The 57,671-nt window shown below is 67.3% G+C and carries 46 protein-coding genes (2 of these 46 running past the window's edge); 20 read left to right on the top strand and 26 right to left on the bottom strand.

Going from position 1 to position 57,671, the window contains the following annotated elements:
• The 3 genes in view from ubiB to ubiE are tightly spaced (each overlapping or abutting the next) and all read right to left on the bottom strand, a layout consistent with a single transcriptional unit that may run on beyond the window.
• A protein-coding gene (gene ubiB, locus PT85_RS10750) for a ubiquinone biosynthesis regulatory protein kinase UbiB (protein WP_027590015.1) crosses the window boundary here: on the bottom strand, nt 1-176 show its start. 1,435 nt of this gene lie to the left of the window's left edge; only the first 176 of its 1,611 coding nucleotides appear in the window; its start codon is at nt 174-176; its stop codon lies beyond the left edge, outside the window.
• Nucleotides 173-787, bottom strand: a complete 615-nt coding sequence (locus PT85_RS10745; RefSeq protein WP_039606630.1) for a ubiquinone biosynthesis accessory factor UbiJ — start codon at nt 785-787, stop codon at nt 173-175. Before PT85_RS10745 ends, ubiB begins: the two co-directional genes overlap by 4 nt.
• Complete coding sequence (ubiE, locus tag PT85_RS10740; protein ID WP_039559151.1) at nt 787-1,554, bottom strand: bifunctional demethylmenaquinone methyltransferase/2-methoxy-6-polyprenyl-1,4-benzoquinol methylase UbiE; 768 nt, start codon at nt 1,552-1,554, stop codon at nt 787-789. The genes PT85_RS10745 and ubiE overlap by 1 nt, the downstream gene beginning before the upstream one ends.
• Before the next feature lie 132 nt (nt 1,555-1,686).
• Here ubiE and PT85_RS10735 point away from each other — a divergent pair, with 132 nt between their 5' ends.
• The gene (locus PT85_RS10735; RefSeq protein WP_027590018.1) at nt 1,687-1,962 is read left to right on the top strand and encodes a polyhydroxyalkanoic acid system family protein; all 276 of its coding nucleotides are present in this window, start codon (nt 1,687-1,689) and stop codon (nt 1,960-1,962) included.
• A gap of 41 nt (nt 1,963-2,003) precedes the next feature.
• Here the strand turns inward: PT85_RS10735 and PT85_RS10730 are convergent, their stop codons facing one another.
• A complete protein-coding gene (locus PT85_RS10730; protein ID WP_039606629.1) occupies nt 2,004-3,935 on the bottom strand; it encodes a methyl-accepting chemotaxis protein in 1,932 nt (643 codons plus the stop codon).
• Nucleotides 3,936-4,142: 207 nt separating this feature from the next.
• On the opposite strand from PT85_RS10730, the gene PT85_RS10725 reads away from it, so the two are divergent.
• Nucleotides 4,143-4,544, top strand: coding sequence for a phasin family protein (locus tag PT85_RS10725; RefSeq protein WP_027590020.1), 402 nt, complete (start codon nt 4,143-4,145; stop codon nt 4,542-4,544).
• Nucleotides 4,545-4,557: 13 nt separating this feature from the next.
• The gene (locus PT85_RS10720) at nt 4,558-5,100 is read left to right on the top strand and encodes a phasin family protein (protein WP_039559288.1); all 543 of its coding nucleotides are present in this window, start codon (nt 4,558-4,560) and stop codon (nt 5,098-5,100) included.
• Nucleotides 5,101-5,159: 59 nt separating this feature from the next.
• Here PT85_RS10720 and PT85_RS10715 read toward each other — a convergent pair whose 3' ends face one another.
• From PT85_RS10715 to PT85_RS10670, 10 genes are all read right to left on the bottom strand, one after another.
• Nucleotides 5,160-5,774 (bottom strand): TetR/AcrR family transcriptional regulator, encoded by a 615-nt coding sequence (locus PT85_RS10715; protein WP_027590021.1) that lies wholly within the window; start codon nt 5,772-5,774, stop codon nt 5,160-5,162.
• Complete coding sequence (locus PT85_RS10710) at nt 5,771-7,456, bottom strand: alpha/beta fold hydrolase (RefSeq protein ID WP_039606628.1); 1,686 nt, start codon at nt 7,454-7,456, stop codon at nt 5,771-5,773. The genes PT85_RS10715 and PT85_RS10710 overlap by 4 nt, the downstream gene beginning before the upstream one ends.
• Before the next feature lie 22 nt (nt 7,457-7,478).
• Nucleotides 7,479-8,336 (bottom strand): poly(3-hydroxyalkanoate) depolymerase, encoded by an 858-nt coding sequence (gene phaZ / locus PT85_RS10705; protein ID WP_039606627.1) that lies wholly within the window; start codon nt 8,334-8,336, stop codon nt 7,479-7,481.
• A 93-nt stretch (nt 8,337-8,429) separates the two neighbouring features.
• Nucleotides 8,430-10,085: a class II poly(R)-hydroxyalkanoic acid synthase gene (gene phaC / locus PT85_RS10700; RefSeq protein WP_234702695.1), complete on the bottom strand. Its 1,656-nt coding sequence runs from the start codon at nt 10,083-10,085 to the stop codon at nt 8,430-8,432.
• A 276-nt stretch (nt 10,086-10,361) separates the two neighbouring features.
• Nucleotides 10,362-10,733 (bottom strand): gamma-butyrobetaine hydroxylase-like domain-containing protein, encoded by a 372-nt coding sequence (locus tag PT85_RS10695; RefSeq protein WP_039606626.1) that lies wholly within the window; start codon nt 10,731-10,733, stop codon nt 10,362-10,364.
• Nucleotides 10,734-10,860: 127 nt separating this feature from the next.
• The gene (gene hslU / locus PT85_RS10690) at nt 10,861-12,198 is read right to left on the bottom strand and encodes an ATP-dependent protease ATPase subunit HslU (protein WP_039559165.1); all 1,338 of its coding nucleotides are present in this window, start codon (nt 12,196-12,198) and stop codon (nt 10,861-10,863) included.
• Nucleotides 12,199-12,227: 29 nt separating this feature from the next.
• The gene (gene hslV / locus PT85_RS10685) at nt 12,228-12,764 is read right to left on the bottom strand and encodes an ATP-dependent protease subunit HslV (protein ID WP_027590027.1); all 537 of its coding nucleotides are present in this window, start codon (nt 12,762-12,764) and stop codon (nt 12,228-12,230) included.
• Between the two features lie 280 nt (nt 12,765-13,044).
• On the bottom strand, nt 13,045-13,716 hold the full coding sequence (locus PT85_RS10680; protein ID WP_039606625.1) for an SPOR domain-containing protein: 672 nt from the start codon (nt 13,714-13,716) through the stop codon (nt 13,045-13,047).
• Nucleotides 13,717-15,456 carry an arginine--tRNA ligase gene (gene argS, locus PT85_RS10675; protein ID WP_039606624.1) on the bottom strand — a complete coding sequence of 580 codons (1,740 nt, stop codon included), beginning with the start codon at nt 15,454-15,456 and terminating at the stop codon, nt 13,717-13,719.
• Between the two features lie 226 nt (nt 15,457-15,682).
• Nucleotides 15,683-17,905: a primosomal protein N' gene (locus PT85_RS10670; protein WP_027591756.1), complete on the bottom strand. Its 2,223-nt coding sequence runs from the start codon at nt 17,903-17,905 to the stop codon at nt 15,683-15,685.
• A gap of 156 nt (nt 17,906-18,061) precedes the next feature.
• Here PT85_RS10670 and rpmE point away from each other — a divergent pair, with 156 nt between their 5' ends.
• The 3 genes from rpmE (at nt 18,062) to PT85_RS10655 (ending at nt 20,496) form a co-directional block, all read left to right on the top strand.
• Nucleotides 18,062-18,274 carry a 50S ribosomal protein L31 gene (gene rpmE, locus PT85_RS10665; RefSeq protein ID WP_027591755.1) on the top strand — a complete coding sequence of 71 codons (213 nt, stop codon included), beginning with the start codon at nt 18,062-18,064 and terminating at the stop codon, nt 18,272-18,274.
• A gap of 23 nt (nt 18,275-18,297) precedes the next feature.
• Entirely contained in the window at nt 18,298-19,101 is an 804-nt protein-coding gene (locus PT85_RS10660) for a thermonuclease family protein (RefSeq protein ID WP_082013054.1), read from the top strand.
• Between the two features lie 126 nt (nt 19,102-19,227).
• Entirely contained in the window at nt 19,228-20,496 is a 1,269-nt protein-coding gene (locus PT85_RS10655) for a malic enzyme-like NAD(P)-binding protein (protein WP_027591753.1), read from the top strand.
• A 179-nt stretch (nt 20,497-20,675) separates the two neighbouring features.
• Here PT85_RS10655 and PT85_RS10650 read toward each other — a convergent pair whose 3' ends face one another.
• Nucleotides 20,676-23,096 (bottom strand): penicillin-binding protein 1A, encoded by a 2,421-nt coding sequence (locus PT85_RS10650; RefSeq protein WP_039559170.1) that lies wholly within the window; start codon nt 23,094-23,096, stop codon nt 20,676-20,678.
• 177 nt (nt 23,097-23,273) lie between these two features.
• On the opposite strand from PT85_RS10650, the gene PT85_RS10645 reads away from it, so the two are divergent.
• The 12 genes from PT85_RS10645 (at nt 23,274) to PT85_RS10590 (ending at nt 39,864) form a co-directional block, all read left to right on the top strand.
• Complete coding sequence (locus PT85_RS10645) at nt 23,274-24,338, top strand: pilus assembly protein PilM (RefSeq protein WP_039559176.1); 1,065 nt, start codon at nt 23,274-23,276, stop codon at nt 24,336-24,338.
• Complete coding sequence (locus PT85_RS10640) at nt 24,338-24,913, top strand: PilN domain-containing protein (protein WP_027591559.1); 576 nt, start codon at nt 24,338-24,340, stop codon at nt 24,911-24,913. Before PT85_RS10645 ends, PT85_RS10640 begins: the two co-directional genes overlap by 1 nt.
• Complete coding sequence (gene pilO, locus PT85_RS10635) at nt 24,910-25,533, top strand: type 4a pilus biogenesis protein PilO (protein ID WP_027591560.1); 624 nt, start codon at nt 24,910-24,912, stop codon at nt 25,531-25,533. Before PT85_RS10640 ends, pilO begins: the two co-directional genes overlap by 4 nt.
• Nucleotides 25,530-26,057 carry a type 4a pilus biogenesis lipoprotein PilP gene (pilP, locus tag PT85_RS10630; protein WP_027591561.1) on the top strand — a complete coding sequence of 176 codons (528 nt, stop codon included), beginning with the start codon at nt 25,530-25,532 and terminating at the stop codon, nt 26,055-26,057. The genes pilO and pilP overlap by 4 nt, the downstream gene beginning before the upstream one ends.
• 41 nt (nt 26,058-26,098) lie before the next feature.
• Complete coding sequence (gene pilQ / locus PT85_RS10625; RefSeq protein ID WP_039606780.1) at nt 26,099-28,168, top strand: type IV pilus secretin PilQ; 2,070 nt, start codon at nt 26,099-26,101, stop codon at nt 28,166-28,168.
• A 4-nt stretch (nt 28,169-28,172) separates the two neighbouring features.
• Complete coding sequence (aroK, locus tag PT85_RS10620; protein WP_027591563.1) at nt 28,173-28,691, top strand: shikimate kinase AroK; 519 nt, start codon at nt 28,173-28,175, stop codon at nt 28,689-28,691.
• A 51-nt stretch (nt 28,692-28,742) separates the two neighbouring features.
• On the top strand, nt 28,743-29,849 hold the full coding sequence (aroB, locus tag PT85_RS10615) for a 3-dehydroquinate synthase (protein WP_027591564.1): 1,107 nt from the start codon (nt 28,743-28,745) through the stop codon (nt 29,847-29,849).
• 3 nt (nt 29,850-29,852) lie between these two features.
• A complete protein-coding gene (locus tag PT85_RS10610; protein WP_039606623.1) occupies nt 29,853-31,424 on the top strand; it encodes an AAA family ATPase in 1,572 nt (523 codons plus the stop codon).
• Nucleotides 31,425-31,769: 345 nt separating this feature from the next.
• Complete coding sequence (gene gltB, locus PT85_RS10605; protein WP_039606622.1) at nt 31,770-36,218, top strand: glutamate synthase large subunit; 4,449 nt, start codon at nt 31,770-31,772, stop codon at nt 36,216-36,218.
• Between the two features lie 89 nt (nt 36,219-36,307).
• Nucleotides 36,308-37,729: an FAD-dependent oxidoreductase gene (locus PT85_RS10600; protein ID WP_027591652.1), complete on the top strand. Its 1,422-nt coding sequence runs from the start codon at nt 36,308-36,310 to the stop codon at nt 37,727-37,729.
• A 139-nt stretch (nt 37,730-37,868) separates the two neighbouring features.
• Complete coding sequence (gene hemE / locus PT85_RS10595) at nt 37,869-38,933, top strand: uroporphyrinogen decarboxylase (RefSeq protein ID WP_039559185.1); 1,065 nt, start codon at nt 37,869-37,871, stop codon at nt 38,931-38,933.
• Between the two features lie 160 nt (nt 38,934-39,093).
• On the top strand, nt 39,094-39,864 hold the full coding sequence (locus tag PT85_RS10590; RefSeq protein WP_027591654.1) for a ParA family protein: 771 nt from the start codon (nt 39,094-39,096) through the stop codon (nt 39,862-39,864).
• Nucleotides 39,865-39,938: 74 nt separating this feature from the next.
• On the opposite strand, the gene PT85_RS10585 is transcribed toward PT85_RS10590, so the two are convergent.
• The 5 genes from PT85_RS10585 to PT85_RS10565 all read right to left on the bottom strand — a co-directional run bounded on the left by PT85_RS10585 (nt 39,939) and on the right by PT85_RS10565 (nt 45,788).
• Nucleotides 39,939-40,715, bottom strand: a complete 777-nt coding sequence (locus tag PT85_RS10585; protein WP_037009776.1) for a universal stress protein — start codon at nt 40,713-40,715, stop codon at nt 39,939-39,941.
• 80 nt (nt 40,716-40,795) lie between these two features.
• Nucleotides 40,796-42,664, bottom strand: coding sequence for a 1-acyl-sn-glycerol-3-phosphate acyltransferase (locus PT85_RS10580; protein ID WP_027591656.1), 1,869 nt, complete (start codon nt 42,662-42,664; stop codon nt 40,796-40,798).
• Nucleotides 42,665-42,769: 105 nt separating this feature from the next.
• Nucleotides 42,770-43,204, bottom strand: coding sequence for a thioredoxin TrxC (gene trxC, locus PT85_RS10575; protein WP_039606621.1), 435 nt, complete (start codon nt 43,202-43,204; stop codon nt 42,770-42,772).
• A gap of 214 nt (nt 43,205-43,418) precedes the next feature.
• A complete protein-coding gene (locus PT85_RS10570; RefSeq protein WP_039606620.1) occupies nt 43,419-44,696 on the bottom strand; it encodes a bifunctional O-acetylhomoserine aminocarboxypropyltransferase/cysteine synthase in 1,278 nt (425 codons plus the stop codon).
• A gap of 114 nt (nt 44,697-44,810) precedes the next feature.
• On the bottom strand, nt 44,811-45,788 hold the full coding sequence (locus PT85_RS10565; RefSeq protein WP_027591659.1) for a sulfite exporter TauE/SafE family protein: 978 nt from the start codon (nt 45,786-45,788) through the stop codon (nt 44,811-44,813).
• A 217-nt stretch (nt 45,789-46,005) separates the two neighbouring features.
• On the opposite strand from PT85_RS10565, the gene PT85_RS10560 reads away from it, so the two are divergent.
• The gene (locus PT85_RS10560; protein WP_027591660.1) at nt 46,006-47,457 is read left to right on the top strand and encodes a YdgA family protein; all 1,452 of its coding nucleotides are present in this window, start codon (nt 46,006-46,008) and stop codon (nt 47,455-47,457) included.
• Between the two features lie 139 nt (nt 47,458-47,596).
• On the opposite strand, the gene selO is transcribed toward PT85_RS10560, so the two are convergent.
• The 5 genes from selO to PT85_RS10535 form a co-directional block, all read right to left on the bottom strand.
• Nucleotides 47,597-49,045, bottom strand: coding sequence for a protein adenylyltransferase SelO (selO, locus tag PT85_RS10555; protein WP_027591661.1), 1,449 nt, complete (start codon nt 49,043-49,045; stop codon nt 47,597-47,599).
• An 8-nt stretch (nt 49,046-49,053) separates the two neighbouring features.
• Entirely contained in the window at nt 49,054-52,380 is a 3,327-nt protein-coding gene (mscK, locus tag PT85_RS10550) for a mechanosensitive channel MscK (RefSeq protein ID WP_039606779.1), read from the bottom strand.
• Nucleotides 52,381-52,430: 50 nt separating this feature from the next.
• Nucleotides 52,431-54,179 (bottom strand): potassium/proton antiporter, encoded by a 1,749-nt coding sequence (locus PT85_RS10545; RefSeq protein ID WP_039606619.1) that lies wholly within the window; start codon nt 54,177-54,179, stop codon nt 52,431-52,433.
• 114 nt (nt 54,180-54,293) lie between these two features.
• Nucleotides 54,294-55,340, bottom strand: coding sequence for an NAD(P)H-dependent flavin oxidoreductase (locus PT85_RS10540; RefSeq protein ID WP_052237661.1), 1,047 nt, complete (start codon nt 55,338-55,340; stop codon nt 54,294-54,296).
• Nucleotides 55,337-56,539, bottom strand: a complete 1,203-nt coding sequence (locus PT85_RS10535; protein WP_052237660.1) for a YbfB/YjiJ family MFS transporter — start codon at nt 56,537-56,539, stop codon at nt 55,337-55,339. The genes PT85_RS10540 and PT85_RS10535 overlap by 4 nt, the downstream gene beginning before the upstream one ends.
• Before the next feature lie 105 nt (nt 56,540-56,644).
• Here PT85_RS10535 and PT85_RS10530 point away from each other — a divergent pair, with 105 nt between their 5' ends.
• Complete coding sequence (locus tag PT85_RS10530; protein ID WP_027591665.1) at nt 56,645-57,517, top strand: LysR substrate-binding domain-containing protein; 873 nt, start codon at nt 56,645-56,647, stop codon at nt 57,515-57,517.
• Between the two features lie 136 nt (nt 57,518-57,653).
• Here the strand turns inward: PT85_RS10530 and PT85_RS18585 are convergent, their stop codons facing one another.
• A protein-coding gene (locus tag PT85_RS18585) for a methyl-accepting chemotaxis protein (protein ID WP_407681093.1) crosses the window boundary here: on the bottom strand, nt 57,654-57,671 show its 3' portion. 705 nt of this gene lie beyond the right edge of the window; only the last 18 of its 723 coding nucleotides appear in the window; its start codon lies beyond the right edge, outside the window — the gene reads right to left on this strand; it ends in the stop codon at nt 57,654-57,656.

Raw genomic sequence — 57,671 nt, 5'->3', positions numbered from 1 at the left:
CGCGCACCGCGCGAGAAGTCGCTGCGCCGGCGCGGCAGCCAGCGCCAGGGCAAGGCGTAGCGGGTAGCGGCCAGCCACCAGGGCAGCGGCAGGGCGTACAGCAGGTCGTCGAGGCGATAGCGGATGACGACCAGCAGGATGCGCAGCAGGCGGCGCAGGGCGGCGAACAGCTTCATGAAGTCCGGTTTCCTCGGCTCAGGCGTTCGACCCGGGCCTCAAGACGGTCGATGGCCATTTTCATCTGGTCGAGTTCGGCGAAGCGGGCCTCCGCCTCGCGGTTGCCCACCAGGCTGCGGGCTTCCTCGGTCAGGTAGTCGGCCAGGTCCTGGCGCAGGCTGCCCAGGCTGTCGCCGGCCCAGCCGGCGGCGCTGCGCAGGCGGCCGCCCAGCAGGGCAGCCCCCAGCGGGCCGACCCAGCGGCCGAGCTGGTACTCCCAGTCCAGTTCCAGGGATTGCAGGATGTCCGCCAGCTCGGTGAGTGCGCTGGCGTCACCGTCCAGCTCCACCTGCGGGCCGTGCAGCACGGCGACCTTGTCGCGACTCACGGCCAGGCGCAGCAGCTCGCTGGCTGGAGCGCGCAGGGTGCAGTCGGCGGGTGCTTCCCAGTGGCTGGCCAGGCGCAGGCCGTTGGCACCGGGCAGCAGGTGGATCCGCAGCGTCGGCGCCGGGCAGTCGATGGCCAGCACCTTGCCTTCCAGGCGCGCCAGCCGGGTCAGCGCCACGGCATCCAGCGCCAGCAGCGGATTCAGGCCGCGCTCGACGGCGGCGAGCAGGGCGGTGCTCAGCATCAGGGCTTGATGCCGCGGTGCAGGGCGACGATGCCGCCGGTCATGTTGTGGTAGGTGACCCGCTCGAAACCGGCCTCCTGCATCATGCCCTTGAGGGTTTCCTGATCGGGGTGCATGCGGATCGATTCGGCCAGGTAGCGGTAGCTCTCGGAATCCTGGGTGATCAGCTTGCCGAACAGCGGCAGGGCGGTGAAGGAATACAGGTCGTAGACCTTGCCGAACAGCGGGTTGGTGGGCTTGGAGAACTCCAGCACCAGCAGGCGGCCGCCCGGCTTGAGCACCCGCAGCATGGAGCGGATGGCGGCGTCCTTGTGGGTGACGTTGCGCAGGCCGAAGGCGATGGTCACCACATCGAAGTAGTTGTCCGGGAAGGGCAGCGCCTCGGCATCGGCCTGCACGAAGCTGACGTTACCGGCCACGCCGCTGTCCAGCAGCTTGTCGCGGCCGACCATGAGCATCGAGGCGTTGATGTCGGCCAGCACGACTTCGCCGGTTGGGCCGACGATGCGCGAGAACTGACGGGTCAGGTCGCCCGTGCCGCCGGCGATATCCAGCACGCGGTTGCCCGGGCGCGCGCCGGACAGCTCGATGGTGAAACGCTTCCACAGGCGATGCACGCCGCCGGACATCAGGTCGTTCATCAGGTCGTACTTGGCGGCCACGGAGTGGAACACCTCGGCGACCTTCTTCGCCTTCTCGCTCTCGGGCACGGTCTGATAACCGAAGTGGGTGGTCGGTTCGGCCTCGGGCTTGCGGGAATCGTTCATGTCGGTCACCTGATGAAAAGTGGCGGGCATTCTAACCGCTGGCGCCGGAGCCGACCATGTATGCGATCAGCAACCCGGCGTGGCGAACTGGAGTATATTGGCGCGTTTTTTTGCCCGACCCCGGAGTATGCGATGGCCACCATTCGTGTCGAACGATCCCACCAGCTTGGCCGCGAGGCCGTGCGCGACAAGGTCGAGGCGCTGGCCGCGCGCCTGGCGCGCGAGTATCAGCTGCGCTGCCAGTGGCGCGGCGACCGGCTGGATGTCGAGCGCAGCGGGGTGAAGGGTCACATCGCCATCGATGAACGCGCGGTGCGCATTGAACTGAGCCTCGGGCTGCTGCTGTCGGCGATGCGCGGGCCACTGCAGAGCGAGATCGAGTCGGCCCTGGACCGCGAGCTGGCCTGACGCTGCGCGAGAGCCAGGCCGGCGCTGCCGCAACGGCCAGGCTACAGCCGGAAGCGCTGGGTCAGCTGGCGCAGGTCGCCGCCCAGGCGCGCCAGTTCCACCGTCGAGGTGGCGGCCTGCTCGCTGGCCGAGGCAGTCTGCTGTGAAATGTCCTGCACCTGCGTCACGCTGCGGTTGATCTCCTCGGCGACCGCGCTCTGCTCCTCGGCCGCCGCCGCGATCTGCTGGCTCATGTCCTGGAGCTGCGACACCTGTGCGGTGATGTCGCGCAAGGCTTGCCCGACGTCACGGGCGAGGGTCACGGTGTCCTCGCTCAGGGTGCGGTTCTCGTCCATCGACTGTCCCGCGTGCTGGGCAGCCTCCTGCAGGCTGGCGATCAGTTGCTCGATCTCCCGGGTCGACTGCTGGGTGCGCTGGGCCAGGCCGCGCACCTCATCGGCGACCACTGCGAAACCGCGTCCGGCTTCGCCGGCACGCGCCGCTTCGATCGCTGCGTTGAGCGCCAGCAGGTTGGTCTGCTCGGCGACGTTCTTGATCACATCCAGCACGCTTCCGATGGCCTGGCTGTCGTGCCGCAGGCGCTGCATGGCTTCGGCCGAGCGGCTGGCTTGTGCGGCCATGCGCTCGATCTGCTCGAGCGCGGCGGCCACCACACGCTGACCGGCGTGCGCCTGCTGTTCGGCCTGGTTGCTGGAGGCGGCGGCGCTGGCCGCGTTGCGGGCCACCTCCTGCACCGTGGCGGCCATCTCGTTGATGGCGGTGGCGACCTGCTCGGTCTCCGCCTTCTGATGCTGCACGCCGCTGCTGGTCTGTGCGCTGATCGCCGACAGTTCCTCGGCGGAGCTGGCGATGCGGGTGACGCTGCCGTCGATGCTGCCGATCAGTTCACGCAGGCTTTCGCGCATCTGGTGCATGGCCCGCTGCAGCAAGCCGAGCTCGTCGTGGCGGTCGCTGACCAGGTCGGCGCGCAGGTCGCCGCTGGTGATGCGCTGGGCGAACTCCAGGGTCTTGCGCAGCGGCTCGGTCACCTGGCGGGCGATCACCACGGCCGCCACGGTGCCGAGCAGGATGGCCAGCAGCATCAGGCCGAGGGTGACCTGGAAGGCCAGGGACAGTTGCGCCTCCATGCGCTCGCGAACCTGCGCGTTCAGCTCGCCGATGGCGCGCACCGACTCGCTCTGGTGTTCCAGCAGGGCGGCGTGGGCGGCGGCGGTTTGCGCCAGGCCGTCCTTGAAGGATTCGATGCCCTGGCGATACAGGGTGAGGTACTGGCTGAGCTCGTCCAGGTAGGGGACCTGCCGCGCAGGCAGCAGCTGGCGCAGGGTCGCCGCCTGGTCCAGGGCGCGCTGGAAGCCCGGAATGGCCAGCTCGAAGGAGGCGTCGGTGTGCTGGAACACGAAGCCGCGGACCAGGTAGCGGGTTTCCAGCACACGCTTGACCAGGTCGCCCAGCGCGCGGTTCTGGCGATGCAGGGCGGTGTCCGTGGGGTTGGCCTGCAGCGCGGCGTCGATCTGTTCCTCCAGTGCGGTCAGCGCGGCCATGGCCTTGTTGCCGTTGCCGATCATTACCTGGCGGCTCTGCTCGCGCGACGCGCGGGCCTCGATCAGGGCATCGAACGCGGTGCGGATGGCGGCCAGACGCTGCAGGTTGGCGTCGATCTCGCGGTGGATGCGCGGGTCATCCTGACGCGCGCCGCGCAGCAGTTCGGCAATGCCCCCTTCCAGTGCGGCAAGCTGCTCGGCGTGGCGGGGGTGGGCATCCTTGTCGAAGCGCAGCTGCAGCGGCGGAATGGTTTCCGCCAGGCGAGCCGCCTCAGCCAGACGGTTCTGCAACAGGCTGCCGTCGATCAGCTGGTCCAGGCTGCGCAATCCATACAGGTTGCCCAGCAGGGTGAAGAGGATCGCGAAGCCGAAGCCGAGGCCGAGCTTGCGGGTCATGGGCAGGTTCGCCAGCAGGCGATGGAAAAGGGACATGAGGACTCCTGTCTCGGGTTACTCCCCCTCGCTCTGCGGCGGGGGTGACCCGCCTGTTTCGTCCAGCGGACGCGAAACTGGAGACGCATGACTCACCGCTATCCGTTTTTGTCGCTTCTAGTATGAGATTTCTAATCCTGCCGACTAGCGTGCACCACGAGCCCAGCGAAACGGGCGTGTTCTTACCCACCAGTGGAGAGGTGCAACATGGTCAAGACAGCATTGAAGAAAGTGAATGAAGAAGCCGCCCGCCCGGTGCTGGAGGGTGTCCGCTATTCCGCTCGCCAGCTGTGGCTGGCCGGCATCGGTGTCTACGCCAGCCTGGGTCGCCAGGGCCTGAGCTACTTCCGCGAGCTGGTACGCAGTGGCGAAGAAGCCGAGACCCAGGGCAAGCAACTGGTCAGCGAGAAGCTCGAGCAGGCCACCGACCGGTTCAAGTCGGTCCGTCGCCGGGTCGACTCGCGACTGGAAAAGGTCGAGGAGCGGGTCGGTGCGCGCGTGGGCCGTGTGCTCAAGCGGGCCGGCGTACCGAGCCGCGCCGATATCGAGGCGCTGTCGGACAAGCTCGACGGTCTGAATGAAATGCTGGTGCGTACGGCCAAGCCGTAACAAGGAGGCCATCATGGCTGACAAACGCAAGCAGAGCGGCTGGAGCGAGGATGTCGAGAAGTATTCGCGGCAGATCTGGCTAGCCGGTCTGGGCGCCTACGCGAAAATCGGCGAAGACGGCAGCAAGCTGTTCGAGTCGCTGGTGCGCGAAGGCGAAAGAACCGAGCAAATGGTCCGCGACGAGGTCGAGGCGGTGAAGAACGGCGCACGCAGCCGGGTTGCCGAGGCCAGGGACAAGGCGCTGGGCAAGTGGAATGCGCTGGAGGAGGCGTTCGACAAGCGCCTGAACAGCGCGATCACGCGCCTGGGGGTACCGAGCCGCCACGAAATCCTGGCCCTGGACGACAAGATCGAGGCCCTGAATCGTCAGCTGGACCGGCTGAGCGCGTTGCGGCTGGTGCAGGACGAGCCCGCCAGGCCGGCGGACGAGGCGCCGAAGAAGGCAACCCGGGCCAGCAGGCCCGCGCGCAGCGGCGAGAGCAAGCCGCGTGCGCGCAAGCCCAAGGCTGTGGTCGAAGCGCCGCAGGCCGAAACGCCGGAAACCGCCTCGCAATAAGGAGGCCTGAACGCCCCGCCTGCGCGGGGCGTTTCGCTTCCAGTGCCAACCGCTGGCCGTTACCCTCGATAGCGCCGCGCCAGACTGGCCGTGTCCTGGCGCGACGCGTCCGACAGGTGCGGCGAGACCAGCATCATCAGCTGATAGACCACCTGTTCGATGTCGGCCCGGCGCCCCAGGATGCGCTGGTAGTCCAGAGCAAACAGCAGGGTCAGGGTGATCTGCTCCACCAGCTCGCTGATCACAGAAGGCTCGCCCTGCAGGCGTGCCTGCCCCTGCAACTGGGCGAGCAGGCTGGCCAGGCAGTGCTTGAGCTGTGCCAGCCAGGCCCGTACCCCGCGGGCCAGGGTGGGTTGGCGCTCGGCCAGGTTGGCCAGGTCCTGGAACAGGAAGCGATAGGCTTCCAGGCGCTCCACCAGCAGCTGCAGGAACAGCCAGTAATCCTCGATGGCCAGCCGTGCATCGTTCGGCGGCGGCTGCAGCAGTGGCGCCAGCTCCTGGCGGAAGCGCTCGAACAGCGCCAGCACCAGGGGCTCCTTGCCGCGAAAGTGGTAATAGAGATTGCCTGGGCTGATGCCCAGCTCGGTGGCGATCTCCAGCACCGAGACATTGGCCTCGCCGCGTGCATTGAAGCACTGCAGTGCACATTCCAGGATGCGCTCCCGGGTTTTCATGCGTGGGTCTCCAGACGCTGATGCACGTAGCGTCCCGGGGCCGGGTCCAGCGCCGGATAGTCGTCGTTGCCCGCCGTGTCGTGTGCTGCCTGCAGCGGGCCGGCATGCGCCTGCAGCCACTCCATCCAGCGCGGCCACCAACTGCCTGCATGCGTCTGGCTGATCGCCTGCCAGGTCTGCGGCTCGGCATCCAGACGATCGGTTTCCTGGTAGTGGGCCCTCGGGTGCCCGGGCGGATTGACGATGCTCTGTACGTGCCCACTGTTGACCAGCAGGAAGCGGCGCTGGCCGCCGAGCAGGCGTGCCGAGCGGTAGGCGGCCTGCCAGGGCGTGATATGGTCGTTGCGGCCGGCCACGCTGAAACTGTCCACCGTCACCTGCGACAGGTCCACCGGCTGGCCGCACACTTCCAGGCCCCCGGGCCGCGCCAGCGGATTGAATTTGAAGAAATCCAGCAGCTCGCCGTGCAGGGCGGCGGGCAGGCGCGTGTTGTCGTTGTTCCAGTAGAGGATGTCGTTGGGTGGCGGCTGCCGGCCGAGCAGGTAGTTGTTCACCCAGAACGGCCAGATCAGCTCGTTGGGCCGCATCCAGGCGAACAGGCGTGCCATCTCGCGGCCGTCCAGCACGCCCTGCTGGTAGGAGTGGCGCTTGGCGGCCTCCAGGCCTTCCTCGTCGACGAACAGCAGGGGCGTGGCATCGAGCTGGCTGTCAAGCAGGCTGACCAGGTACGTGGCGCTGGCCACCTGGCCGAGGCGGCCGACCGCCTGCAGGTAGCCTTGCAGGGCGGCGATGGTCAGGCCGCCGGCACAGGCGCCGAGCAGGTTGACCTGTTCGGCGGCGCAGAGGGAGCGGCAGGCATCCATGGCCTCCTCCAGGGCCTGCACGTAGCTGGACAGGCCCCACTCGCGCTGTGCGCGGCCGGGGTTGCGCCAGCTGACCATGAACACCTGGATGCCCTGTTTCAGGCAGTACTGCACGAAGCTCTTCTTCGCATTGAGGTCGAAGATGTAGAACTTGTTGAGCTGCGGCGGCACGATCAGCAACGGCACGGCGTGCTGCTGCTCGGTCATCGGGTGGTACTGGATCAGCTCCAGTACCTCGTTGCGCAACACCACCGTGCCGGCGGTGGTGGCCAGGTTGACACCGAGCTGGAACACATCGGCAGGCACCTGGTTGGGCAGGCCCCTCGGCAGGTCATGGGCCAGCTGGCGCAAGCCGCGCAGCAAGCTGGCGCCCCCCGTGTCGAAGCACTCCTTGACCACCAGCGGATTGAGCGGGCTGTTGGAAGGCGACAGCGCATGGCTCAACTGGGTGGCCAGGAACAATGCACGGTCGCGGTCGTCGCTGGGCAGGTTGCTCTGTTCCAGCCAGCTGAGCCATTGATGCTGGCAGGCCAGGTAGGCCTGCAGGGTGCGCCGGTACACCGGGTTGTCATGCCAGGTCGGGTCGGCGAATCGCGGGTCGTCGCCCACCGTGTGAAGGGTTTCGCCCCGTAGCACGCGGGCCAGCTTGCCGGTCAGCGCCAGGCCGTTGCGCAGGGTATGCAGCGGCTGACGCAGCCCCTGGCCGAGCAGCAGGCCGAGGCTGGAACGAAGATCGCGCCCGCGCAGGCCGATGATCGCCTGCCGGGCGGTGAAACGCGTTGGGGGAAAGTCGGCGCTGGCCGGCCTGGGCTCGTGCATGGGCAACACTCCTTGTCATCACTCAGCTGGCGCGCGCCAGCCCGCCGGGCGGGTGCATGACCGCGCGCTTCGGCTCTTCTTCGAGAAAGGCCATGATGATCGGCGCAACCGCGCGGGCCCGGGTTATCAGGAACAGGTGGCCGTCATCGATGACATGCAGTTCGGCATTGGGAATGCGCCAGGCCAGCAGGCGCATGTTGACCAGCGGGATGATCGGGTCATCGTCGCCGGCGAGGATCAGGGTCGGCTGGCGGATGCGATGCAGCCAGGGCAGGCTGGTCCAGCCCAGGCCGGCGAACAGTTGCCAGTAGTAACCCAGCTTGCCGCCGGAGCGGATCTTGCTGGCGTGCTCCAGCGCCAGCTCCGGATCGCGGCGGAAGGTGCCGCCATAGATGTGCGGGGCGATCTTCGCGCCGTAGGAAGGCTGCAGGTAGCGCCGTGGGCTGGCCATGCGCAGCAGCACCTTCGGTTTGCCGGGCACCATGAAGGCGCCGGCGGAGGTGGCCGCCAGCACCAGTTTCTTGCAGCGCTCGGGAAAGTCGTGGGCGAACTGCTGGGCCAGTGCGCCCCCCCAGGAAACGCCGATGACATTCACCTGCCCATAGTTCAGGTAGTCGAGCATGCGTGCCATCAGGCGCGCCAGGCCGCCGAAACGATAGGGCAGCAACGGCGTGGAGGAGCCCCCCACGCCGGGCACGTCGAAGGCAATGACCTCCAGGTCCGCGGGTAGCGCGTTGACGAAGGGCAGCACCAGCTCCAGGTTGGCGCCGATGCCGTTGCAGATCAGCAGGGGTGGCAGATGGGACGACCCCGGGCGCACCGCGGTGCGCAGCGTCTGTGTGTCGAGGATGATGGTGCGGAAAACGAATGACTGCGACATGCGCCAATCCTCCGGTCGGTGGGCGTGCTGCGTCCGGTGCCGCCGCCGGGGCGGCGGCACTCCTTAAGGGGCGATACGGCCCGCCCCGGTGCATCAGCACTCGTGGACGTAGGTACCCGGCGCCGGTTCGGCCGCCGGGAAGGCACGGTTGCCGGTGCGGCGCGGCGCCTTCTTCAGCTCACCGGAGCGCGCCTGCAGCCAGTCGCGCCAGTACAGCCACCAGCTGTCGCGCTGTTCAGTGGCGCCGGCCTTCCAGGCATCCGGGTCCTCCTCCAGGGCTGCGCCGTGCAGGAAGCGCGCCTTGGGATTGCCGGGCGGATTGAGAATGCTCTGGATATGACCGCTGTTGGAGAGCACGAATTCGCAGTGTTCGCCGAACAGCCGGGCGGACCTGTAGCTGGCCTGCCAGGGCGTGATGTGGTCGGTGGTGCCAGCGATGCAGAACACCTCGGCCTCGATGGACTTCAGGTCGATGGGCGTGCCGCACACCTCCAGCGCGCCGGGCGTGCGCAACGGGTTGTTGCGAAACAGCTCGATCATGTCATGGTGCAGGCCGGCCGGCAGGCGGGTGGTGTCGTTGTTCCAGTAGAGGATGTCGAACTCCGGCGGCAGGTTGCCGAGCAGGTAGTTGTTCACCCAGTAATTCCAGATCAGGTCGTTGGGGCGCATCCAGGCGAACACCCGGGCCAGATCGCGGCCTTCCAGCACACCGGCTTCGCTGGAGCGGCGCTTGGCGGCGTCCAGGGTCTTGTCGTCGACGAACAGCGCGTACTGACTGTCGAAGTCGGTGTCCAGCACGCTGACCATCAGGGTCAGCGCCTTGATCCGGTTGTCCCCCAGCGCGGCGTAGTGGCCCAGCAACACGGCGGCCGTAACCCCGCCGGAGCAGGCGCCGAGCATGTTCAGATCCGGGCTCCCGGTGATTGCCAGCACGGCGTCCACGGCTTCCTTGAGCGCCTCGATGTAGCGGTTCAGGTCCCAGTGGCTGTGCTGCCGGGTCGGGTTGCGCCAGCTGATGATGAAGGTCTGCAGCCCGCTGTCCAGGCTGAAGCGGGCCAGGCTCTTGTCCGGGCTCAGGTCGAAGATATAGAACTTGTTGATCTGCGGCGGCACCACCAGTACCGGTCGGGTGTGCACCTGCTCGGTGGTCGGCTGGTACTGGATCAGTTCCAGCAGCTCGTTGCGGAACACCACCGAGCCCGGTGTGGTGCCCAGGTTGCGGCCGACTTCGAAGGCCGCCTTGTTGACCTGGGACGGCAGCCCGCCGTTGCTGACCATATCGCGGGACAGCTGCGACAACCCTTTGAGCAGACTGGCGCCTCCAGTCTCGAACAGGCGCTTGACCGCTGCCGGGTTGGCCAGGCTGTTGGTGGGCGCCATGGCCTCGGTGAGCAGGTTGAGGATGAAGTGACCGCGGCGGATATCGTCGGCGGGCAGGTTGCTGGTCTCCAGCCAGTCATGCAGTTCCTTGCGCCACGCCAGGTAGGCCTGCTGATAACGGCGGTAGATGGGGTTGAGCTTCCAGGCCGGGTCGCTGAAGCGGCGGTCGTCCGGGTCGGGGCGCAGGTCGGACTTGTCCAGCAGGACATCCTTGAGGGCGCTGCCCAAACGCAGCAGGTGCCGGGCGCTGTGCACCGGCTGGCGAACGGTCTGGGTGAGAACCTGGCGGGAAGAATTGAGCAGATCCTTTCCGCGCAGTCCGGCAATCGGATGGGGTTTGCAGCCGTGCAGGGCGAGGGGTTGTTGCATGTCCGTGCTCATCGAAATGAAGCTCCATCTCCTGATGCGAGAATGCCGCGCGACCCGGAATGGGGCGTACAGCGTGGGCGGTGAGCGGCCCTGGCGCAGGGGCCGGGTCGAACCGCATCAGGTGTATAGGCGACATTCGCGCACTTGCCAGTTTCAGGCGGTTTTTTTACGCCGAATGGTGGTCTGGTGTGCGAAACGGCACAGATGCCGAACAGGGCTGCGCCGGCCTGGGGCGTTGGCCGGGCGCAGGCCCTGGAATGGGGCGTTGAGCGGAGGTCAGAGCATCAGGCGCACGGCCGATTCGTCGGGGTCGCGGGAGCGGCCTGCGGCATTCAGTCGCTGCAGGTAGTCCTGCCAGAGTTCGTCCTGATGGGTGGCCAGCTGGTGCAGGTAGTCCCAGCTGTACAGGCCGCTGTCATGGCCGTCGTCGAACACCAGCTTGAGGGCATAGTTGCCGGCCGGCTCGAGGCCGGTGAGGGCCACCTGCTGCTTGCCGTACTGCAGCACCGGATTGCCATGCCCCTGCACCTCGGCCGAGGGCGAGTGCACGCGCAGGAATTCGGCGCTGAGCAGGTAGCGTTGCTCGCCGTAGCGCAGCTCCAGGGTTTTCGAGGCCTTGTGCAGCTTGATCGCGGTGGGAATATGCATGGAGAGACTCGCTGAAAGCGGGAAGCCGGAAGGGTGAACAACTCGCGTAGCGATTGTCCGCCGCTCGAGGCGGGGAGCGAAGGTGGTGGAAAACCGCTGTGCGGGTTTTCCACCCTACGCTTTTCCATCAAAGGATATAGCGCGACAGGTCCTCGTCCTTGGCCAGCTCGCCCAGGTGCTGGTTGACGTAGGCGGCGTCGATGCGGATCGGCTGCTCGCCGTGGGCCGCGGCGAGGTCACCGGCGCTGAACGAGACTTCCTCGAGCAGGCGCTCCAGCAGTGTGTGCAGGCGTCGCGCCCCGATGTTCTCGGTCTTCTCGTTGACCTGCCAGGCGATCTCGGCGATGCGCTTGATGCCATCGGCGGCGAACTCGATGTCCAGCCCTTCGGTCTTCAGCAGTTCGCAGTACTGCTCGGTGAGCGAGGCATGGGGTTCGCTGAGGATGCGTTCGAAGTCCTGTGGCGAGAGGGCCTTGAGCTCGACGCGGATCGGCAGGCGGCCCTGCAGCTCCGGCACCAGGTCGCTGGGCTTGGACAGGTGGAAGGCGCCGGAGGCGATGAACAGGATATGGTCGGTCTTCACCATGCCCAGCTTGGTGTTGACCGTGCAGCCCTCGATCAGTGGCAGCAGGTCGCGCTGCACGCCCTCGCGGGACACGTCGGCACCGCCGACATTGCCGCGCTTGGCCACCTTGTCGATCTCGTCGATGAACACGATGCCGTTCTGCTCGACGGCCTCCAGGGCACGCGCCTTGAGTTCCTCCTCGTTGACCAGCCGTGCGGCTTCCTCGTCGCGGATCAGCTTGAGCGCATCCTTGATCTTCAGCTTGCGGGTTTTCTTCTTGCCCTTGGCCATGCCGGCGAACAGGCTCTGCAGCTGGTTGGTCATCTCCTCCATGCCCGGCGGGGTCATGATCTCGATGCCGGTCGGCCCGTCGGCCACCTCGATGTCGATTTCCTTGTCGTCCAGCTGGCCTTCGCGCAGGCGCTTGCGGAACAGCTGGCGGGTGTTGGAATCCTGCGCCGGTGCGGTTTCCTCGCCAAAGCTGCGCGCCGGCGGCAGCAGGGCGTCGAGGATGCGCTCCTCGGCGGCGTCCTCGGCGCGGTGGCGCATCTTCGCCACTTCCTGCTCGCGGAACATCTTCAGCGCGGCGTCGGCCAGGTCGCGAATGATGGATTCCACGTCGCGCCCGACATAGCCAACCTCGGTGAACTTGGTCGCCTCGACCTTGATGAAGGGCGCGTTGGCCAGGCGAGCCAGCCGGCGGGCGATCTCGGTCTTGCCGACACCGGTCGGGCCGATCATCAGGATGTTCTTGGGGGTGACTTCCTGGCGCAGCTCGGCGGGCAGCTGCATGCGCCGCCAGCGGTTGCGCAGGGCGATGGCGACGGCGCGCTTGGCCTCGTCCTGGCCGATGATGTGGCGGTTGAGTTCGTGGACGATCTCGCGGGGGGTCATGGACATTCGGTTACTCCGGAGTGGGCGCGATCGGGTCAGACCGCGGAGTCCAGCTCTTCGAGGGTCAGGTTCTGATTGGTAAAGACACAGATGCTGCCGGCGATGTTCAGCGCGGTTTCCGCGATCTCGCGGGCGGACAGCGCCGGGTCGCCCTTCTGCAGCAGGGCCATGGCGGCCGCCTGGGCGAAGCCGCCCCCGGAGCCCATGGCGATCAGGCCGTGCTCGGGCTCGACCACGTCGCCGTTGCCGGTGATGATCAGCGAGGCGTCCTTGTTGGCCACCGCCAGCATGGCCTCCAGGCGGCTCAGCGAGCGGTCGGTGCGCCAGTCCTTGGCCAGCTCCACGGCGGCGCGCACCAGGTGGCCCTGGTGCTTCTCCAGCTGGCCTTCGAAACGCTCGAACAGGGTGAAGGCATCGGCGGTGGCGCCGGCGAAACCGGCCAGCACCTGGCCGTGGTAGAGGTGGCGGACCTTCTTGGCGTTGCCTTTCATCACGGTGTTGCCCAGGGAAACCTGGCCGTCGCCACCCATGACGACTTTGCCGTTGCGGCGCACTGAAACGATGGTGGTCAAGGGGAAAATCTCCACGCAGCGGGGCCGACGGCCCGAATGCAAGCCGATATGGGGGTGCCGGGGGGAGGCTTCAAGCGAAGGGCGACGAACGTCGAAGGCGGTGGAGGCGGAACGCCCCGGGCGTGGTCTGCAACACTGGGCCCGCGGGGGCGAATTCACTCGCGAGCCTTGAGGCGGTCCTGACCGTGCGCCCGGCCAGGGTCACACGGCCAGGGTAGCGGTTGCGGGAAAAATCGCGGGCCAGTCCGCTCCCGCGGAAGGCGGTGCGGCGCGAGGCGCGTCAATTCACCTTGCGCTGTTGCGGCAGGAGGTTGCTGAACCCATTGCTGGTGAGCACCTGCTGCGCCTGGCCCATCTGCTCGCGATTGCTGAACGGGCCGACCAGCACGCGGTGCCAGGTGCGATCGCCAACCGTGCCGGACTCCAGGCGGGCGATCTGGCCCAACAGGGTGATCTGCGCGCGCACGCTCTCCGCCTGGGCCTTGGTGGGGAAGGAACCGGCCTGCAGGAAAAACTGACTGGTGCTGCCGGTGGCAGCGCTGGCAACCACCGGTGGCGGAGGGGGCGGCACCTTGCCCTGCAGGGCCATCTCGGCGCGTTTGGTGTCGATGCGTGCGGCCTCCTGCGGGGTGACCGGTTTGGGCGCCGGTTTGGGCGGTGGCTTGACCGGCTCCGGCGGGACGATGACTTCCGACTCGGGCAGCAGGGTATAGAAGTCGTACTTGGGCTTGGGCGCCGCGGGTTCAGTCGGTTGTTTCGGGGCGGTGGTTTCCCTTGGGCGCTTCACCGCCTCGTTGCCGGGCTCGAGGGTGGCGAGAAACACGACGAAACCGCCGATCAGCAGGCCGCACGCCAGCCAGGCCCAGGCCGGCAGCTGCTTTTTGCTCGCAGGCGCCTGCGGGCGGCTGGCGCCACGCTTGGGGGCAGGTTTCTTGCGTGCGGCGGCAGCCATTTACATGCGCTCCAGAGGTTCCAGGCCGAGCAGTTCGAGCCCCTGCTTGAGGGTGCGGCCGGTCAGGGCGGCCAGGCGCAGACGGCTTTGCTGGGTGGCTTCGTCCTCGGCGGTGAGGATCGGGCAGTGCTCGTAGAAGCTCGAGAATAGTCCGGCCAGATCATACAGATAGGCGCACAGCAGGTGCGGCACGCCCTTTTCGCCAACACTGTTGAGCACTTCACCAAACTGCGCCAGCTTGGCGGCCAGGGCCTGCTCCTGTTCGGCCTGGATATGAATCTGGCCGTCCACCTCGTCGAGGCCCTTGCCCAGCTTGCGGAACACGCTGGCCACACGGGTGTAGGCATACAGCAGGTAGGGCGCGGTGTTGCCCTCGAAGCTCAGCATCAGTTCGAAGTTGAAGCTGTAGTCACTGGTGCGGTGCTTGGACAGATCAGCGTACTTGACGGCACCGATGCCGACGGCGCGCGCGATGGTGCGCAGCTCGGCTTCGTCCAGTTCGGGGTTCTTGCCTTTCACCAGGGCGTAGGCGCGTTGCTCGGCTTCGTCGAGCAGGTCGATCAGCTTCACGGTGCCGCCGTCGCGGGTCTTGAACGGACGGCCGTCGGCGCCGTTCATGGTGCCGAAGCCCATGTGCTCCAGCTGCATGCCGGCGTGCACGAAACCGGCGCGACGGGCCACTTCGAAGGCCATCTGGAAGTGCAGGGCCTGGCGCTGGTCGACGAAGTACAGCGCGCGGTCAGCCTTCAGTTGCTGGCTGCGGTAGCGCATGGCGGCCAGGTCGGTGGTGGCGTACAGGTAGCCGCCGCCGGCCTTCTGCACGATCACCGGTAGCGGGTTGCCTTCGGCATTCTTGAATTCGTCGAGGAACACGCACTGGGCGCCCTGGTCCTCGGTGAGCAGGCCCTGGGCGCGCAGCGCCTCAATGATGCCGGGCAGCTCGGCGTTGTAGGCGCTTTCGCCCTTCACGTCGGCCGGGGTCAGGCGCACGTTGAGGCGGTCGTAGACCTTCTGGCAATGCGACAGGGATATCTCGTTGAAGCGCGCCCACAGGCGCAGGCACTCGGCATCGCCGGCCTGCAGCTTGACCACCAGCTCGCGGGCACGGTTGGCGAAAGTTTCAGAGTCGTCGAAGCGCTGCTTGGCGGCACGGTAGAACTGCTCCAGGTCGGACAGCTCGGTTTCCGCCGACGCCGGGTTCTCTTCCAGGTAGGCCAGCAGCATGCCGAACTGGGTGCCCCAGTCGCCCACGTGGTTCTGGCGGATCACCTCGTCGCCGAGGAACTCCAGCACGCGGCCCACGGCGTCGCCAATGATGGTGGAACGCAGGTGGCCCACGTGCATTTCCTTGGCCAGGTTTGGCGAGGACAGGTCGATCACCACGCGCTGATGCGCGCCGGCCTTGCGCACGCCGAGGTGTTCATCGCCCAGCGCCGCTTCCAGGCGCTGGGCCAGGGCATCGGTGTTCTGGAAGAAGTTCAGGAAACCGGGGCCGGCGATGTCCACCTTGCTGATGGACGGATCGGCCGGCAGGGCGGCGATCAGCTTCTCGGCCAGGTCGCGGGGCTTCATGCCGGCGGGCTTGGCCAGCATCATGGCGATGTTGCTGGCGAAGTCGCCGTGGCTCTTGTCCTTGGTGTTCTCCACCTGGATGGCCGGGGTCAGGCCCGCGGGCAGCACGCCATCGGCGGTGAGGCGGTCAAGGGCTTGCTGGATCAGGTGGCGAATGCTGTCTTTCATCGGAAGGCTCGGTCGGCGGGGCTGCTCGAAAACCGCGCATTATAGAAGCAGCGGCAAGGGTCAGGCCACAGGCAAGGGCGTGGCGACGCCCGGTCGGTCGGCGCGTTCCTGGCCGCCGCGTGCACCCCCCCGCCCGGCGGCCACAAACAGCGTTGACCGCCCTGCGTGGTGGGCTGGTGCGCGGGCGAGATCGTAGGGCGGTTGGCGCTTTCCCGGCCGCCGTTGCTCAAAACAGGTCGATCGGATCGACGTCCAGCGACCAGCGCACCGCGCGGCTGTCCGGCAACTGCTCCAGGCGTGGCAGCCAGGCGTGCAGCAGCCTGTGCAGCGGTGCCCGGCTGTTGCCCTGCAGCAGCAGCTGCGCGCGGTAACGGCCGGCGCGGCGCTCCATCGGCGCCGGTACCGGACCGAGCAGTTCGATGCCGCCGGCGACCTGCAGTTCCTCAAGCAGCGCTTCGGCTTCGACGCAGGCCAGGTCGAGGAAGCCCTCGGCCTGGCCGGGACGGTGCGCCTCGGCGCGCAGCAGCGCCAGGTGGCTGAACGGTGGCAGGCCGGCGGCGCGCCGTTCGGCCAGCGCCTGTTCGGCGAAGGCGAAGTAACCCTGTTCGGTGAGCTGCACCAATAAAGGATGGTCGGCCAGCTGGCTCTGGATGATCACCCGTCCGGGCTGGTCGGCCCGTCCGGCGCGACCGGCGACTTGGACGATCATCTGGGCCATGCGTTCCGGTGCGCGGAAATCGGCGGAGAACAGTCCGCCATCGGCATCGAGGATCGCCACCAGGGTGACGCGCGGGAAGTGGTGTCCCTTGGCAAGCATCTGGGTGCCGACCAGCACGCAGGGCTCGCCCTTGTTGATGGTGGTGAACAACTGCTCCATGGCGCCCTTGCGCGCCGTGCTGTCGCGGTCGATGCGCAGCACCGGGTAGTCGGGAAACAGGGTGTTGAGGCGTTCCTCGGCGCGCTCGGTGCCGGTGCCCAGCGGGCGCAGGTCCACATGGTTGCACTTGGGGCAGTTGTGCGGCGTGCGCTCGGCATGCCCGCAATGGTGGCAGCGCAGCTCGTGGTGGCGCTGGTGCACGGTCATGCGTGCATCGCAGCGCGGGCACTGGCTGATCCAGCCGCAGTCCTGGCAGAACAGGGTTGGCGCGAAGCCGCGGCGGTTGAGGAACACCAGTACCTGCTGGCCCGCTTCCAGTGTCTGGCGCATGGCCTGCTGCAGCGGGCCGGAAATGCCGCTGTCCAGCGGCAGGCTTTTCACGTCCAGGCGCAGGAAGCGCGGCGCCTGGGCGCCGCCGGCGCGCTGGGTCAGCTTGAGCAGCGCGTAACGGCCGGTTGCGGCATTGTGCAGGCTTTCCAGCGATGGCGTGGCTGAGCCGAGCAGGATCGGCAGGTTCTCCTGGCGGGCGCGCATCAGCGCCAGGTCGCGGGCGTGATAGCGCAGGCCCTCCTGCTGCTTGTAGGAGGCGTCGTGTTCCTCGTCGACGATGATCAGTCCCGGGTTCTTCAGCGGTGTGAACAGCGCCGAGCGGGTGCCAATGACGATCTCCGCGTCGCCGTCGCGCGCGGCCAGCCAGGCGTCGAGGCGCTCGCGGTCGTTGAGTCCCGAATGCAGCAGGGCGATGCGCGCGTTGAAACGGCGGGCAAAGCGGTCCAGGGTCTGCGGCCCCAGGTTGATTTCCGGAATCAGCACCAGCGCCTGCTTGCCGGCCTCCAGGGTCTGGCGGATCAGCTGCAGGTAGACCTCGGTCTTGCCGCTGCCGGTCACCCCGGCCAGCAGGAAGGGCCGGAAGCCGCCGAAGCTGGCGCGCACCGCTTCGGTAGCGGCGCTCTGCTCGGCGTTCAGCGGCAGCTCTGCCTGCGCCAGCCAACCGCCGTGGTGCGGCTTGACCGTGCGTGCGCGCACGCTGACCTGCACCAGGCCCTTGTCGCGCAGCAGCTCTAGGCTGTCGCGGTTGAGCTCCAACTTGCCGAGCAGGCTGTGCGGCACGCCCTGCGGATGCTGGGCCAGCGTGCGCAGCGCCTCGCGCTGGCGCGGAGCGCGACTCAGGCGCGGATCGTCCAGGCTGGCGCCCGGGACCTGAGTCCACACCTGTTCCTGGCGTACCTCGGCCGGTTCGCCCTGGCGCAGCAGCACCGGCAGGGCCCAGCTGAGGGTGTCGCCCAGGCTGTGCTGGTAGTACTGCGCCGTCCACAGGCATAGCCGGAACAGCGCCGGGGGCAGCAAGGGGCGGCTGTCCAGCAGTTGCAGGGCGGCCTTGAGCTTGTCCTCGGGCACGTCGCTGTGCGGGGCGGTTTCCACCAGCACGCCGACCACCTCGCGCCGGCCGAACGGCACGCGCAGGCGCGTGCCAGGCTGGAGCGCGGACGCCGGCACGCCGGGCGGCGCTCGGTAGTCGAACAACCGGCGCAGCGGCGAGGGGAGGGCGAGGCGGAGAATGAGGTTGGTCACGGTCGATCCCTGGCAGATTGCCGGCGATCTTAACAAGCGCACGCCGGTGGCGGGCGCTCTTGCAACGAGGGTCTGCTCTGGTATCATCCGCCGCCTGTTTTGCGTGCGGTATTCGGCATAGGGCCGGATGGCGGCACGCCGACTCGAGGACGTACCATGAAAGCCGATATCCATCCGAACTACGTCGAGGTCACTGCGACCTGCTCCTGCGGCAACGTGATCAAGACCCGCTCCACCCTGGGCAAGGATCTGAGCATCGACGTGTGCAACGAGTGCCACCCGTTCTACACCGGCAAGCAGAAGGTGCTGGACACCGGCGGCCGTATCGATCGCTTCAAGCAGCGCTTCGGCGTGTTCGGCGCCAAGTAAGGCCCGACATTCGGGAAGCCCTGGTGGGTATTTCCGTGCTGCAGAAAAAGGCGCCCCTGTGGGGCGCCTTTTTTATTGCCGTTCTGTTCGTCCGGCCAGTCGCCGCCCTCTGCGCGCTGCCGGGCGAGGGCGAGACGGTGCGCGTCGAACGCGTGGTGGATGGTGACACCCTGCGCCTGGTGGATGGTCGCCGCGTGCGCTTGATCGGAGTGAACGCGCCTGAGCTGGGCGGGCAGCGCCGGCCTGCCGAGCCTTATGCGCAGGCGGCGCGGCGCTTCCTGGTCGAGCAGGTCCAGGAAAGCGCGGGGCGCCTGCGGATGCTGCCCGGGGTCGAGCGCCGCGACGGGCATGGCCGCGAACTGGCACACCTGTACGACCGCCAGGGGCGCAACCTGGCCGCGTTGTTGCTGCGCGAGGGGCTGGCGCTGCAGGTGGCGGTGGCGCCCAACCTGCGCCTGGTGGACTGCCATTACCAGGTCGAGGCCGAGGCCCGCCTTGCCGGCAAGGGCCTCTGGCGGAATATGGCCGCGCTCGCGCCTGCGCAACTGCGGCGTCCGGGTTTCGCGCTGGTGCACGGGCGAGTCACCCGGGTGGCGCGCAACCGCGGCGGGACCTGGCTGGAGCTGGACGGCGGCCTGGCGCTGCGTATCCGGCCGCAGCATCAGGCGCGCTTCCGCGCCCTGGATCTGGATAGTGTGAGCGGGCGCACGGTGGAGGCGCGCGGCTGGGTGCTGGAACGCATGCGCCCGGGGCCCGGGCAGGCGCGCTGGTTGCTCGAGCTGGATCATCCGGTGTTGCTGCGACCCGTCGAGCGCGTCGGGATGTGACGCCCTGTCGCATTGCTTTCTGGATTTTCGCGACCTTTTTACGCACCGTTCGGCGCCGGCTTGTGGGGGGGTATTCTTCTTTCGTATGCTCGCTGCCCTGCACAAAAAAAAGCGGATACCTCCACCATGTCTGATTTGAAAACAGCCGCTCTCGACTACCATGCCCAGCCCCGCCCCGGGAAGCTGAGCGTGGAACTGACCAAGCCTACTGCCACCGCTCGCGATCTGGCCCTGGCCTACAGCCCCGGCGTGGCTGAGCCGGTACGGGAAATTGCCCGTGATGCGGACCTGGCCTATCGCTACACCGGCAAGGGCAACCTGGTAGCGGTGATTTCCGACGGCACGGCGATTCTCGGCCTGGGCAACCTGGGCCCGCTGGCGTCCAAGCCGGTCATGGAAGGCAAGGGCGTGCTGTTCAAGCGCTTCGCCGGCGTCGATGTGTTCGACATCGAGGTAGACGCGGAAAGCCCCCAGGCCTTCATCGACACCGTCAAGCGCATCTCCATCACCTTCGGCGGCATCAACCTGGAAGACATCAAGGCACCCGAGTGCTTCGAGATCGAGCGCACGCTGATCGAGCAGTGCGACATTCCGGTGTTCCACGATGACCAGCATGGCACCGCCATCGTCACCGCGGCCGGCATGCTCAACGCGCTGGAAATCGCCGGCAAGACCCTGGAAAACGCGAAGATCGTCTGCCTCGGTGCCGGCGCCGCCGCCACCTCCTGCATGAAGCTGCTGATCAGCATGGGCGCCAAGGTCGAGAACATCTACATGATCGACCGCAAGGGCGTGATCCATGCCGGTCGCGACGACCTGAACCAGTACAAGGCGATGTTCGCCCACGAGACCGACAAGCGCACCCTGGACGACGCCCTGGAAGGCGCCGACGTGTTCGTCGGCCTGTCCGGTCCGGACCTGCTGAGCCCTGAGGGCCTCAAGCGCATGGCGGCCAACCCGATCGTGTTCGCCTGCTCCAACCCGGATCCGGAGATCAAGCCGGAACTGGCCCATGCCACCCGTAGCGACGTGATCATGGCCACCGGCCGTTCGGACTACCCGAACCAGGTCAACAACGTGCTGGGCTTCCCCTTCATCTTCCGCGGTGCCCTGGACGTACGCGCCAAGCGCATCAACGAGGAAATGAAGATCGCCGCCGCGCTGGCCCTGCGTGACCTGGCCAAGCTGCCGGTGCCCCAGGAAGTCTGCGCTGCCTACGGCCTGTGCGGTCTGGAGTTCGGTCGCGAGTACATCATTCCCAAGCCGATGGATCCGCGCCTGATCACCCTGGTGTCCGACGCGGTGGCCAAGGCCGCCATCGAGAGTGGCGTGGCTACGCTGCCCTACCCGAAGAACTACCCGCTCAAGTCGGTGGATGACGTGTTCAACGTCTGATGTCCTGAGCAGAAACAAAAAACCCGCCGAGAGGCGGGTTTTTTGTGGGCGGGATTCGCGACGGACTCGGTGGGAGCGGACGCGTTCGCGAGCTCTTCGCGCCGGCCACCGGCCTGTGGTCCCGAGCACCAAAGGTGGCGAATGCATCGCCCCCGCAAGGCCTGCGGGGGGCACCCTGCCTAGAACAGGTCGATCGGTGCCACCTCGTCGGCCGGCAGCGGGCTGCCGGGGGCGCCGGCGTCCAGCTCACCCAGCGGCGGCGGTGAGTCCTCGCTCTTGAAGATCTCGAAGTAGGCATTCGGCGTGGCGGCCGACGCGGCGCGGCCGGTGACCGGGTCGATGCGCAGGCTCAGCAGACCGCCGGGTTCGGGCAGGGTGCGCGACGGCTTGCCGCTGAGAGCCGGACCCATGTAGCTCATCCAGATCGGCAGCGCCACGGTGCCGCCGTACTCCCAGCGGCCGAGGCTCTCCGGCTGGTCGAAACCGGCCCAGACGGTGGTCACGTAGTCGCCGTTGTAGCCGGTGAACCAGGCGTCCTTGGAGTCGTTGGTGGTGCCGGTCTTGCCGGCCAGGTCGTCGCGCTCCAGCGCCAGGGCGCGGCGGCCGGTGCCCTTGGTGACCACGTCCTTGAGCATGCTGTCGAGGATGAAGACGGTTCGCGAGTCGACAATCTGTTCGGCAATGCGCGGCTGCTGCGTGTCGTCTGCTGGCGCCGCATCGCTGACCGTGCGCAGGTTTTCGGTCCCGGCCTGATCGGCAACGACTTCGCCCGGTTTCGGGGCGCGGGCCGGATTGGCCTGGTAGATGATCTCGGCGTCGCGATTCTCGACGCGCTGGATCAGGTAGGGCGTGACCTTGTAGCCGCCGTTGGCGAACACGCTCCAGCCCGCGGTGATCTCCAGCGGCGTCAGCGCGGCGGTACCCAGCGCCAGCGACAGGTCGCGGGGCAGGTTTTCGCGCGGGAAGCCGAAGCGATCCATGTAGTTCAGGGCGTACTGGATGCCGATGTTCTGCAGCAGCCGGATCGACACCAGGTTGCGCGAGCGGTAGAGCGCCTCACGCAGGCGGATCGGACCGAGGAAGGTGTTGTTGTCGTTCTTCGGCCGCCAGGCCTCGTCCATGCTGGAGTCGTGGTAGACGATCGGCGCGTCGTTGACCAGCGTGGCCGGCGTGTAGCCGCGATCCAGCGCGGCGCTGTACAGGAACGGCTTGAAGCTGGAGCCGGGCTGGCGCCGGGCCTGTACCACGCGGTTGTAGTTGCTCTGCTCGAAGGAGAAGCCGCCCACCAGGGCGAGGATGGCGCCATCCTGCGGATTCAGTGAAACCAGCGCGCTTTGCGCGGTCGGCAACTGGCTGAAGGCCAGGCTTTCATCCGGTTTGCGCTGCACGCGGATCAGGTCGCCGGGCTGCACCACGTCGCCCGGCTTCTTCGGCCAGTCGCCGACGTTGTCGGTGTCCAGGTAGGGGCGGGCCCATTTCATGGTTTCCCAGCTCACCGGCTCCTCGCCCTGGCTGGTCAGTACCAGGATTCCGTCGTCAGTCAGCTCGGTGACGATGGCGGGCAGCAGGCCGCCAATGCTGCGCTGCTCGGCCAGGCGTTGTTCCCAGGCTTCGCGGGTCTGGCCGCGGTAGCGGGTTTCCGGCCCGCGATAGCCGTGGCGCTGGTCGTAGCTCTGCAGGCCCAGGTGTACGGCGCTGTTGGCGAAGCTCTGCAGGTCGCTGGGCACCGTGGTGTAGACCCGGAAGCCCTCGGTATACGCCTCGCTGCCATACAGGCCGACCATTTCCGCGCGGACCATCTCGGCCACGTAGGGCGCGTTCAGTTCCGGGGTCGGGATGTGCAGGCGCACCTCGACCGGCTCGGCCAGGGCGTCCAGGTAACGCTGCTGGTCGATCTTGCCCAGGCGGTACATGCGGCCGAGGATCCAGTCGCGACGCTCCTTGCTGCGCTCGGGATTGACCACCGGGTTGTAGCGCGAAGGCGCCTTGGGCAGGCCGGCGATCATCGCCAGCTGGGCCAGGTTCAGTTCCTGGATGGATTTGCCGTAGTAGATCTGCGCGGCGGCTTCGATGCCGTAGGCGCGGTTGCCCAGATAGATCTTGTTCACATACAGCTCGAAGATCTCGTCCTTGCTCAGGTCGCGCTCGATCTGCAGGGCCAGGAGGATTTCGGTGATCTTGCGCGAGAAGCTCTTCTCACTGGTGAGGAAGTAGTTCTTCGCCACCTGCATGGTGATGGTGCTGCCGCCCGACTGGATCTGGCCCGATTTCAATAATTGCGTGGCAGCGCGCATCAGGCCGCTGATGTCAACGCCATAATGATTCGCAAAATTGTCGTCCTCCGCAGCCAGCAGGGCGTCGATGAAATCGCGGGGGATGGCTTCGAATTCGATAGGCGTTCGCCGCATTTCGCCGTACTCGGCGATGAGCTTGCCGTCGCTGCTGTAGATGCGCAGGGGAATCTGCAGCTGGATGCTGCGCAGCGCTTCGACGGAGGGGAGTGTGGGATTGATGTAGAGGAAGGCGCCGCTGAGGCTCAGCGCCAGACCGCATACGACGGCGAAGCCGGACCACACGACGAATTTCAGCAGGCGAATCAAGGTGGCGGATTTCCAGGGTAAAGGGTGGGCGTCAGGCCGACGGGCCGGGAAAAGCGGGTCGCATTATAAGCGCTTTCCCTTCCTGCGAGCCATTTGGCCGCCTGTCAAGAGGGCTGCTGGATGTCGAGCGGCATCACAGTGTTCGTAAGTCGCGGATGCACATAGGGAAAAACGGGCGTGCCAGGACTCTTCAGTAAAAAGGCCAACGCGGTGCTCGGCGTCGATATCAGTTCGACTTCGGTCAAGCTGCTCGAATTGAGTCGTTCGGGGAACCGCTACAAGGTCGAGGCCTATGCGGTCGAGCCGCTGCCGGCCAACGCGGTGGTGGAGAAGAACATCGTCGAGGTGGAGGGCGTCGGTCTGGCGCTCGCCCGCGTGCTCGGCAAGTCGCGGGCCAGTGCGCGCCAGGCGGCGGTCGCGGTCGCTGGCTCCGCCGTCATTACCAAGCTGGTGGAAATGGATGCCGGCCTGAGCGATGAGGAGCTGGAGACCCAGCTCAAGCTGGAGGCGGACCAGTACATCCCCTATCCGCTGGAAGAGGTTGCCATCGACTTCGAAGTGCAGGGTCCGGCGCCGCGCAATCCGGAGCGGGTCGAGGTTCTGCTGGCGGCCTGCCGCAAGGAGAACGTCGAGGCGCGCGAGGCGGCACTGTCGCTGGCCGGCCTGTCCACTCGGGTGGTGGATGTCGAGGCCTATGCCCTGGAGCGCACCTACGACCTGCTGGCGCCGCAGCTCGGCAAGCGGGGCGAGAACCTGGCCGTCGCGGTGGTGGACATCGGCGCCACCATGACCACCCTGAGCGTGCTGCTCAATGGCCGTACCTTATATACCCGCGAGCAGCTGTTTGGCGGTCGCCAGCTCACCGAGGAAATCCAGCGCCGTTACGGACTGACGCTCGAGGAGGCAGGCCTGGCCAAGCGCCAGGGCGGGCTGCCCGAGGATTACGAGCGCGAAGTGCTGCAACCGTTTCGCGAAGCGGTGGTGCAGCAGGTCTCTCGCTCCCTGCAGTTCTTCTTTGCATCCGGCCAGCTGCATGAGGTGGATTGCATCCTGCTGGCCGGCGGTACCGCCTCCATTCCCGGCCTTGCCCGTCTGATCGAGGAAAAACTTGGCACGACCACGCGGGTGGCCAACCCGTTTACCGACATGACGCTCAACAGCCGCATCAATGCCGCGGCGCTCGCCGCCGACGCGCCAGCGCTGATGATCGCCTGCGGCCTGGCGATGAGGAGTTTTGACTGATGGCTCGCATCAACCTGCTTCCGTGGCGCGAGAAGCTGCGCGAAGAGCGCCGCAAGCGCTTCCTGGCAACGCTTGGCGGCGTGCTGGTCGCCGCGGCCGGCCTGCTGTTCCTCAGCGACCAGTACCTGAGCCTGTCCATCGAGCAGCAGAGCGCGCGCAACGATTACCTGCGCAAGGAAATCGCCGTGCTGGATGCCCGCATCAAGGAAATCAGCGAGCTGCGCACCCGCCGTCAGCAACTGCTGGAGCGCATGAAGATCATCCAGGATCTGCAGGGCAACCGTCCGATCATCGTGCGGGTCTTCGACCAGATGGCGCGGACCTTGCCCGAGGGCGTGCATTTCAGCGAGCTGAGCATGACCGGCAAGAGCATCGCCATTCGCGGCGCCGCCGAATCCAACAGCAAGGTGTCCAGCCTGATGCGCAACCTGGATGGCTCCGACTGGCTGGCCGGGCCGAACCTCACCGAGGTCAAGGCCGTGACTTCCGGCGCGGTCGAACAGGCCAACGTCTTCCAACTGACGGTGCAACAGGTGGTACCCGAGGTGCGTGAGGAAAAAGAGGTGAAGAAATGAGTCTCGCCCAATCCCTGGAAGGGCTGCGCAAGATCGACCTTGCCGACCTGGACCTCAACAACCTGGGTTCCTGGCCGGCGCCGGTCAAGGCCGTGGCTGCCGTGCTGCTGTTCGCGCTGACGCTGTTCATGGGCTACCAGTTGCATCTCAAGGAGCTGCAGGAACGCCTGGATCAGCAGCGCAACGAGGAAATCACTCTCAAGGAGCAGTTCTCCACCAAGGCCTTCCAGGCCGCCAACCTGGAGGCCTATCGGGCTCAGTTGGTGCAGATGGAGGAATCCTTCGGCGTCATGCTGCGCCAGCTGCCCAGCGACACCGAGGTGCCGGGGCTGCTGGAAGACATCACCCGCACCGGCCTGGGCAGCGGCCTGGAGTTCGAGGAGATCAAACTGCAGCCCGAGGTCGTGCAGCAGTTCTATATCGAGCTGCCGATCAAGATCAGCGTGGTGGGCGGCTACCACGACCTGGCGACCTTCGTCAGCGGCGTGGCCAGCCTGTCGCGCATCGTCACGCTGCATGATTTCGAGATCAAGCCGCTCAAGGATGGCAGCGCCAGCAAGCTGCGCATGGCCATCACCGCCAAGACCTACCGCTACAACGACAAGGGGGTGACGCCATGAGCCGCCTTCGCGCCGTGACGGTAGCCGCAGTGCTTGCCAGCCTGGCGGGCTGCGGTGCCGGCCACGATTTTCATGACCTGCAGGGCTACATGGATGAAGTGCGCGCCCGTCCGAAGGGGCGCATCGAGCCGATTCCCAGCTTCCAGCCCTACGAGGCCTTTACCTACAGCGCCGCCAATCTGCGCAGCCCATTCCAGCCGCCGATCCCCGTCGACCTGGCGCGTCAGCAGCGCGGCTCGAAGGACATCAAGCCTGACGAGAATCGCGTCCGGCAGTTCCTGGAGGGCTTCAACATCGAGATGTTCGAGATGGTGGGCAGCCTGTCCAACGCCGAGGGCATGTTCGCCCTGGTGCGGGGCGCTGGCGGCGTGCACCGGATTCGTATCGGCGACTACCTGGGGCGCAACCACGGCAAGGTGGTGGCGATCGAGACCGGCAAGGTCGATGTGCTGGAGATCGTCCCCGACGGCGATGGCGGCTGGCTCGAGCGGCCGCGCAGCATGACGCTCAAGGAGCGCTCCTGATGATCACTAACAACAGCCTGTCTGTACAACGGAACGCACGCATGAACAGCATTCTCCCGCGCCTCGGTCTGTCGCTGCTGGCGACCCTGCTCGCCCCGCACGCACTGGCGGCCACCCTGCAAAGCCTGGATGTCGCAGCCTTGCCGGGCGATCGGGTCGAACTAAAGCTCGGCTTCGACCAGCCGGTGTCCGCGCCGCGCGGCTACACCATCGATCAGCCGGCGCGCATCGCGCTCGACCTGCCCGGCGTGACCAGCCAGATCGGCGTGAAGAACCGCGAGCTGGGCATGGGCAATGCGCGCAGCCTGAACATCATGGAGGTCAAGGACCGCACCCGGCTGATCGTCAACCTCGACCGGCTGACGCCCTACAGCACCCGGGCCGACGGCAATCATCTGTATGTGGTGCTCGGCGAGAACGCCGTCGCGGGCGCGGCGCAGGTGCCGCTGGTTGCCAGTGTGCCGACGCCGCAGGCTGCGGCGGCCGGCGGGCGGGTGATTCGTGGCGTCGATTTCCAGCGCGGCGAGCAGGGTGAAGGCAACGTCATCATCGACCTGGGCGACCCGGCCATGGCACCGGACATCCAGGAGCAGGGCGGACGCATCCGCCTGGAGTTCGCCCGCGCCCAGTTGCCCGAATCGCTGCGCCTGCGTCTGGACGTCAAGGATTTCGCCACCCCGGTGCAGTTCGTCAGCAGCGCGGTGCAGGGTGACAAGGTGGTGATCAGCGTCGAGCCCAGCGGGCAGTATGATTACATGGCCTTCCAGACCGACCGGCGCCTGACCCTTAGCGTCAAGCCGCTGACCGATCGCGAAATGGAACGCCGCAAGGCGGAGCGTTTCGCCTACACCGGCCAGAAGCTCTCGCTGAACTTCCAGGACATCGAAGTGCGCTCGGTGCTGCAGCTGATCGCCGACTTCACCAACCTGAACCTGGTGGCCAGTGACACCGTGCAGGGCAACATCACCCTGCGCCTGCAGAACGTGCCCTGGGACCAGGCGCTGGACCTTGTCCTCAAGACCAAGGGCCTCGACAAGCGCCAGGTGGGCAACGTGCTACTGGTGGCGCCGGCCGCCGAGATCGCCGAGCGCGAGCGCCAGGAACTGGAAGCCCAGCGCCAGGTGGCCGAGCTGGCCCCGCTGCGCAAGGACGTGATCCAGCTGAACTATGCCAAGGCTTCCGAGATCGCCAAGCTGTACGAGTCGGAAGCCGCCAAGGGCACCCTCAAGGACGACATGCGCGGCTCGGTGATCTTCGACGACCGCACCAACAGCCTGCTGGTGACCCTGACCCAGGAGCGCATCGACGAGTTGCGGCGCATCGTCACCTTGCTGGACGTGCCGGTGCGCCAGGTGATGATCGAGGCGCGTATCGTCGAAGCCAACGTCGACTACGACAAGAGCCTCGGCGTGCGCTGGGGCGGCAGCCAGACGTTCGCCAACGACCGTGGCGTCTTCTATGGCAACGATGACCGTGGCGACGAGGGCGGCAAGAGCGGCGCGGACAGCAGCGGCAACTTCCCCTTCGTCGACCTGGGCGTGCTGGGTCGCACCTCGGGCTTCGGCATCGGCTACGTGACCGACAACCTGATCCTCGACCTCGAACTGACGGCCATGGAGAAGACCGGCAACGGCGAGATCGTCTCCCAGCCCAAGGTGGTCACCGCCGACAAGGAAACTGCCAAGATCCTCAAGGGCGCGGAGATTCCCTACCAGGAAGCCAGCTCCAGCGGCGCCACCTCGACCTCGTTCAAGGAAGCGGCGCTGTCGCTGGAGGTGACCCCGCAGATCACCCCGGACAACCGCATCATCATGGAAGTGAAGGTCAACAAGGACGCCCCGGATTTCGCCAACGCCATGAACGGCGTGCCGCCGATCAACAAGAACGAAGTCAACGCCAAGGTGCTGGTGGCCGACGGCGAGACCATCGTCATCGGCGGTGTGTTCTCCAATACCCAGATAAAGGGTGTGGAGAAGGTGCCCTTCCTGGGCGACGTGCCCTTCATCGGCCGACTGTTCCGCCGCGACATCGTGCAGGACAAGAAATCCGAGCTGCTGGTCTTCCTGACTCCGCGTATCATGCACAGCCAGGCGTTAGCTGTGAGTCGTTAGGGTTGTGCAAAATCTGATCATCGTGGGCCCGATGGGGGCTGGCAAAAGCACCATCGGGCGTCTGCTTGCCAAGGAACTGCGTCTGGACTTCAAGGACTCCGACAAGGAGATTGAGGTGCGTACCGGCGCGAACATCCCCTGGATCTTCGACGTCGAGGGCGAGCAGGGCTTCCGCGACCGCGAACAGGCCGTGCTGGCCGACCTCTGCCAGGAGCAGGGGCTGGTGATTGCCACCGGCGGCGGCGCGGTGATGCGCCCCGAGAACCGCCAGGCTCTGCGCGCCGGCGGCCGGGTGATCTACCTGCACACCTCGGTTGAGCAGCAACTGGCGCGCACCGCCCGCGATCGCAACCGCCCGCTGCTGCGCACCGCTAACCCCGGGCAGGTGCTGAGCGACTTGCTGGCCATCCGCGATCCGCTGTACCGCGAGATCGCCGACCTGATCATCGAGACCGACGAGCGACCGCCGCGCCTGGTGGTGCTGGAAATCCTCGCGCGCCTCAAGGAGCTTCCCGAGCGTTAATGCCGGCGTCTAACTGGGGTATCCTAGCTCCCTGATCAAATCGGGGGCCCCATGCAGACTCTTCAGGTCGATCTCGGAACGCGCAGTTATCCCATCTATATTGGCCGCGGCCTGCTCGACGACGGCGCGCTGCTGGCCCGCCATATCGTCGGCCGCCAGGTGGCCATCGTCAGCAACGAGACGGTGGCGCCTCTCTATCTCCAGCGCCTGTCAGCGGCACTCGCCGATTTCAAGCAGACCCACATCGTCCTGCCCGATGGCGAAGCCCACAAGAACTGGGAAACCCTGCAGCTGATCTTCGACGGCCTGCTGCAGGCCCGCCACGACCGGCGCACCACGGTGATCGCCCTGGGCGGCGGGGTAATCGGCGACATGGCCGGCTTTGCCGCCGCCTGTTACCAGCGCGGCGTGAACTTCATCCAGGTGCCCACCACGCTATTGTCCCAGGTCGATTCGTCGGTGGGCGGCAAGACGGGCATCAACCACCCGCTGGGCAAGAACATGATCGGCGCCTTCTACCAGCCGCAGGCGGTGCTGATCGACACCGCCAGCCTGGCCACCCTGCCGGCGCGTGAGCTTTCCGCCGGCCTGGCCGAGGTGATCAAGTACGGGTTGATCTGCGACGAGCCTTTCCTCGGCTGGCTGGAAACCAACATCGACGCGCTGCGCCAGCTCGACGATGCCGCCCTCAGCGAGGCGATCGAGCGTTCCTGCGCGGCGAAGGCCCGGGTGGTGGGTGCCGACGAGCGCGAATCAGGCATTCGCGCCACCCTGAACCTCGGCCATACCTTCGGCCACGCCATCGAAACCCACATGGGGTATGGCGTGTGGCTGCATGGCGAGGCCGTCGGTGCTGGCACCGTTATGGCGCTGGAGATGTCCCGTCGCCTGGGCTGGATTGCCGAAGCCGAGCGCGACCGCGGCATCCGCCTGCTGCGTCGTGCGGGCCTGCCGGTGGTACCGCCGCAGGAGATGACCCCCGAACACTTCCTCGAACACATGGCGGTGGACAAGAAGGTGCTCGACGGCCAGCTGCGCCTGGTGCTGCTGCAGCGGCTGGGCGAGGCGGTCGTCACCGCCGATTATCCACGTGAGGCCTTGCAGGCTACCCTGACTACCGATTACGCCGGCCTTGTCGACTCGCTAGGAGACGCCTGATCCATGAGCAGCCTTCACGCCGAGGACGTGTTCCTCAGCCACTACCAGTTCAGCCATGACCCCTTCGCCGCGCGGGTGCCCAACTTCAAGTTCTTCCCGGCGCAACGCAAGCCGCTGCTTGCCCAGCTGCTGCACCTGGCGCGCTACAGCCAGCTGCTGCTGCTGGTGACCGGGCCGCTGGGCAGTGGAAAGACCCTGCTCCGCCAGGCGCTGGTCGCCACCTGCAACAAGCAGACGGTGCTGCCGGTGGTGCTCAATGCGAATTCCGGCGGCAGCGCCCAGGCGCTGTTGCTGCAGATTTCCCAGGTGCTCGGGCTGCCGGATGCGGACTCGACGACTATCCAGCGACATGTCGAACAACTGGCGCTCACCGGCCAGGCGGTGTTCCTGCTGGTGGACGATGCCGAGCTGCTGAGCAGTGAAGCCCTGGCCGAGCTGCTGGTGCTGGCACAGGGGCCTGAGGAAGGGCGTGCCCACGTGTTCCTGTTCGGCGAGGCACAGACCGTCGAACGCCTGACGGCGCTGAGTGGTGACGATCAGGAGGAGCGTTTCCATGTCATCGAGCTGCAGCCCTACAGCGAGGAGGAAACCCGGGATTACCTGGCGTTGCGCCTGGACGGCGCCGGTCAGGGCATCGGCCTGCTCAGCGACGAGCAGGTGCGGGAGATTCACCAGCGCTCCGGCGGCTGGCCGGGGCCGATCAACGAGGCTGCTCGTGACCTGATGGTCGAGGCCATGCTGGAGGAGCGCGGTCTGCTGCGCCCGGCGGGCTTCCAGTTCAACCTGCCGCGCAAGCATCAGCTCGGACTGCTCGGTATTCTGCTGGCCGTGGCGGCCGGTTGGCTGTGGCTGGGCAGTGGTGACGAGCCGGCCACTGACGCGCAGGTGTCGCCTGCCGCCGCACCGGTCGAGCGCCATGCGGTGACGCGGGCGGCCGAGCCGGCGGTGCCGCGCGTGGAATTCGCCAATACGCCACAGCCGCTGCCGTTGCCGAGTGCGCCGAATCGCCCGGCCCAGCCACCTGCCCCGGCTGCTCCGGCGGTTGTCCCGCAAGCCGCCCCCGCAGTCACGGCCCTGCCGTTACCGCCCGAGTCGCCCACGCCGCAGCCACTCGCGAGCGCCCAGCCGGTGGCGGCGCCTGCTGCCCCGGCACCCGTCGCGAGCGAGCCGGCGCCGGCCAGGGTGTCCCTGCCGCTGCCCGAACCGGAGAGCAACGCCCCGGCCGCCCAGCCACCCCGGCCGGCCGCCACGCAGATCGCCAGCCTGCCGCTGCCAACGCCCCAGGCGCCCTCCGTTGACTGGTACCTGGCCCAGTCGGCGCAGCACTATGCGCTGCAGGTGCTGGCGGTCAGCTCCGAACAGGCAGCTCGCGACTTCGTCCGCGAGCTGGGCAGCGAGTATCGCTATTACCGCAAGGTCCAGCAGGGCAAGGCGCTGTTCGTGGTAACCACCGGCAGCTTTGCCGATCAGGCGGCCGCCAAGGCAGCCATCGACGGCCTGCCCGCCAAGGTGCGCGCGGGCAAGCCTTGGGCGCGCAGCTTCGCCGGCATCCAGCAGGAAATCGGCCGGCCCTGACCGGCCTGTCCCGCATGTCGCAGGGGCGACATGCGGACTCCCCTCCCTGTCGCTTTTCTGATAATAAATTTCGCCTTTCTGACTCTGGAGCGAGCTGGAGGCCGCGCCGCGCCTGGCGTTCAGGCATCCCCAGTGTCAACCTGCTCTCCCTGTATCGTTCGCTTTTGCGACATTAACTTTCGGTTTTCGGTCATTTTTGCGTTGTGAGGCTCAGGGGCGCTGTGTAAGATGGCGTCCGTTTCAGTCGTTGCGGTCCCTGTCAAGTGGGGCCGAAACGCTGCGCCAAGTGATTGATTTTGAAAGCAATGTGCCTTCCCGGTGAGGGCCGCCAGGCGAGATTCCCCTATGAAAGCAGGTCTGTACCAACCCGAAGCGTTCAAGGACAACTGCGGCTTCGGCCTGATTGCCCACATGCAGGGCGAGGCCAGTCATCACCTGCTCAAGACTGCCATTCAGGCGCTGACCTGCATGACCCACCGCGGCGGCATCAATGCCGACGGCAAGACCGGCGACGGTTGCGGCCTGCTCATCCAGAAGCCCGACCTGTTCCTGCGCGCGGTGGCCCGTGAGGAATTCAATGTCGAGCTGCCGGCCCAGTACGCGGTGGGCATGGTGTTCCTCAACGCCGACCCGGTGAAGGCCGAAGCGGCGCGCGCCAACATGAACCGCGAGATCCAGGCCGCCGGCCTGCAGCTGATCGGCTGGCGCAAGGTGCCGGTGGATACCTCCGTGCTCGGTGAACTGGCGCTGGCACGCCTGCCGCAGATCGAGCAGGTGTTCGTAGGCGGCGCAGGCTTGTCCGACACGGCGTTCGCCGTGCAGCTGTTCCGCGCCCGGCGCCGCTCCTCGGTGGCCAACGCCGCCGATACCGACCACTACGTGTGCAGCTTTTCGGCGCAGACCCTGATCTACAAGGGCCTGATGATGCCGAAGGACCTGCAGGCATTCTTCCCGGATCTCAACGACGAGCGTCTGCAGACCGCCATTGCGGTGTTCCACCAGCGCTTCTCGACCAACACCCTGCCGAAGTGGCCGCTGGCCCAGCCGTTCCGCTTCCTCGCCCACAACGGCGAGATCAACACCATTCCCGGCAACCGCAACTGGGCGCAGGCACGTCGCCTGAAGTTCGCCAACGACCTGATCCCCGACCTGCAGGAGCTGGGCCCGCTGGTCAACCGCGTCGGTTCCGACTCCTCGAGCATGGACAACATGCTGGAGCTGCTGGTGACCGGTGGCATGGACCTGTTCCGCGGCCTGCGCATGCTGATGCCGCCGGCCTGGCAAAACGTCGACACCATGGATGCCGACCGCCGCGCCTTCTACGAATACAACTCCATGCACATGGAGCCGTGGGACGGCCCGGCCGGCATCGTGCTCACCGACGGTCGCCACGCCGTCTGCCTGCTCGACCGCAACGGCCTGCGTCCGGCCCGCTGGGTCACCACCAAGAACGGCTACATCACCCTGGCCTCGGAAGTCGGCGTCTGGGACTACCAGCCCGAAGACGTGCTGGCCAAGGGGCGCGTCGGTCCGGGGCAGATCCTCGCCGTGGATACCCACACTGGCGACGTACTGCACACCGACGACATCGACAGCCGCCTGAAGTCGCGCCACCCCTACAAGAAGTGGCTGCGCCAGAACGCCCTGCGCATCCAGTCGACCCTGGACGACAACGACCACGGCGGCCCGCAGTACAGCAGCGAGCAGCTCAAGAGCTACATGAAGATGTTCCAGGTCACCTTCGAGGAGCGTGACCAGGTGCTGCGTCCGCTGGCCGAGCAGGGCCAGGAGGCCGTGGGCTCGATGGGCGACGACACGCCGATGGCCGTGCTGTCGCGCCGCGTGCGCTCGCCGTACGACTACTTCCGCCAGCAGTTCGCGCAGGTCACCAACCCGCCGATCGACCCGCTGCGCGAAGCCATCGTCATGTCGCTGGAAACCTGCCTGGGTGCCGAGCGCAACGTGTTCGAGGAAACCCCCGAACACGCCAACCGCGCGATCCTCAGCAACCCGGTGATCTCCCCGGCCAAGTGGCGGACCATCATGGAGCTGGACCGTCCCGGCTTCGAACGGCATGTCATCGAGCTGAACTACGACGAGTCGGTGGGTCTGGAAGCCGCCGTGCGCAGCTTCGCCGATCAGGCCGAAGCGGCGGTCAAGGCCGGCAAGGTGCTGCTGATCCTCAGCGACCGCCACATCGCCCCGGGCAAGCTGCCGGCGCACGCCGCGCTGGCCGTGGGCGCCGTGCACCACCGCCTGGTGGAGAAGGGCCTGCGCTGCGACTGCAACATCCTGGTGGAAACCGGCACCGCCCGTGACCCGCACCACTTCGGTGTGCTGCTGGGCTTCGGCGCCACCGCCGTGTACCCGTACCTGGCCTATGAAGTGCTGGCCGACCTGATCCGCACCGGCGAAGTGCTGGGCGACGTCTACGAAGTCTTCAAGTACTACCGCAAGGGCATCTCCAAGGGCCTGCTGAAGATCCTCTCGAAGATGGGCATCTCCACCGTGGCCTCCTACCGGGGCGCCCAGCTGTTCGAAGCGGTCGGCCTCGCCGACGAGGTGGTCGAGCTGAGCTTCCGTGGCGTGGCCAGTCGCATCAAGGGGGCGCGCTTCGTCGACCTGGAAAACGAACAGAAGCTGCTCGCCGCCGAAGCCTGGACCCCGCGCAAGGGCATCCAGCAGGGCGGCCTGCTGAAGTTCGTGCACGGCGGCGAGTACCACGCCTTCAACCCGGATGTGGTGAACACCCTGCAGGCTGCGGTGCAGACCGGTAACTACGCAACCTTCAAGGAATACACCGCGCTGGTGGACAGCCGTCCGGTGTCCATGCTGCGCGACCTGCTCAAGGTCAAGGAGGCCGCCCAGCCGCTGAGCCTCGACGAGGTCGAGCCCCTGGAATCGATCTTCAAGCGCTTCGACGCCGCCGGCATCTCGCTGGGCGCGCTGTCGCCGGAGGCCCACGAAGCCATCGCTGAAGCCATGAACCGCATCGGCGGGCGCTCCAACTCCGGCGAGGGCGGTGAGGACCCGGCGCGTTACGGCACCCTGAAGAGCTCGAAGATCAAGCAGGTGGCCACCGGCCGCTTCGGCGTCACCCCGGAGTACCTGGTCAATGCCGAAGTGCTGCAGATCAAGGTGGCCCAGGGCGCCAAGCCGGGCGAGGGTGGTCAGTTGCCCGGCGGCAAGGTCAACGGCCTGATCGCGCGCCTGCGCTATGCGGTGCCCGGCGTGACGCTGATCTCCCCGCCGCCGCACCATGACATCTATTCCATCGAGGACCTGGCGCAGCTGATCTTTGACCTCAAGCAGGTCAACCCCAAGGCGCTGGTCTCCGTGAAGCTGGTGGCCGAGCCGGGTGTGGGCACCATCGCCGCTGGCGTGGCCAAGGCCTACGCCGACCTGATCACCATCTCCGGCTACGACGGTGGCACCGGCGCCTCGCCGCTGACCTCCATCAAGTACGCCGGCTCGCCGTGGGAGCTGGGCCTTTCCGAAGCGCACCAGACCCTGCGCGGCAACGACCTGCGCGGCAAGGTACGCGTGCAGACCGACGGCGGCCTGAAGACCGGCCTGGACGTGATCAAGGCCGCCATCCTCGGCGCCGAGAGCTTCGGCTTCGGCACCGCGCCGATGATCGCCCTGGGCTGCAAGTACCTGCGCATCTGCCACCTGAACAACTGCGCCACCGGCGTGGCTACCCAGAATGACCAGCTGCGCAAAGACCACTTCATCGGCACCGTGGACATGGTGGTGAACTTCTTCACCTTCATTGCCAGCGAAACCCGCGAGTGGCTGGCGCGTCTTGGCGTGCGCAGCCTGGAAGAACTGATCGGGCGCACCGACCTGCTGGAAATTCTCCCCGGTGAAACCGAGAAGCAGGGTCATCTGGACCTCACGCCGCTCCTGGGCAGCGACCTGATTCCGGCCGACAAGCCGCAGTTCTGCCAGGTGGCAAGCAACCCGTCCTTCGACCCCGGCCTGCTGGCCGAGAAGATGGTCGAGCTGGCCGGCATGGCCATCGCCGACAAGCTGGGCGGCGAGTACGCGCTGACCATCTGCAACTGCGACCGCTCCATCGGCGCGCGGGTCTCCGGCGAGATCGCCCGTCGCCACGGCAACCAGGGCATGGTCGATGCGCCGATCACCTTCCGCTTCAAGGGTACCGCCGGTCAGAGCTTCGGCGTGTGGAACGCCGGCGGCCTGAACCTGTACCTGCAGGGCGACGCCAATGACTATGTCGGCAAGGGCATGACCGGCGGCAAGATCGTCATCACCCCGCCGGCCGGCAGCCAACTGGATACCCGCGTGTCGGCCATCGTTGGCAACACCTGCCTGTATGGCGCCACCGGCGGCAAGCTGTTCGCCGCCGGCACCGCGGGCGAGCGCTTCGCGGTGCGCAACTCCGGCGCCCATGCGGTGGTGGAAGGCACCGGCGATCACTGCTGCGAATACATGACCGGCGGCTTCGTCTGCGTACTGGGGCGTACCGGCTACAACTTCGGCTCGGGCATGACCGGCGGCTTCGCCTACGTGCTGGACGAGGACAACAGCTTCTTCGACCGGGTGAACCACGAGCTGGTGGAAATCCAGCGCATCACCGGCGAGGCGATGGAAGGCTATCGCAGCCACCTGCAGAAGGTGCTTGCCGAGTACGTCGCCGAGACCGGCAGCCCGTGGGGCACCGAGCTGGCCGAGAACCTCGACGACTACCTGCGTCGCTTCTGGCTGGTCAAGCCCAAGGCCGCCAGCCTGAAGGGCCTGCTGGCCAGCACCCGCGCCAACCCGCAATAACCCGTGACCCGGGGCAGAGCCTTCTGCCCCGACCCAGATTCCGCGAGCGGGCACCCAAGATGTCCGCCGCTGCCAAGAGGTTTTTAGTCATGACTGAACGTCTGCATAACGACTTCCAGTTCGTCGACGTTGATCGCCAGGACCCGAAGAAGAAGCTGCTGCGCGTGCGCAAGAAGAACTTCGTGGAGATCTACGAGCCCTTCAAGCCCGACGAGGCCAGCGAGCAGGCGCACCGCTGCCTGGAGTGCGGCAACCCGTATTGCGAGTGGAAGTGCCCGGTGCACAACTACATCCCGAACTGGCTGAAGCTGGTCTCGGAAGGCAACATCCTGGCCGCTGCCGAGCTCTCCCACCAGACCAACACCCTGCCGGAAGTCTGCGGCCGCGTCTGTCCGCAGGACCGCCTGTGCGAGGGCGCCTGTACCCTCAATGACACCGGCTTCGGCGCGGTGACCATCGGCTCGGTGGAGAAGTACATCACCGATACCGCCTTCGCCATGGGCTGGCGCCCGGATCTGTCCAATGTGGTGCCGACCGGCAAGCGCGTCGCGGTGATCGGCGCCGGCCCGGCGGGCCTGGGCTGCGCCGACGTGCTGGTGCGCAACGGCGTGACGCCGGTGGTGTTCGACCGCAACCCGGAGATTGGCGGCCTGCTGACCTTTGGCATCCCCGAATTCAAGCTGGAGAAGCAGGTACTGGCGCGCCGTCGCGAGGTGTTCACCGGCATGGGCATCGAGTTCCGCCTGAATACCGAGATCGGCAAGGACATCGGCATGCAGCAGCTGCTGGACGAGTTCGATGCGGTGTTCATGGGCATGGGCACCTACACCTACATGAAGGGCGGCATCCCCGGCGAGGATCTGCCGGGCGTGCATGCCGCGCTGGATTTCCTGGTGGCCAACGTCAACCGCAACCTGGGCTTCGAGAAATCGCCGGCCGACTTCGTCGACATGAAGGGCAAGAAGGTGGTGGTGCTCGGCGGTGGCGACACCGCCATGGACTGCAACCGCACCTCGATCCGCCAGGGCGCCAAGAGCGTCACCTGCGCCTACCGCCGCGACGCCAAGAACATGCCGGGCTCGCGCCGCGAGGTGAAGAACGCCAAGGACGAGGGCGTGAAGTTCCTGTTCAACCGTCAGCCGGTGGCCATCGTCGGCGAAGATCGGGTGGAAGGCGTCAAGGTGGTGGAAACCCGCCTGGGCGAGCCGGATGCCCGTGGCCGCCGCAGCCCCGAGCCGATCCCGGGCTCCGAACAGATCCTGCCGGCCGACGCCGTGGTGATCGCTTTCGGCTTCCGTCCCAGCCCGGCGGCCTGGTTCCAGGACTTCGAGATCGGCACCGACGAGCAGGGCCGGGTGGTCGCGCCGGAACAGGGCCGCTTCAAGTTCCAGACCGGCAACCCCAAGGTATTCGCCGGCGGCGACATGGTGCGCGGCTCGGATCTGGTAGTCACTGCCATCCATGAAGGCCGTCAGGCCGCCGAGGGCATCCTCGACTACCTGGGCGTGTGACGCCCTGCGGTCGGCCAGCCTTCTCCGGTTGCTCCGCCTGACGCCGATCAAACCAAAGATGAAAGGCCCGGCCCGCGCCGTGCCTTTTGTCGCGCGCTTTGCGACAATGCCCGGTCTCTTTTCTGGCTGGAACCTGGACATGACTGCCCTGAAGAACGATCGCTTCCTGCGTGCCCTGCTCAAGCAACCCGTCGACGTGACACCGGTGTGGATGATGCGCCAGGCCGGCCGCTACCTGCCGGAATACCGGGCGACCCGAGCCAAGGCCGGCGACTTCATGAGCCTGTGCATGAATCCGGAGCTGGCCTGCGAGGTCACCCTCCAGCCGCTGGAGCGTTACCCGCTGGATGCCGCGATCCTGTTCTCCGACATCCTCACCGTGCCGGACGCCATGGGCCTGGGCCTGTACTTCGAAACCGGCGAAGGCCCGCGCTTCAAGAAGGTGGTGCGCAGCCTGGCCGACATCGAAGCGCTGCCGATCCCCGATCCGGAAAAGGACCTGGGCTACGTGATGGATGCCGTGCGCACCATCCGCCGTGAGCTGAACGGCCGCGTGCCGCTGATTGGCTTCTCCGGCAGCCCCTGGACCCTGGCCACCTACATGGTCGAAGGCGGCTCCTCCAAGGACTTCCGCAAGTCCAAGGCCATGCTTTACGAAAACCCGCAGGCCATGCACGCCCTGCTGGACAAGCTGGCCCAGTCGGTCACCAGCTACCTGAATGGCCAGATCAAGGCCGGCGCCCAGGCCGTGCAGATCTTCGATTCCTGGGGCGGCAGCCTGTCGGCGGCGGCCTACCAGGAATTCTCCCTGGCCTACATGAAGAAGATCGTCGACGGCCTGATCCGCGAGCACGACGGTCGGCAGATCCCGGTGATCCTGTTCACCAAGGGCGGCGGCCTGTGGCTGGAATCCATGGCCGAGGCCGGCGCCGAGGCGCTGGGCCTGGACTGGACCTGCGACATCGGCAACGCCCGCGCTCGCGTGGGTGACAAGGTGGCGCTGCAGGGCAACATGGACCCCAGCGTGCTGTACGCCAAGCCGGACGCCATCCGCGCCGAGGTGGGTCGCATCCTGGCCGCCTACGGCCAAGGCACCGGTCATGTGTTCAACCTGGGCCATGGCATCACCCCGGAGGTCGATCCGGCCCACGCCGGCGCCTTTATCGAGGCGGTGCACGAGCTGTCGGCGCAGTACCACCGCTGAGTCGCTGGCGGTTTCGCCTGAAAAGAACGCCACTTTATGTGGCGTTCTTTCATTTCGGCCCGCCTGGCGAAATGCCCGATCTTGAGCCTTCCGTAGGGGTCGCGCGGGTGCAGGTCATGACATAGACTCCAGGGTCATTGTCAGAATCGGGGAGACCAGCATGCGGCGAGTCGTGTTCAACCAGAAAGGCGGCGTCGGCAAGTCGAGCATCGCCTGCAACCTCGCCGCCGTAAGCGCCGCCGAGGGCTATCGCACCCTGCTGATCGACCTGGATGCCCAAGGCAATTCCAGCCACTACCTGACCGGGCTGAGCGGCAACGAGCTACCGGTCGGCATCGCCGATTTCTTCAAGCAGGTACTGTCCTCCGGGCTGACCAGGAAGGGCCGCGTGGACATCTACGAGACGCCATTCGACAACCTTCACCTGGTCACCGCCACCCCCGAACTGGCCGAGCTGCAGCCCAAGCTGGAGCAGAAGCACAAGATCAACAAGCTGCGCAAACTGCTCAGCGAGCTGTCGGCGGACTACGACCACATCTACCTGGACACCCCGCCGGCGCTGAACTTCTACACCGTCTCGGCGCTGATCGCCGCCGACCGCGTGCTGATTCCGTTCGACTGCGACAGCTTCTCGCGCCAGGCGCTGTACGGCCTCTTGGAGGAAATCGACGAACTGCGCGAGGACCACAACGAGAAGCTGCAGGTGGAGGGCATCGTGGTCAACCAGTTCCAGCCGCGCGCCAGCCTGCCGCAGCAGATGCTCGACGAGCTGATCGCCGAGGGCATGCCGGTGCTGCCGGTGTACCTGAACAGCTCGGTGAAGATGCGCGAGTCGCACCAGGCGTGCATGCCGCTGATCCACCTGGACCCGAAGCACAAGCTCAGCCAGCAGTTCGTCGAGCTGCACCGGCATCTGAACGCAGATAGCTGAAACGCGCCGTAGGCGGTCGGCGCTTTTCCGGCCGCAGAAAGGAACCCGACCGAAGTTGCGGCGCTTTTCCGACTCTAGCCTCGGCTGATCAGGATGTCGCAGGGCGGCTGGCGCAGCAGGTCCTGGGCCATGCCGCCGAGCAGCGCGTCGCCCATCAGGCTGCGGGTGTGCTTGCCCAGCGCCAGCAGCTGCGGCCGTCGTTCGGCGATGGCCGCGGCCAGGCAGGCGCCGCGTTCGCCGCTGCGCACACCGTATTCGAGTACCCGACCGGGCGGTGCCAGGCGCGCCTGTTCGTCCGCCACCAGACGGCTGAACAGGCTGCACTGCAGGTCGAGATCCTCCTGCTGTTCGGCCGCCTTGCTCGGCGCGACCTCGAACACGTTCAGCGCGTACAGCTCGGCCTCGCTGGGCAACAGTCGATGCGCCTGGTGCAGGGCGGCGCAGGCGCACTGCGAGAAGTCCAGCGCCACCAGCGCCCGCTGATAGGGCGACACATCCCGGTTGATGGCCAGCAGCAGCGGAATGCGGCTGCTGCGCGCCAGGCGTTCCAGAGTGGTGCCGGCGAACAGCTCGGGGCTGGACTTGTGATGGGCGCCCAGCACCAGCAGATCGGCGCCGACGCCTTCCGCCTGGCTGGCGATGGTGGCCGACGGTTGACCCTTGGCGATACGCAGCTCGGCGCCCGGCAGCCCCAGGGCCTGCAGGCGCTCACGCAGCGGCTGCGGATCGGTTTCCCGCTCCTGCACATGCAGCAGGGTCAGGCGACCCTCCAGCTGGCGGGCCAGCTGGGCGGCGCGCTGCAGGGCCAGGTCGGCCTCCGGGGTCAGGTCGTGGGCGATGAGAATGTGCATGGTGAACACCTGAGTTGAGGCTGCCGTTTCGAGCCGACAGCCTAGCAGAGGGCAGCCCCGTCGGGCTGCCCTGGGTCAGGTCATAGCGCCGCACCGCGCAGTTCGGCGACCCGCTGCTGTAGGGTCAGCCGGTCGGTGTCCGGCGCCAGCGGTTCGCCGGCCACCAGGGTGACCCGCGACCAGATGCGGCGGAACGGCCGGCGCGCCGGGTCGCGGCTGAAGAAGCTGCCCCACAGCCCGCGCAGCGCCAGCGGGATCACCGGCACCGGCGTGTCGCGCAGGATCAGCTCGACGCCGCCCTTGAACTCGTTCAGCTCGCCGGTGGTGGTCAGCTTGCCCTCCGGGAAGATGCACACCACTTCGCCGGCCTCCAGGTAGGCCTTGATGCGCGCGAAGGCCTGCTCGTAGATCGCGCGATCCTCGTGCTGGGCGGCGATGGGCACCGCGCCGGCGGTGCGGAACACGAAGTTGAGCACCGGCAGGTTGTAGATGCGGTAGTACATGACGAAGCGCACCGGGCGACGGATGGCGCCGCCGAGCAGCAGCGCGTCGACGAACGACACGTGGTTGCACACCAGCAGCGCGGCGCCCTCGTCGGGGATCGCCTCCAGGTTGCGGTGCTCGACCCGGTACAGGGTGTGGCCGAGCAGCCAGATGATGAAGCGCATGCTGAACTCGGGAACGATGGTGAAGATGTAGCCGTTCACCGCCAGGTTAAGCAGCGAGACGATCAGGAACAGCTCGGGAATGCCCAGCCCGGCCCAGTCCAGCACTGCGATGGCGAGCAGCGCCGCCAGCACCATGAACAGCGCGTTGAGGATGTTGTTGGCGGCGATCACCCGGGCGCGCTCGTCCGGCTCGCTGCGCGACTGGATCAGTGCGTACAGCGGCACGATGTAAAAGCCGCCGAAGACGCCCAGGCCGAGGATGTCGAGGAGGATGGCGCGCCCCGGCGCGCTGGCCAGCAGCGTCAGCCAGTCGTGGGGCGCGCCGCCCGGGAAGCTGGCGACGTGCCAGGCCAGCAGCAGGCCGAACAGGCTCAGGCCCAGCGAGCCGAAGGGCACCAGGCCAATCTCCACCTTGTGGCCGCTGAGCCGCTCGCAGAGCATCGAGCCGAGCGCGATGCCCACCGAGAACACCAGCAGGATCAGCGTCGCCACGCTTTCGTCGCCGTGCAGCCAGTCGCGGGCCAGCGCGGGGATCTGCGTCAGGTACACCGCGCCGAGCAGCCAGAACCAGGAATTGCCGAGCAGCGAGCGCGAAACCGCTGGGCGGCGGGTCAGGCCCATGCGCAGGGTGCGCCAGGTCTGCCGGGGAATGTTCCAGTCGAACCTCAGGCCCGGCAGCGCCGCCGGGGCGGCGGGGATGCCGCGGCTGGCCAGGTAGCCGAGCAGCGCCACTGTCACCAGGCTGGCGCCGATCCACAGGCTGTAGTCCGCGCGCGCGAGCAGCAGGCCGGCGCCCAGGGTGCCGAGCAGGATCGCCAGGAAGGTGCCGGACTCCACCAGCGCGTTGCCGCCGACCAGTTCGGTGTCGTCCAGGTGCTGCGGCAGGATCGAGTACTTCACCGGGCCGAACAGTGCCGACTGGGTGCCCATGGCGAACAGCGCCAGCAGCATCAGCGGCACGCTGCCCAGCCAGAAGGCCAGTGCGCCGAGCAGCATCAGCGCCAGCTCGAGCAGCTTGAGGCGGCGGATCAGCCAGTCCTTGGCGTACTTCTCGCCCAGTTGGCCGCCGAACGCCGAGAACAGGAAGAACGGCAGCACGAACAGCAGCGCGCAGAGGTTGACCAGGGTGTCGGCGCTGCCGGACAGGGTCAGCTTGAACAGGATGGCGAGGATGATCGCCTGCTTGAACAGGTTGTCGTTGAAGGCGCCGAGCGCCTGGGTCAGGAAGAACGGCAGGAAACGCCGGCTGCGCAGGAGGCTGAACTGGGACGACGAGGACATGGTTTCCATCCGTGAACAAGGCCGAGGGGCCGCTCACGGCCCCGTTCGGCCCATAGCATATCGCCACTGAGGCGACAGACCCATGTCAGGCGCGCCGGCCTGTGATCAGATCCCCTGCTGGCGCAGCCAGGCGAGCAGCTGCGGTAGCGGCATGGCGCCGCTCTGGCGGGCCACCTCGCGACCGTCCTTGAACAGCAGCAGGCTGGGAATCGAGCGGATGCCCAGTTGCCCGGCCAGCTGCGGGTTGGCCTCGCTGTCCAGCTTGGCCAGCCGGCATCTGCCCTGCAGCTCGCGGGCGGCCTGGGCGAAGGTCGGCGCGAAGCTGCGGCACGGCCCGCACCAACTGGCCCAGACATCCACCAGCAGCGGCAGGTCGCCCTTGAGCTGGCTGGCGAACGAGGCCTGGTCGAGATCGAACGGCGCCGCCGGCAGCACGGCGGACTTGCAGCGCCCACAGCGCGGCGCATCGTGCAGGCGATCGGCGGGAATACGGTTCAGCCCGGCGCAGGACGCGCAGGGCACCAGCAGGGTGTCGGACATGCAGAAGGCTCCGGGAAATGGGCAATGCCCTTTAGGTGGAGCCGGGAAGGGGAGAAATCAACGGGGCGGGCCTGCGCGGGGTGTTATGGACGTAGGGTGGATCGCGCTTCACCGATCCACCAACGCGCCAAGGCGCGGCCGGCGAGGCGCGCCGTACCGGCGCGAGGGTGGACAAGAAAAGCGTTGTCCACCCTACGAGTGCAGGCAGCCAGTCTTAGCCTTTCGCCGCTTCCAGCGCCTGGGTCAGGTCTTCGAGGATGTCATCGATATGCTCGATGCCGATCGACAGGCGCACCAGGTCGCGGGAGACGCCGGCGCGTGCCAGTTCCTCGTCGTTCAACTGACGGTGTGTGGTGGAGGCCGGATGGCAGGCCAGCGACTTGGCGTCGCCGATGTTCACCAGGCGCACCACCAGCTTGAGGGCGTCGATGAACTTCGCTGCGGCGGCTTCGCCACCCTTGATGCCGAAGGACATGATCGATGCCGGCTTGCCGTCCATGTAGCGCTGCGCCAGCGCGTGCTCCGGGTGCTCCGCCAGGCCGGCGAACTGCACCCAGCTGACCTGCGGGTGGCCCTTGAGGAACTCGGCGACCTTCTGGGCGTTCTCGCAGTGGCGCTCCATGCGCAGCGCCAGGGTTTCCAGGCCCTGCAGGATCAGGAAGGCGTTGAACGGCGACAGCGCGGCGCCCATGTTGCGCAGCGGCACCACGCGGCAGCGGCCGATGAACGCGGCCGGGCCGAAGGCCTCGGTATAGGTCACGCCGTGGTAGGACACGTCCGGGGTGTTGAGCAGCGGGAAGCGCGCCTTGTTCTCGGCCCAGGGGAATTTGCCGGAGTCCACCACGATGCCGCCGATGCTGGTGCCATGGCCGCCGATGTACTTGGTCAGCGAGTGCACCACGATGTCGGCGCCATGTTCGAACGGCCGGCACAGGATCGGCGTGGCCACGGTGTTGTCGACGATCAGCGGCACGCCATGGCGGTGCGCGGCATCGGCCAGCGCCTTGAGGTCGATGATGTTGCCGGCCGGGTTGCCGATGGACTCGCAGAACACCGCCTTGGTGTTGTCGTCGATCAGCGCTTCCAGCGCGGCGATGTCGTCGTGGGGCGCGAAGCGCACCTGGATGCCCTGGCGCGGCAGGGTGTGGGCGAACAGGTTGTAGGTGCCGCCGTACAGCTTGGCCACCGAGACGATGTTGTCGCCCACGCCGGCGATGGTCTGGATCGCGTAGGTGATCGCCGCCATGCCCGAGGCCACCGCCAGCGCCGCCACGCCGCCTTCCAGCGCCGCCACGCGCTTTTCCAGCACGTCGGTGGTGGGGTTCATGATGCGCGTGTAGATGTTGCCGGCCACCTTCAGGTCGAACAGGTCGGCGCCATGCTGGGTGTCGTCGAAGGCGTAGGAAGTGGTCTGGTAGATGGGCACCGCCACGGCCTTGGTGGTCGGGTCCGGGCTGTAGCCGGCGTGGATGGCCAGGGTTTCCGCTTTCATGCAGGGTCCTTGTTGTTGGTTTTCGTGTGGAGCGCAGCATGGCCAGACCGTCTGGGGCGGTCAATGCCCTGAGTCAGCCTGAGCCGTTGGCGAGTTAGATCGTTTTCTGCCGATTTAGAACACCGAGGAATAGATGTTGTAAGCGCTTATCGCGGTAATCAGCAGGCCGACGACAATCAGCAAGGTGCGGGCCGGCAGCTTCCTGCACAACAGGGCGGCAAAGGGCGCGGCGAACAGGCCGCCAAACACCAGGCCGGCCACCATCATCCAGGTGCTCGGCTCGCCGGCCAGCAGGATGAACGAGGCCGCGCTGGCCAGGGTGAGGAAGAACTCCGCGAAATTCACCGAGCCGATGGTGGTGCGCGGGTCGCTGCCCGAGCCGATCAGGCTGCTGGTCACCACCGGACCCCAGCCGCCGCCCCCGGCGGCATCCACGAAACCGCCGAACAGCGCCAGCTTGCCGACATGCCGGGGCGCCTTGCGCTGGAAAACCTGACGGCAGGCCTTGCACAGGATGTACAGGCCCATCAGCAGCAGGTAGGCGGAAATGAAAGGCTTCATTACCGCGCCATCGAACTGGGTGATCAACAGGGCGCCGAGGAAGGCGCCGAGCATGCCGGGCAGCAGCAGGCTGAGGAACAGCCGGCGGCTGACATTGCCGAGCTTCACGTGAGAAATTCCGGACAGGCCGGTGGTGAACACCTCGGCGATATGCACGCTGGCGCTGGCCGCCGCCGGACTGGCCCCGGCGCTGAGCAGGAAGCTGGTGGCAGTGATGCCGTAGGCCATGCCGAGCGCACCGTCCACCACCTGGGCGAGAAAGCCGACCGCCACGGCACTCCAGAATGCCGGGCTGTGCAGGGTGCGGTCGATGATCTCCAGGCCGCTCAGCCCGCCGTTGTCGCCGAAGAACAGCCGCCAGGCCAGCACCGACAGCAGGCTGGCGAGGATTGCCAGGGCCGCCCACATGGCGATGCGCAGCGCCGGGTGATTGTCCGGATGGCTGATGGTGTCCTCGATCGGCGGCAGCCCCAGCCGGGTGTGCTCCGCGTTGAGCGGGGAGTCGCTGAGGTCGATGGAGCGAATCTTCATGGGGGCGGGCCGTGGGCAATCACAAATCGACGGCGACCTTAGCGAGCCGGGTTTAGCACGTCCAAGTATGTTTCGCTTGTAAGTTATGCCTTGAGGTTCTAAGTCCGGCGCGCAGGAAACGAGCGCTGTATTCAAGCCGAAGGCTCCAGGGACGATAAGATGGCCACCCTCCGTCGCTTTCGGGGGCAGGGCCCCCGCCTCACAGAAGAGTCCAACCATGAAGAAAACAGGGATAGCCGCCGTCGTTCTGCTGGTGGCCGGTGCCGCGGTGACCGCCGGTGCCTGGTACACCGGCACTCAGCTGGAAACCCTTCTCCCCGAAAAGATCGCCGAAGCCAACCAGGAACTGGCGCGCCAGCTGCCGGGCAGCGAGGTGCAGCTCAGCCTGACCTCCCTGGAGCGCGGGGTGTTTTCCAGCGTCGCCCGCTACCAGCTCGACCTGGGCGAACTGGCCCACGAATGGCCCGCCTCCGAACTGGTACTGGTCGAGCACATCGAGCACGGCCCGCTGCCCTTGTCGCGCCTGAGCACCCTGCGCCTGCTGCCAGTGCTGTCGCACAGCCAGACGCGCCTGGAGGAAACCGCGCTGACCGCGCCGTGGTTCAGGCAGGCCGAAGGTGGCGAACCGTTGCGCATCCAGACCACGCTGGGCTACGACCTGGAGGCCAGCGTGCGTCTGGAGGTCGCGCCGCTGCGCTTCGCCGACGGCGAGACACACCTCAGCTTCAGCGGTTTCCAGGGCGAATTCGAGGGCTCCGCCGAGCAGGTGACGGGTAGCGGGCATTTCGACCGTCTGGAGCTCAGCACCCTCGGTGAGCAGCCGACGCGTGTGGGCCTGCAGGGACTGCAGGTGGTTTTCGACCGCCACAAGGGGCCGTCCGGCCTGTTCCTCGGCGAGCAATCGGTGACGCTCGAGCGGCTGGATGTGCACTGGCCGGGCCTGGAACCGCTGGTGCTGACCGAGCTGGCCCAGCGTGATCGCCTGAGCCAGACGGACGACCTGCTGGCCGCCGACCTGACCCTCGAACTGGCGGGACTGAGCTATGCGGAGCAGCCGCTGGGCGCGTTGCGCATGGACTGGAGTGCCCGCGACCTGAATGCCGGGGCGATCGTTGCACTGGCGGACCTGATCGCCAGCTATGCCGAGACTCTGGAAAGCGACCCCGAGCATGAGGGCTTCAGCCATGCCCAGGAACAGCATCTCAAGGCTGCGCTGGAGTCTTTGCTCGACAGCCGGCCCAGCCTCAGCCTGGACAGTCTGTCGCTGAAGACCGCCAACGCGGAGAGTCGCCTGAGCCTGCAGCTGGGCCTGAGCAAGCCGGCGATGGGTGAGGCGCTGCCGCCGGAAGTGCTGATCCAGCAACTGGTCTCCCGCCTCAACCTGCAGCTGGACCTGCCCAAGGTCAGCATTCGCGACCTGGTGGGCTACCAGGCGCTGTTCGATGCCAGCCTCGACCCGCAGGCGGTGGCCATGGAAGCCGACATGCTGGCCGAGATGGCCGGCGACATGGCGGTGGGTATGGAACTGGCCACCCTGCAGGGTGACACCCTCCAGACCCGTCTGGACTATGCCGACGGCCAGGTGACACTGAACGGCCAGACCCGTCCGCTGGAGGAGTTCCTCGCCATGCTGGGCCTGCTGGCTGGCGGCGGCGTGGCAATCGAATAGGACTGCCCGCCGTGACGCCCGGTGGTTGCAGCGGCGGCTGGACCAGCCCGTAGGGTGGACAACGTTGTCCTTGTCCACCATGGCCCCCGCGCGCAACCTGATAGCGGCCAGAAAAACGCTGACCGCCCTACCTGCTTCATCAGGACGAGCAACTGATTTCCAGGTGCTTGCCCCATTCCGGTGGGCGCTCGGTGTAGCGCTCCTTGCCGGGCTGTTCCTCGAAGGGGCGACTGAGCACCGCGTGCAGCTCGTGCAGCGGCGCGAAGTCGCCGGCCTCGGCGGCTTCGATGGCCTGCTGGGCCAGGTAGTTGCGCAGGCTGTAGCGCGGGTTCACCGCGTGCATGCGCGCACGGCGCGCCTCGGCCGAGCCGCCTTCGCGCGCCACCCGGGCGCAGTAGTCGGCGGCCCAGGCGTCGAAACCAGCCAGATCGACGAACTCCTCGCGCAGCGTGCCCACCGCCGCTTCGGCGGGTTGTTCGCCCAGCGCGCGAAAGAAGTTCGGGTAATCCACCGCGCCGCCCTGCATCAGTTGCAGCAGGCGCTGGATCAGCTCTGTATCCGCCTCCTCGGCCTGGGTGAAGCCCAGCCTACGGCGCATGCGGTCCAGCCAGTGCGCCTGGTACAGCGGCAGGAACAGGCCGAGGGTCTCGCGCAGCGCCTCCACCGGTACGAACGGCGTCAGCGCCTGGGCCAGCGCCGACAGGTTCCAGTGGGCGATGGGCACCTGGTTCTCGAAGCTGTAGCGCCCCGTGTCGTCGGAGTGGTTGCAGATGAAGCGCGCGTCGAAATCATCCAGAAAGGCGTAGGGGCCGAAGTCGAAGGTCAGGCCGAGGATCGACAGGTTGTCGGTGTTCATCACCCCGTGGCAGAAACCGTAGGCCTGCCAGGCGGCGATCATCTCGGCGGTGCGTTCGACCACCGCGCGGAACAACGCCGCGTCATCGGCGCAGTCCGGGAAATGGTTGGCGCGGGTGAAGTCCAGCAACTGGCGCAGCGCCCCATGCTGGCGCGTGTAATAGAAGTACTCGAAGTGGCCGAAGCGGATATGGCTGGGCGACAGGCGCAGCAGCATGGCGGCGGTTTCCTTGCGCTCGCGCCACACCGGCGTCGCCGAGGCCACCACACACAGCGCGCGTGTAGTGGGAACACCGAGGGCCGCCAGGTATTCGCTGGCCAGGAATTCGCGGATGGAACTGCGCAGCACCGCGCGGCCATCGCCCATGCGTGAGTAGGGCGTCGAGCCGGCGCCTTTCAGGTGCAGGTCCCAGTGCTCACCGGCCTCGTTGACCACTTCGCCCAGCAGCAGCCCGCGACCATCACCCAGGCGCGGGTTGTAGACGCCGAACTGGTGCCCGGAATAGACCATCGCCCTGGGTTCGGCGTCGCGCCACAGCGCATTGCCGGAGAATAGCCGGACGAATTCCGGCCGCTGCGCTTCGGCCGGGTCCAGATCGAGCAGCGCCAGGGCCGCCTCACTGGCGATGGCCAGGCGTGGCTCGGCGATGGGCTCGGGCTGCACGGCGGTGGAGAAGTCATCGCCCAGCCGCGCGAAACGGTTGTCGAAGTGCAACTGGTCCAGGCGTTTCATGGGCAACCTCAGGGTTTGGCCGGCGGTGGGATCGGCTGCTCGGTGGCCGCGCCAGCGGCGCCCAGCACGGCCGTTTGGCCGATCTGCGCTTCCTGCCCCTCCAGGTTCTTCACGAACACGTCGACCTGTCGGAAGGCGATCTCGATGCCGTGCTCGCGGAACAGCTGCTCGATGCGCCGGTTGATCTCGTCGGTGGCTCGGCCCCGGTCGCCCAGTTCGCGCACATGGATGATCAGGTCGTGGTCCAGCGTGCTTTCGCCGAAGGTCTGGAACAGCACCAGCGGCTCGGGGTCACGCATGACCCGCACGTTCTCGTGGGCTGCCTGATAAAGCAGGCGACGCACCAGCTCCAGGTCCGAGCCATAGCCGACACCGACCTTCAGCACCAGGCGGGTGACGGTGTCGCTCAGCGTCCAGTTGATCAGCTGGTCGGTGATGAAGGTCTTGTTGGGCACCACCACCACCTTGCGGTCGGCGTCGACGATGTGGGTGGCGCGGATGCGGATGCGGTTCACCGAGCCGGTGACGTTGCCGATGGTCACCAGGTCGCCGATGCGCACCGGGCGCTCGAACAGGATGATCAGGCCGGAGATGAAGTTGGCGATGATCTCCTGCATGCCGAAGCCGATGCCCACCGACAGCGCCGCCACCAGCCACTGCAGCTTGTCCCAGCTGACTCCCAGGGTGGACAGCGTGGTGACGATGCCGACGCCCATGATCAGGTAGGACAGCAGCGTGGTGGTGGCATAGGCGCTGCCCTGCCCCAGGCGCATGCGCGACAGCACCAGCACTTCCAGCAGGCCCGGCAGGTTACGCGCCAGCACCAGGGTCAGGCCGACGATCAGCAGCGAGCCCAGCAGGTCGAGCAGGCTGATCGGCCGCAGGCTGGCGGTGGCGCCGCTGCCCTGGGTGAATTCGTAGAGGGTGACGGTATCCAGGTAGCTGAACACCGTCAGCAGGTCGGCCCAGACCCACCAGAGCACCGCCAGCAGGCCGGCGAACAGGCCCAGGCGGATCAGCCGCAGGGATTGCTGGTTGACCTGCTCGATGGCCAGCCCGGGCTCCTCGACGGGCGCCGCCACGCCGTCGACGCCCTCCGGCGTCTGCGCCTCAGTTTCGCGGCGGGCCTGCGCGCGCTGCCAGGCCAGGCGCCGGGCCGCCACCGCCAGGCCACGCGCCAGCAGGGCTTCCAGCAGCACCCAGAGCAGCAGGGCATAGAGGGTATCGATCAGCCGGCCGCTCAGTTTGAGCGCCGTGTAGTAGTAGCCGGCGAAGATCGCCGCCATCAGCAGCAAGGGCAGCAGGGCGACCAGCGCGCCGAGCAGCCGGCGCAGCGGCGGCGCCTCGCGACTCTGCGGGCCCTGGAACATCAGGCGGGCCAGCAGCCAGGTCAGCAGGGCGAAACCGACCAGCAGCAGGGTCACGCCCAGCACGTCCTGGTCGAGCACGCCCGGCTGGTTCTCGGCGAACGCCACCACGCCGACCAGGATCAGCAGCACGATGCCCAGCCAGCGCATCTGACGATGCAGGAACGTCACCTGGGCGCGGCTCCAGCCGAAATGTCGCTCGGCCACCCCGCCCGGCGCGAGTATCTGGTGCGCGGTGTACAGCACCAGCCAGGCGCCGGCCATGGCGTACAGCGCGGCCCCCAGGTGAGCGTTCTGGCCGCGCGCATCGATCTGCAGGGCATAGCCGCCCAACGCCAGCATTAGACTGACGGGCAGGGCCTGCAGCAGGTTGAACAGGATGGCCAGCGGCGTGTGGCTCTGGCTGTCGCGCTGCACGTGGCCGATGTCCTCATGCAGGGCGTGCAGTTTGCGTCGCCACAGCCGGCGCTGGGTGATCAACAGGGCGCTGAGCAGCAGCGGCAGGAACACCCAGGGGCGGCTCAGCAGTCCGTTGGCCAGCTCGCCGAGGACGCCCTGCCAGTCCAGGCGCGCGGTCTGCTCGACCAGCCGGCCCGGCAGGCGCTTCCACCAGTCCAGCTTCAGCGGTGGGTGGCTGGGAATCCAGAACAGCTGTTCTTCCAGGGTATTGCTCAGTCGGCTGGCCAGGTCGCGCAGCTGGCGCTGGTTGAGCTGCAGGCTCACCGCTTCGCCAAGCAAAGCGTTGAGTTCCCGCGCCAGGCGGTCGGCCAGGTCGATCCGGCTGTTCATCAGCTCCAGCAGAGCATCGCGCAGCCGATCATTGGCGGGTTCGCCGCTGTCGGCGAGCAGGCGGTCGACGAAGTTACGCGGGTTGGACAGTTGCTCGCGATTCTGGTTGAGCTCGAACTGGTAGAGGCGGATGTCGGCGATCTCGTTCGCCAGCTTGCCATCCACCTCCACCTGCGGCAGGCGGCGCTTCTGTTCCATGAGGATCTGCGCCAGCAGCAGACTGCCCTTGAGCGCCTCGATCTGCTCGCCGAGCACCTGTTCGCTCTGCGTCAGGCTTTCCAGGCGCTGGCGGGTGCGCAGGTTGGCCTGGGTCACCTCGTTGAGGCGGTCGGTAATGCGCAGCAGGTGATCGGTCAATTGCAGATTGCGCGCGGTTTCCTGGGCGATCAGGCGATCCGGGCTGGCGCTGTGGGCTTCCCGGGTCGCCTGCTCGCGGGCCTGCTCGGACTGCGCCAGGCGCTTGGTGTTGATCAGTTCCTGCAGGGCGAGGATCTCCTGCTCCAGGCGCTCGATGCGCGTGGTGAGCAGCTCGCGGCGACGGCTGCCCAGGTCCAGCAGGGTGTCGTTGCCGGCCAGGGCGCGGCGGCTGAATTCATTGCTGAGGGTCAGGGTGGCCAGCTCGGCCGTCAGCAGGTCGCGCTGTTCGGCGCTGAGCGCCTGGCCGTCCAGGCGGTCGTCCTTGAGGGCTGCCTGCAGTTTCTGCATGCGCGCCTGGTTGCCGCTGATCTCGGTCTGTGCCCGCTCTGGACGTGTCTGCGCATTGATGACCAGGCTGTTGGCGGCGGTCAACTCCTGTTGCCACTCGGTCAGCTGCTGGTTGCGCGCGTCGAGGATGATCTCCAGCTCGACGATCTGGGCGCCGGCCTGCTCCCGCGCCGGATCGCTCTGTGGCCGGGCCTGCAGTTCCTCATAGGCGCGGCGGGCCTCGCTGATCTGCTCGGGCGCGTCGGCCAGCTCCCGTTCCAGGGCGCTGATCCGCTCGCGCAACTCGTCCTGGCGGGCCAGCTGCGCGAGCGTCTGTTCAAGGGTCTGCTGCACCTGCAACTGCTCGCTCTCCGGCAGTTTGCGATCCGGCAGGGCCGCCAGGGCAGCCTCGACGGACTCCCGGCTGGGCGGTTCGGCAGCATGCAGGGGAAGGCAGACGAGTAGCAGGAGGAACAGCGAACGAATCAGGGGCATGGGCTGGTCGGTGAACGGCGGGCCGGCGCGCAATGCGCGCCGGCCTCTGGCTAGAAGGACGGCCCCGGCGGCAGGGATTTGCTGCCCTCGGGGAATTTCAGGCCGATCTTGCGGATGCGCGGACCGTCCATCTTGGCGACGGTCCAGGTCAGGCCGTTCCATTCGACCTGATCGCCTACCACGGGTTCGCTGCCCAGGCGCCGGGCGATGAACTGTCCGAGCGGCATGTCGCCGGCCTCTTCACCCAGGTTCAGCCCGTACACGGCAGCGATCGCGCCCAGCTCGGCCGAGCCTTCGAGGATGAAGTCGCCGAAGAAGTGCAGGTCTTGGCCGCGCTTGGGCGGTTGGCTGAACAGATTGCCGAGGGTGGGCAGGTCTTCTTCCTGGCCGATCACGCAGAGGATGTCACCCACCTGCAGGGTGGTGCTGCCGCTGGGGTGCAGCAACTGCTGGCCACGGAACAGCGCCGCGATGCGGGTGCCGGCAGGCATGTTCAGCGCGCGCAGCGGCGCGCCGATGTACCACTTCTTCTCGCCCAGGCGATAGACGAACAGTTCCCAGGGGCTGGTGGGGTGTACTTCCAGGCCGGTACGGGAAATCGGCGACGGCGACGGCGGCACTTCCACCCGCGCCTTGCGGGCCGCCCACGGCAGGGTGCTGCCCTGCAGCAGCAACGACACCAGCACGATGAAGAAGGCCACGTTGAAGAACAGCTGGGCATTTTCCAGCCCGGCCATCAGCGGGAACACCGCGAGAATGACCGGGACCGCGCCGCGCAGGCCGATCCAGGAGATGAAGCTGCGCTCACGCAGGTTGAAGCCCTTGAACGGCAGCAGGCCGATGAACACCGACAGCGGGCGGGCGAAGAAGATCATCCACAGCGACAGCGCCAGGGCCGGTACGGCGATGGGCAGCAGCTCGCTGGGCGTCAGCAGCAGGCCGAGCACCAGGAACATGCCGATCTGGCTTAGCCAGGCCAGGCCGTCGAACATGTGCAGGATGCCGTGGCGGTTGCGGATCGGCCGGTTGCCCAGCAGCAGGCCGCAGACGTACACGGCGAGGATGCCGCTGCCACCGATGGCGCTGGCGATGGCGTAGATCATGATGCCGCCGCTCACCGCCAGCAGCGGGTACAGGCCGCTGGCGATCTCGATGCGGTTGATCAGCTGCAGCAGCAGCCAGCCGCCGGCCAGGCCCAGCACGATGCCCAGGCCGAACTGCTGGATCAGGCTGACCAGGAAGCCGAGGCCGAAATCGGCTTCACCGGTGGCGATCATGGCGATCAGCGACACGGTGAGGAACATCGCCATCGGGTCGTTGCTGCCCGATTCGATTTCCAGGGTGGAGCCGACCCGCTCGTTCAGCCCCTTGCCGTTGAGCAGGTTGAACACCACCGCGGCGTCGGTGGAGCCGACGATGGCGCCGATCAGCAGGCCTTCCAGCAGGGTCAGGTTGAACAGCCAGGCGGCGGCGATGCCGGTCAGGCCGGCGGTGATCATCACCCCGACGGTGGCCAGCGACATGGCTGGCCACAACGCCACGCGGAAGGTGGCGGCGCGGGTGCGGATGCCGCCGTCCAGCAGGATCACCGCCAGCGCCAGGTTGCTGACCAGGTACGCCAGTGAGTAATCGTTGAAGACGATGCCGCCGATGCCGTCGACGCCGGCCAGCATGCCCACGGCCAGGAAGATGACCAGCACCGGGATGCCGATGCGGGTGGAGAACGAGCTCACCAGGATGCTGCTGGCCACCAGAAGCGCGCCAATGAAGAACAGGCCGTTGATGCTGCTGGCGTCCAAAGGCGTCGCTCCTTCTCGTCTGACTGTGTCGGGTTTCGAAGAGCGACGCTATGTCAATAAGCCCTCGAATATCAAGCGCTTAATGCAATTTGAGGGCCATGACGAAAATGCGCCTCAGCGGTCGAGTCCGCCCGCCAGCCGCTGTGTCAGTTCGGCCGCCGGCAACCCCTGCGTGTTGCCGACATGCTGACCGGCCCACAGCGGCGAACAGGCGTCGGATCCCTGGCGCTCCGCCGCGGCGCGCAGCGGGCCGATCGCATTGCCGGCCAGCGGGAACGGGGCAATGCCCTCGGGGCGCGGGCCCAGGGCCTGGATGAGACGGTTGACGATGCCGCGCGCCGGCCGGCCGCTGAACAGCGTGGTCAGCTCGGTGTAACGGGCCGCCGGACTGCCCAAGGCGGCCCGGTGCAGGGCGGTGGTACCGGCTTCCGGGGAGGACAGGTAGGCAGTACCCACCTGCACCCCGGCGGCACCCAGGGCCAGGGCGGCGCGCACGCCGCGCGCATCGGCGATGCCGCCGGCGGCGATCACCGGCACGTCCAGGGCATCCACCAGTTGCGGCACCAGCGCGAAGATGCCGAGCTGACGACCCAGGTCCGCGGACAGGAAGTGGCCGCGATGGCCACCGGCTTCCAGGCCCTGGGCGATCACCGCGTCGACGCCGTGCGCCTGCAGCCACAGGCCTTCTTCCACCGTGGTGGCGCTCGACAGGATGCGCGCCCCGCTGGCCTTGACGCGATCGAGCAACTCGGGCGCCGGCAGGCCGAAGTGGAAGCTGACCACCGCCGGCCGATGGCGCTCGACGATGTCGGCCATCGCCGCGCTGAACGGCTGGCGTCCCGGGCCGTCGGGAATGCTCGCCGGATCGACGCCGAACTCGGCGTAGAAGGGCGCCAGCAGCGTGCGCCAGTGCTGCTCGCGCGCAGCGTCCGGGGCCGGTGGCGTGTGGGCGAAGAAGTTCACGTTATAGGGCTGATCGGTGAGCGCCCGGAGCTTGCCCAGCTCGGCATCCAGCGCCTCGGGGGCGAGCAGCGCCGCCGGCAGCGCGCCGAGGCCGCCGGCCTGGCAGACGGCGGCGGCCAGGCGGTGGTCCTGGGAGCCGGCCATGGGGGCCTGGAGGATCGGCAGTCGGCAGCCGAGCAGGGAAGTCAGGGCGTTCATCGTTGCAAAGCTCCTTGCGAGCGAAGGGTGGAAGGACCCGGCACCGCCCACATCCAGCCCAGCGACCAGATGAAGGCGCCCAGGCCCAGGGCAAAACTCTGCACCAGGGTGCCGCCGGCCTGCAGCCACAGCTCGGCCAGCCACGGGCCAGAGAGCTGCGCGCCGCCGTACAGGGCAATCAGCGCGGCCGACAGGCGCGGTCCCTGATGGGGCTGCAGGCTGCGCGCCAGGCGCTGGGTGAGCAGCACACTGCCGATGAAACCGCCGCCCACCAGCGCCGCGCAGAGCAGCACGCCGGTGGCGTTCGGCAGCAGCAGCGGCGCCGCGCAGCCGATGCCCTGCAGCACGTAGGTGCCGAACAGCGCGCCGCGATCGCCCAGGTGCGCGCCCAGGTAGTTCCAGGTCGGCACGGAGAGCAGGCAGGCGAAGGCGGTCCACAGCCAGACCTGGCCGATCAGCGGATCGCCCACCGGCAGCAACTGGTTGGCCAGCGTGGGCAAAAAGGTCATCGGCAGGATGTAGCCCAGCCCGGCGCCGGCGTAGGCCATGAACAGCGGCGTGCTGGCGCGGTCGAATAGCCGCCTCGACGGCGGGGTGGCATCGCCGCGCGGCGCGGCCGGCGGGATGTGCAGGCGCAGCAGCAACAGGCAGCTGAGCAGCGCCAGCGGCACCGCCAGTGCGGCCATCGGCCACCAGCGCGCCGCACCGCGCAGCCAGTCGGCGGGCGCCTCGGCCAGCCAACTGGTGAGCAGCAGGCCGGCGGCGAAACCCAGGTACACCAGCCCGCTCAGGGTAGCGCGGCCACGTTGCGCCAGCCATTCCAGCACCAGCGCCGGGGCGAGCACGAACACCAGGCCGTTGCTGATGCCGTTGGCCAGGCGCAGCAGCAGCAGGCCGAACACGTCCTCGCAGGCGCCCTGCGCCAGGGTGATGGCGGCGTTGCCGAGCAACGCCAGCGGCAGCGCGATGCGCAGGCGCTGCGGCGCGGCCAGCAGCAGGGCGAGCAGGGCGCCGAGCAGGTAACCGATGTAGTTCCAGGTGGCGAGCCGTGCGCCCTGTTCGAGGCTCAGCAGGCCGTCGGCAAGCAGGTGGGGCAGCAGCGGGGTATAGGCGAAACGACCCAGGGCGTGGACAACGACCAGGGCGGCGCTGCCGGCGAACAGGGCAAGGAAAATCTGGCGGGGAGAAGCGGCTGGCATGTTCTTGTACGTCCTTGGGCAACCACGGTCGTCACCATAGCGGTTGCCCGGTGCGGATCGTTAGTGAAAAATCCTGAGCCTCGCTTTCACTCCGGATGAAACCCCTTGGCTACCTGGGAACGCCTCAACCCCTACCTGCTGCGGCACTTTCTGGCCATCAGTCGCGCCGGCTCGCTGAGCGGCGCGGCGAAAAGCCTGCACTGCGTGCCGTCCAACGTTTCGGCCCGGCTGCGCCAGCTGGAAGAGCAATTGGGCGTCAGCCTGTTTCGCCGCCAGGCCCAGCGCCTGAGCCTGACCCCCGCCGGCGAGCGCCTGCTGCCTCACGCCGAGCAGCTGGAGCAGCTGTGCCGGCAGGTGTGGAGCTGCGTGCACGAGGACCCCTGGAGCGGCGAGCTGCGACTGGGTTCCATGGAGACCACCGCCGCCGTGCGCCTGCCGGAAGTGCTGGCCGCCTTCCACCGCGAGGCGCCGCGGGTCAGCCTCAGCCTGCTGACCGGGGCCAGCCGCCAGTTGATCGACGAAGTGCTGGCCGGGCGCCTGGATGCCGCGCTGATCGGCGGGCCCTACAGCCATCCGCAGCTGGTGGGCGAAGAGGTCTGGCGCGAGGAACTGGTGCTCGTGCTGCCAGCGCGCGCGCAGCTGGACATGCTGGCGCAGTCGCCGGTGACCCTGCTCGGCTTTCCCAGCGGCTGCCACTATCGCGAGCGGCTGGAGCGCTGGAGCGAGCGGCAGTCGCTGCAGATCGCCGCGCGGCAGAGCTACGGCTCGATCGACGCGATCCTCGGCGGCATCGCCGCCGGCATGGGCATCGGCCTGCTGCCGCGCAGCCTGTTGCAGAGCCATGCGCGCGGCCAACTGGTGGCCTGGCAGCCGATCGATGCGGAACTGGCGGCGGCGCCGACCCTGCTGGTGCGCCGCCGTGACGCTGCTCCCCATCCGGCCCTGGAGAGGCTGCGCGAGCTGCTGCACGGGCGCTAGGCCTGCACGGACCCGTAGGAGCGAATTCATTCGCGAGCTTTTGGCGGCGGCCGCACCTGGCCGGCCGCACCTAGCCGGCCGCCACAATAAGCTCGCGGACAAGTCCGCTCCCGCCAAAGCGGCTGCGGTTCCGTCCCTAGGCGCTGCCCACCTT

Source organism: Pseudomonas flexibilis (genome assembly GCF_000806415.1).
Classification (GTDB): domain Bacteria; phylum Pseudomonadota; class Gammaproteobacteria; order Pseudomonadales; family Pseudomonadaceae; genus Serpens; species Serpens flexibilis.
Note: the sequence above shows the minus strand (reverse complement) of the source record. Positions and strands in the feature narration are given on the sequence as shown.

Coding starts and splice junctions, on each gene's coding strand:
- hslU (WP_039559165.1), bottom strand. CDS start 12,198: ATGTCCATGACCCCCCGCGAGATCGTCCACGAACTCAACCGCCACATC.
- aroB (WP_027591564.1), top strand. CDS start 28,743: ATGCAGACTCTTCAGGTCGATCTCGGAACGCGCAGTTATCCCATCTAT.
- PT85_RS10730 (WP_039606629.1), bottom strand. CDS start 3,935: ATGTCCCTTTTCCATCGCCTGCTGGCGAACCTGCCCATGACCCGCAAG.
- PT85_RS10735 (WP_027590018.1), top strand. CDS start 1,687: ATGGCCACCATTCGTGTCGAACGATCCCACCAGCTTGGCCGCGAGGCC.
- PT85_RS10655 (WP_027591753.1), top strand. CDS start 19,228: ATGTCTGATTTGAAAACAGCCGCTCTCGACTACCATGCCCAGCCCCGC.
- PT85_RS10725 (WP_027590020.1), top strand. CDS start 4,143: ATGGTCAAGACAGCATTGAAGAAAGTGAATGAAGAAGCCGCCCGCCCG.
- PT85_RS10680 (WP_039606625.1), bottom strand. CDS start 13,716: ATGGCTGCCGCCGCACGCAAGAAACCTGCCCCCAAGCGTGGCGCCAGC.
- pilP (WP_027591561.1), top strand. CDS start 25,530: ATGAGCCGCCTTCGCGCCGTGACGGTAGCCGCAGTGCTTGCCAGCCTG.
- PT85_RS10560 (WP_027591660.1), top strand. CDS start 46,006: ATGAAGAAAACAGGGATAGCCGCCGTCGTTCTGCTGGTGGCCGGTGCC.
- phaZ (WP_039606627.1), bottom strand. CDS start 8,336: ATGTCGCAGTCATTCGTTTTCCGCACCATCATCCTCGACACACAGACG.
- PT85_RS10570 (WP_039606620.1), bottom strand. CDS start 44,696: ATGAAAGCGGAAACCCTGGCCATCCACGCCGGCTACAGCCCGGACCCG.
- PT85_RS10565 (WP_027591659.1), bottom strand. CDS start 45,788: ATGAAGATTCGCTCCATCGACCTCAGCGACTCCCCGCTCAACGCGGAG.
- gltB (WP_039606622.1), top strand. CDS start 31,770: ATGAAAGCAGGTCTGTACCAACCCGAAGCGTTCAAGGACAACTGCGGC.
- pilO (WP_027591560.1), top strand. CDS start 24,910: ATGAGTCTCGCCCAATCCCTGGAAGGGCTGCGCAAGATCGACCTTGCC.
- PT85_RS10540 (WP_052237661.1), bottom strand. CDS start 55,340: ATGAACGCCCTGACTTCCCTGCTCGGCTGCCGACTGCCGATCCTCCAG.
- rpmE (WP_027591755.1), top strand. CDS start 18,062: ATGAAAGCCGATATCCATCCGAACTACGTCGAGGTCACTGCGACCTGC.
- PT85_RS10640 (WP_027591559.1), top strand. CDS start 24,338: ATGGCTCGCATCAACCTGCTTCCGTGGCGCGAGAAGCTGCGCGAAGAG.
- PT85_RS10710 (WP_039606628.1), bottom strand. CDS start 7,456: ATGCACGAGCCCAGGCCGGCCAGCGCCGACTTTCCCCCAACGCGTTTC.
- trxC (WP_039606621.1), bottom strand. CDS start 43,204: ATGTCCGACACCCTGCTGGTGCCCTGCGCGTCCTGCGCCGGGCTGAAC.
- pilQ (WP_039606780.1), top strand. CDS start 26,099: ATGAACAGCATTCTCCCGCGCCTCGGTCTGTCGCTGCTGGCGACCCTG.
- PT85_RS10610 (WP_039606623.1), top strand. CDS start 29,853: ATGAGCAGCCTTCACGCCGAGGACGTGTTCCTCAGCCACTACCAGTTC.
- PT85_RS10535 (WP_052237660.1), bottom strand. CDS start 56,539: ATGCCAGCCGCTTCTCCCCGCCAGATTTTCCTTGCCCTGTTCGCCGGC.
- PT85_RS10695 (WP_039606626.1), bottom strand. CDS start 10,733: ATGCATATTCCCACCGCGATCAAGCTGCACAAGGCCTCGAAAACCCTG.
- PT85_RS10580 (WP_027591656.1), bottom strand. CDS start 42,664: ATGTCCTCGTCGTCCCAGTTCAGCCTCCTGCGCAGCCGGCGTTTCCTG.
- PT85_RS10585 (WP_037009776.1), bottom strand. CDS start 40,715: ATGCACATTCTCATCGCCCACGACCTGACCCCGGAGGCCGACCTGGCC.
- PT85_RS10715 (WP_027590021.1), bottom strand. CDS start 5,774: ATGAAAACCCGGGAGCGCATCCTGGAATGTGCACTGCAGTGCTTCAAT.
- PT85_RS10745 (WP_039606630.1), bottom strand. CDS start 787: ATGCTGAGCACCGCCCTGCTCGCCGCCGTCGAGCGCGGCCTGAATCCG.
- ubiE (WP_039559151.1), bottom strand. CDS start 1,554: ATGAACGATTCCCGCAAGCCCGAGGCCGAACCGACCACCCACTTCGGT.
- PT85_RS10590 (WP_027591654.1), top strand. CDS start 39,094: ATGCGGCGAGTCGTGTTCAACCAGAAAGGCGGCGTCGGCAAGTCGAGC.
- phaC (WP_234702695.1), bottom strand. CDS start 10,085: ATGCAACAACCCCTCGCCCTGCACGGCTGCAAACCCCATCCGATTGCC.
- PT85_RS10720 (WP_039559288.1), top strand. CDS start 4,558: ATGGCTGACAAACGCAAGCAGAGCGGCTGGAGCGAGGATGTCGAGAAG.
- PT85_RS10600 (WP_027591652.1), top strand. CDS start 36,308: ATGACTGAACGTCTGCATAACGACTTCCAGTTCGTCGACGTTGATCGC.
- argS (WP_039606624.1), bottom strand. CDS start 15,456: ATGAAAGACAGCATTCGCCACCTGATCCAGCAAGCCCTTGACCGCCTC.
- hemE (WP_039559185.1), top strand. CDS start 37,869: ATGACTGCCCTGAAGAACGATCGCTTCCTGCGTGCCCTGCTCAAGCAA.
- mscK (WP_039606779.1), bottom strand. CDS start 52,380: ATGCCCCTGATTCGTTCGCTGTTCCTCCTGCTACTCGTCTGCCTTCCC.
- selO (WP_027591661.1), bottom strand. CDS start 49,045: ATGAAACGCCTGGACCAGTTGCACTTCGACAACCGTTTCGCGCGGCTG.